This window comes from Sorangium sp. So ce327, assembly GCF_051530205.1.
Lineage (GTDB): Bacteria > Myxococcota_A > Polyangia > Polyangiales > Polyangiaceae > Sorangium > Sorangium cellulosum_B.
In genome coordinates this window covers 2,708,874-2,766,544 of sequence record NZ_CP150330.1, presented here as the reverse complement: position 1 = coordinate 2,766,544, position 57,671 = coordinate 2,708,874, and the positions used below count along the sequence as shown (strand labels likewise).

The following is a 57,671-nucleotide window of genomic DNA, read 5'->3' as shown; positions in this document are numbered from 1 at the left end:
GCTGCTTGACCGAGCCGATCGCGTTGAGCAGCGCCTCGACCTCGGTGCCGCTGAGGACCGGCGGCAGCTTCTGGGGCACCTTCGGCCAGGGGATCGCGACGGCGACCCCGGACGCCCGAGCGTGGTGGCGTAGAGGAACTTGATCGCCGCCACGTACTGGTGCTGCGTCGCCTCCGCGATCTTTCGCTGCTCGGCGAGGTAGAGCAAAAACGCGCGCACCTCGTCGAGACCCATCTGCTGCGGCGGCTTGCGGTGGTAGGCTACGAAGGCCCGTGCGCAGCGGAGGTAATTGTCGCATGTCGACGGCTTGTATCGCCGCAGCTTCAGGTCTTCGGCCATTCGATCGCGGAGCTGTCCCATCGCTGCCCTCCTGGTGGACGCGGCGCCCGGGCAGGGGCGTCGCGAACGGCAGGGTGGGCAGGGAATGCGGTGGCGGGCGGCCAGACCTGCGCTGCGCCGGGCGTTTTTTTCGCAATGAACACCGGCAAAATCCACGCTGCGGCAGCAATGAGTGCCGTCACAACCGCAGCGAAGACAAGGAGCCGAGCCGCAGCAGGAAATCGCGGCTCGGTATCCGCAATGCTTAACGGAGCAGGGCCCGCAGCATCTTCTTGAGCCTCACGCCGAGCTCCTGCACCTCGTCAGCATCGAGCTCGCTCGCGGCCCCGAGCGCCGCCGCCAGGTCCATGGCTCCCAGGGTCTCGTGGCGGCTACGCGGGGCGCGAGGGCGGCGTCTTCATCGCGGTCGCGGTCGTCGTCGCGATCGACCTCAGCAGGGACAGGAGCTGCCGCGAAGCGGCTTGGTCCAATCACCGAGCTTGGCGCCTGGCGAACTCGGGATGACCGAGATGTCGCCTCGGGCCGCCGTCGTCGCCTCGCTCGCCAGCACGCTGAGCCGCGCCGTCGCCCTCGGGGACGTCGCGGCAGCCCGGGTCGTTCACGAGGCGATCGCTCGGCTGCTCGGGCTGCCGGTGGTCGAGCTCCGCAGGGTCTGAACTGCTGGCTTGTCTTCGGGGGGACGTTCAAGCGAACCTCAGAGTATGGCGCGCACGGCTCCGGTCCCGAACATCCCGGCCATTCCCGGCATGAACCCCGGCGTCTTCGTGATGGGCGGCGGCGGTGGCGGCGGCGGATCGGGAGGACCCGGAGGCGGCGCAGGAGCGGGCCGGCAGGGCGCCGGCGTCGGGAGCGGCGGGAACCATGCGCAGGGCGGCGGCAAGGGCGCCCCGGATCCGCAGCGCTTTCCGCTCTGCGGCACGAAGTCGCACCCGGTCGACGTCGCCACGGGGCGCGCGTTCACCCATCCCATCCTCATCGTCGAGCTGCCCGGACCCTTGCCGCTCCAGCTGACGCGCAGCTACAGCGCCCATGCGCACCGCCGCGACGTCGGCCTCGGGTGGGGATGGGCCCACAGCCTCGGCTGGCGCGTCGAAGAGCGCCGCCGCTCCATCGACGTCTGGACGGACCAGGGCACGCGCGTCTCCTTCCCGAAGTCGCTGCGCACGGGCGATGACGTGGTCTCCTCGTTCGGCTTCCGCCTCCGCCGTGAGCCGTGGGGCTATGTCGTCGACCCAAACGACGGGCGACTCTACGCCTTCTCGGAGAAGCTCGGTGAGCACCTCTACCTGCTCACGGCGATCGAGGACAGGAACAAGAACCGCATCGCGCTCGTGTACGAGGACGGCCAGCTCGTCGAGGTGACGGACAGCGCCGGCCGGAAGCTCCGCGTGCGCAGGGACGGCGCTGGGCACATCGCCTCGATCGAGGTGAAGAACGCGCTGGAGCAGGGGCGGTGGATCGCCCTGGAGAGATACGATTACGACGCGCGCGGACGGCTCGTCGCGGCGACCGACGCCGACGGCTTCTCGGCGCGCTACGAGTATGACGACGAGGCCCGGCTCACCGCCGACGTCGATCGAACCGGCCTCTGCTTCCATTTCGTGTACGACGCCCAGGGGCGGTGTATCGAGTCCTGGGGTGACTACCTGTCCAGCCCCGATCCGAGCCTGGACCCGGACGTGCCCTCGGTGCTCGCCTCGGGCCGCCACCCCGCCAGGGGAGTCCACCACTGCGTCTTCGAGTACCTCGACGAGGACTACACGCACGTCATCGACTCGACGCACGTCGGGCATTTCGCGCACAACGCGTTCGGCCTGCTCACCATGGCGCACGACGCCGGGCCGTCACCCGTGCGCGCCGTGTACGACGCGCGCGGGTTCCTCGCCGTCCTCGAGTATCCGGACGGCGGCTTCGAGCGCTTCGAGCGCGACGGGCGCGGGAACCTGGTTGGCTACACGAACCAGCTCGGCGCCCGCACGTCGATCGTCCGGGATGAGGCGGGCTCCCCCGTCAAGATCACCGACCCGCATGGAGGGGTGACTCAGATCTTTCGCGACGCGTGGGGGAACCCGGAGCACATTGCGAATCCGCTGGGGCAAACCACCACCTACCGCCCCGACCAGCGGGGCCTGCTGCGCGAGCGGATTGATCCGAACGGGGCGAGGACATCGTACCAGGTTGACGCGCAGGGGAACTTGATCGCGGTCGCGTCGCCGAACGGCGCGGTATGGCGCTTCCGGTACGACGCGCTCGGCCGGGTCACAGGGCGCACCGATCCGGCGGGCGCCGAGACGCGCTTCGTCTACTCCGATCGCGGCGACCTCATCGCGGTGATCGACGCTCAGGGAGGCGTCTCGCGGTATCAGTACGACGGGGAGCGGCACCTCGTGCGGGCCCAGAACCCGAGCGGGCATGTCACCGAGTGGGGGTGGGGCGGGTATCACCGGCTCTGCTGGCGCAAGGACGCGAACGGCCACGTGTCCCGCCTGCTCTACAACCGCGAGGGCGAGCTCACCACGGTCGTGAACGAGATCGGGGAGAAGCACCAGCTCCTTTACGATATCTATGGTCGGTTGATCGAGGAGCGCACGTTCGATGGGCGCATACTGCGCTATCGCCTCGACGCGGCGGGGCGCCCGACGCGGGTCACGACGGGCGAGTCGATGGCGGTCGAGGCGGCGGGGCCGGCCGTGCATACCGATCTCGCGTACGATCTGGCGGGCCGCCTCGTCCAGCGGACGACCCCGGCGGGCGACGAGCATTTTGAGTACGACATGCTCGGCAACCTGATCGAGACGCGCTGGCCCGGCGGGCGTATCGAGCTCGAGAGGGATCCGCTCGGCCAGATCGTCAAGGAGATCCAGGTCCTGGGGAGCGAGGCGCACGCAGTCGAAGCGCGGTACGACGCGCTGGGCAACCGGATCTCGCGGCGCACGACGCTCGGGCACAGCGAGGCGATCGCGCGCGACGCGATGGGCTCGCGCGTGCGCACAGTGCTGGACGATGCGGCGTCGATCGAGCACGGGCTGGATCCCTTCGGTCGCGAGGTCTTCCGGCGTCTCCCGGGCGGCGGCGCGATCGGGACCTCGTACGACCCGCTGGGCCGCCTCTCGCAGCAGCGCCTCACGCGCCCTGGGGAGCGCCCGCCGACCGCGCCGGGCCATCCGGCGTGGGTGGGTGAGCCGCCCGACGCCGTCGTGGCGCTGATGAGCTACCGCCATGATCCGACCGGCGAGCTCGTGGCGCGGAGCGGCGGCGCGCGCGGGGCGACGGAGCTCCGCTACGATCCCGTGGGCCAGTTGCTCGCGATGACGCCCGAGGTGGGGCGGCGCGAGGTGTTCCGTTACGATCCCGCGGGCAACCTGCACGAGGGAGACGGCGCTCCGGAGCGCAGGTACGGCAGGGGCGGGAAGCTGCTCCGGAAGGGGAACACGGAGTACCGCTGGGACGCCGAGGGGCGGCTCGTCGAGCGGCGCGAGGACGCAGGAGGGGACAAGCCGCGCGTCTACCGCTACGGCTGGAGCGGCGCAGGGCTGCTCGAGCGCGTCGATGCGCCGGACGGCGCCCGCGTCGAGTTCGAGTACGATCCGCTGGCGAGGCGTGTCCGGAAGCGAGTCCTCGCGCGGGACGAGGCGGCAGGCGCGCTGCGGCTCGCGCGCGAGACCCGGTTCGTGTGGGATGGAGACGTCCTGGTGCACGAGATCACGCGCTCTCCGGGCCAGAGCGCGGCCGCGCCTGGGGGCGTTGCGGCCTCGGTGCGGACCTATTGCTTCACGGACGACTCGTTCGTCCCGGCGGCGCACCGCGAGGCCGACGGGCGATGGATTCATTACGTTAACGACCCTGTCGGTACGCCGGAGCACCTCCTCGACGACTCGGGCGCAATCGTTGGCTCGATGGATCGGCAGGCCTTCGGGCTCGAGGCACCGCGCGACGGCGGCGCCAGCACCCCGCTGCGGTTTCCTGGGCAGTACGAGGACGCCGAGACCGGCCTCTACTACAATCGCTATCGCTATTACGACCCGGCCGACGGCATGTTCGTCTCCCCGGATCCGCTCGGCGTGGCCGGGGGGTCGGGGTACTACGGCTATGCGGTCAACCCGTTTGCATGGATCGATCCCTTCGGCCTCGCGTCGCTGCGCGAGGCCGAGCGGCTGCTGGAGGACTCCGAGAATCGCAGCTTCGGGAACAACGTGGGGCACGCGCGCGCGCACGTGCCGGGCCCGGGACAGGATCCGTCCGCGCTCGCGACCTCGCGGCCGACAAAGCAGACGAACACGGTCTTCCGCTCGCGCAACCAGGCGCTGCGCTCGCTGCGGGACATCATGACCCGCGACGACGCGGCCCTCCGCTCCCTCGCGCCGGGGCAGGTGCACTCGGGCTCCTACACGCCCAGGGAGACGCTAGAAGGGCTGGAGTCCCAGTCAGGGCAGCCTGCGCAGCGCGCGTGCGTGAATCGCGTCACCTACTCGATCGGGCGCCTTCCGAACGGTCAGCTCCACCTGCTACATTTCGCCCCACGCCAGTCATGAGCTCATCCAGCCAGCGAACCCTCGTCATTCTCGACGAGCGCGGCGCCGCCGCGCGCCTCCCGTCGCAGATCGCGTCGCTCGTACAGGGGTACCGGATCATCTACCTCTCCGACACGCGGCACGCCCCCTACGGCACGCTTTCGCGGGTGTCGGCGGCCCGCCTCGTGCTCCTGTGCCTCGACCTGGTGCGGGGATACGGCATCTCCGCGGTGCTGCTGGCCAGCGCGGCGGCGTCCCGCGCGGCGCTCCCGGCCGTGCGGATCGCGTGCGCGCGGGCAGGGATCGCGCTCCACGAGGGCGCCTCGCTGGCCGCCAGGGAGGTGGTCCGCCGGCACCGCTTTGGCGACGTCGCCGTGCTCGGAGGCGAGATCGTGGATGAGCACGCCGTCGCCAAGGCGCTCGCCGAGGCGGGGCTCTCGGCCCGCGCCCGGGCGGTGCCGCTCGAGCTCGCCTCGCTGGGCGAGGCGGGCAAGGACGTGCTGGGCCGGCTCGTGGAAGCGCAGCGCGCGCAGGTGGGGACGTACGTGCTCGGCTCGTCGGGAGCCGCCAGCGTCGCGGATCTGATCCGCCGGTCCGATCCAGACGCCGTGATCGTCGAGGCGGACACGGCGCTCGCGACGGAGGTCGCCGTGGCGCTGGAGGCCGAGCCGGCGGCGGGGACGACGGCGTCCTCGGTGATTCGCTGCGCGACCGAGGCGTCCGAGCACTGGCAGGAGCGCATCGCGGAGGTCGCCGGTGTCGCGCCCGACGCCGTGGTCGGCCGGTGGGTCATGCCGGCGGGACCGAGCGAGGGGCCCTTCGCCGTCGCCATGGATGAGGAAGGGGATCCGCTCGACTGAGCCGGCTGCGCGACCCGGCCCGGGCTCAGCGACCCTCTGCTCCGCCGCACCAGCGACGAGGCCCAAGTTCGTCCCTGGTTCTGCATGCGCTGTAGGCTGCCCGGCGTCTCGGCAGGACCTCTCGCTCGCAACCAGGGACGACCCCAGCGAACCCGGTGCTGGTCTGCCGGATCGGACGAGAGCCTGTCTCTTTCCTCGAATTTGCGTCTCCAGCAACGGATCGCCCGCATGGCCCTCGACCACCGAGCGGCTGCGACCATCCCTCGTCACGCCCTCCGGAAATCCCGGGAGCACCGACGGATGGCGGCGGTCCGGCGCCACGAATTCGTCCCTGGCCGACGAGGTATTCGCGCGCTCGCCACCCGCGAACCGACCGGAGCCCCCGGTCCCGCGACGCCCGCGCTCCGCCGTGGGAACGTGCCGTCATCCTGCTGCCCAGGACGAGGCCCCGCCATGCGTCCGCGCGATGGATTAGTGATCCCGGCGGCAGGGGGCGATGGACGAAGGAGGGGCGGTCAGGTCATGAAGAGCGCGGAAGCGAGACGGTGGCTTGCCCTAGTAGTGCTCGGGCTGGCGGCGGCGGGGATCCTGGGCCTCGTGTTGTGGCTCCGCGCCGGAGAGGCGCCGGCGGACGGCCCCGCGCCTCCGGCGAGCGCCGCTTCGACGCGGGGAGCGCGGCGCCTCCGCGCAAGGGACGCGCCGCCCCCGCAGCTCGGGAGCATCGCGGGGCGGGTCGCCAGTGCGGCCGGCTCGCCCGTCGCCGGAGCGCTTGTGTGCGCCAGCGCGAGCGGCGGAGCGAGCGGACTGACGCCGTTCGATCTGGGCGAGCCGACGTGCGCGCCCGCAGGAGAGGACGGCCGCTACCAGATCGCGGATCTCTCCCCCGCGCGCTGGACGATCTTCGCCTCGGCGCAGGGCCACCGCCCGGCGAGCTACACCTCCCCTGCCCCGGACCGCGCCGGCTGGCTCGATCTCCGCCAGGGAGAGGCGCGCGCCGGCGTCGATCTGACGCTCGTCCGCGGCGGCGTCGAGGTCCGGGGCCACGTCAAGGACGTCAGCGGCGGGCCCATCGCCGGGGCGCTCGTCATGATTCATGGCTTCCTGGGGTCGCACCAGGGCGCCGCGGTGACCCGCTCCGACGCACAGGGCTCCTTCTCCGCGTGGACCGAGGAGGGCTACTGCCTGGCCCGCGCCACAGCCGACGGGTACGCCGAGGGGTCGCAGCACGGCATGGCGCCGGGGCCGCCGCTCGAGATCTTGATGACGCCCGGCTCGGCGATCGAGGGGCGGGTCGTCGAGGCGGGGTCGGGCGCGCCGATCGCCGGCGCGACGGTCCGTCCCGGGATGGCGCAGCGGTGGGGCCCCGGGGAGGTGAAACCCGTGTCGAGCGACGCGGAGGGGCGCTTCCGCATCCCGGGCCTGGCGCCCGGGCGGTACAAGCCCACGGCGCGCGCCGCGGGCGGCTATGGCCAGGCGCGCGCGAGCGTGGTGCTCGGGATCGGCCAGACCTCGAGCGAGGTGGTGATCGAGATGCACCCCGCCAGCAGCGTGGCCGGCCGCGTGGAGGTCACGCCCGGGGGCGGGCCCTGCGCGAGCGGCTCCGTCACGCTGTTTCACGAAGGGAGCGGGTGGCTCCCGACGGTCCTCGGGGCCGACGGTTCGGCGCGCTTCGAGGGGGTGCTGCCCGGCTCGTACCAGGTGATGGTGTTCTGCCAGGATCACGCGTCGGAGCCGGCCTACCCCGCCGTGGAGGTCGGCGAGGCGGACGTCGAGGGCCTCGTGTGGACCGTCCGCGCCGGGCTGTCGCTCCGCGGCCGGGTGGTGGACCGCGAGGACAAGCCCGTGCGCGCCATGGTCCACGCGAGCCCGACCAACATGGGGGCGATGCCGCCCGGCTCCATCGGGCAGAGCGATGACGACGGCCGCTTCGTGCTCCGGGGGCTCCTCCCTGGCAAGCACAGGGTCATGGCGCGCTCGAACGATCACATTCCGCCCGAACCGGTCGAGGTCGAGCTCGTCGATGAGCGCGCTCCCGAGATCACCCTCGTGATGGATAGCGGCGGCAGCGTCGAGGGCACGGTGACCGACGAGGACCGCCGCCCCGTCGCAGGCGCGGACGTCATGCTGAGCGCGCCGCGGCCCGGGTGGAGCGGCCCTCCGGCTCCGAGAACGTCCCTCGCGGACGGGACCTTCGTGTTCAAGGGGGTCGCGCCGGGCGCGTACCGGATCTGGGCCATGCAGGGGGGGATGCCCATGAGGGCGCCAGGTCAGGCCGACGGCGGCGATCTCGGGGTCGCGGTGACCGTGGAGGCAGGGGCGGCCGCGCGCGTGAGCCTGGTCGTGGAGCGCCAGAACGGCGAGATCCACGGGCGCGTCGTCGACGGGAGCAGCAGGCCGGTGGCGGACGCGTTCGTCAATGTCCAGCGGGAGCCCGAGGGCGCGGGCGAGCCGGGCGCCTCGACCCCTCCGCCCCCGCCGATGGAGAGCATGGGGCCCTACGCGCCGGTGCTCACCGATCCCGACGGGGAGTTCGTGATCGGGAACCTGGGCCGGGGCACGTACACGGTCCAGGCGCAGCGCCGCGGAGGGGGCCGCGCCGTCGTCGAGCACGTCACGATCGGCGGCACCGTGACGCTCATGATCCAGGAGACCGGCACCATCTCCGGCGCCGTCTCCAGCCCCGGCGGCGCGCCGCCCGATCAGTTCACGATCCGCGTCACGGACCGCGAAGCGCCGTTCTTCCGGAACGAGTCCTTCGCATTCACGGACGGGGCCTGGACGATGAGCGATCTGCCGGCGGGCAAGTACGAGCTCGCAGCCGACGCCCCGGAGGGGACGGCCACGGGCGAGGTGACGCTCGCGCAGGGGGAGCAGCGGAGCGGGGTGGTGCTGACGCTCGCCGGGCGCGTCGCGCTCCGGGGTCAGGTGGTGTCCCTGGAGGACGGCGCGCCCATGGCCGGGGTGACCGTGCACGCGTACCCGCGCGCCGGCGGAATGGCGCCGTCGCCGGTGCGGCAGCACGAGGTCACCGACGGAGCGGGTCATTTTCACCTCGACCGCGTGCCCGGAGGCCCCCTCGTGCTCATGCTCATGCCCGCGGATCCGATGAGCTCGGCGTTCGACGCGGCGATGATCCCGGTCGATGTGCAGCCGGGCACGGAGACCGACGTCGGGCGGCTGCTTATGGCGAAGCGCCGGGTGAAGCACGACGAGCCTCCCGGCGATCTCGGGTTCACTGTCGAGCCGCCCCGGTCGCCGATGGATGTGGCCATGCGGCCGCACAAGGTGGTCGAGGTGCGCCGCGACGGTCCGGCCGCGGCGGCGGGCCTGCAGGTCGGGGACGTGATCGTCTCGGTGGACGGCCACGATGTCACAGGCAAGCTGGGCTATCTGGTCGGGTCCCTGATCCGCGTGCCCGCGGGGACGCGGGTGACCCTCGGCCTCTCGCGCGGGGCGCGCGTGGCCGTGGTGGCCGCGGCGATGCCGCCGCCCCCGGGCGTCGGGCAGGGCGGCATCGAGGCCGCGCCCTCGCCACCGTAGGCGCCGCCCGCCACGTCGCGACGGCAGGCGCGTGGAAGAGCTCGCCGCCCGCGCTCTCGGCGGCGGGTGTCGGGGCAGCGCTACCCTCCCCCCATGAACGCACCGCCGCTGCCTCGCCTGCGCGCCGTGGACCTGAACCTGCTCACCGTGCTGGACGCCGTGCTCACCGAGCGCAACGTGACGCGGGCGGCCGAGCGCCTCGGCATGACCCAGCCGGCCGTGAGCAGCGCGCTGAACCGGCTGCGCCTGCTGTTCAACGACGATCTCATCGTGCGCCGCGGCAAGGAGATGGCCCCGACGCCGCGCGCCCTCGCGCTCGCCGGTCCGATCCGCAGGGCGCTCGACATGATCCATGCCTCGCTCGCCCACACCGGCGCCTTCGATTGCACGGCGAGCCACACCTTCAGGCTGGGGATCACCGACCTCGGAGAGGCCCTCCTCTTGCCTCGTTTTCTGCAGTGGCTCGAGCAGCTCGGCGCCCGCGTCCGGCTCGATCTCTGTCGCGAGCCCGGAGCCTCGCTGCGAAATGAAATGCGGCTCGGCAAGGTCGAGCTCGTCCTGGATCACATCGCCATCCCGGGCGAGGAGTTCCGGCGAACCCGCGTGCTCGACCTCGAGTTCGTCTCGCTGGTGCGCCAGGATCATCCGACCGTTGGCCCCTCGCTGACGCTCGACGAGTACATGGCGCTCGAGCACGTGATCATCGAGCCGCGCGAGGGCCAGACCAACCTGGCAGAGCAGATTCAGGCCGTCGTTGGGCGAGCGCGGCGCGTGCGGGTGCAGGTCCCCCGCTATCTCTCGATGCCGTTCATCGTCTCGCAGTCGAACCTCGTCTGCACGGTGCCGCTCCCCCTGGCGCGGCTGTTCGAGCAGCACTTCCCCGTGCGGGTGGTGAGCTGTCCGCTCCCCATCCAGCCGATCCCGCTGTTCATGATGTGGCATGCCTGTCAGGACGGCGACCCGGCCCACGAGTGGCTCCGGCGATCCCTCATCGAGCTCTGCAGCCGCGTCTGACGCGTCCCATGCGGGCGGGCTCGGCCTGAACAGAGGCGGGCGGCCAGGGATTCGGAGGAATATTCACGCCGGTAATCTGCCTCATACCATTTCCTGATTGGGCTTTTCGGTGGCCGCCTCCATGAAGCCACGTGCAACAGGGAGCCATGACATCGTGAAAGCCATCTCATTCGGCGGCCGGGCGAGGGGTCGAGCCGGGACCCTCCACCTCCTGGGCAGCGATCGCGCGGTCCGTATCGAGGCCGGAGAAACGCTGCTCAGCGCAGCCGTGCGCGGGAACATCCCGTTTCCACACATGTGCAGGGTGGGCGAGTGCGGCAGCTGCAAGTGCCGCCTCATCAAGGGGCATATCCGCCTCAAGAGCGATATCTCGCGCCACGTCGCGCCCGAGGAGATCTCTGCCGGCTTCGTCCTCGCCTGCCAGAGCCTCGCCGTGTCGGAGGACGTGGCGGTCGAGGTCCCGGGGATGGGCCGCGGGCGCTCGACGGATCGAGCGCCCGCGCAGATCGACGCGAGCGTCGCGCGCGTGACGCGGCTCGCGCCCAGCGTCGTCGCGCTCGAGGTCGACCTCGCCGCGGACGTCCGCTACGTGGCCGGGCAATATGCGCAGCTCACGGTCCCCGGCGCACCCGGGCTCGGCGAGCCGCGCTGTTACTCGTTCGCCGAGGCGCCGGATCGGGCCTCGCCGCGCAGGGCGCTCTTTCATATCCGCCACGTGCCGGGCGGCGCCTTCACCGAGTGGCTCTTCGGGGCCGATCGCACGGGCGCGCGCCTCTGCTTCTCGGGGCCCCACGGCAGCTTCCGTTATCACGAGGCCGATCGGCCGCTCCTCTGCGTGGCAGGAGGCACCGGGCTCTCTCCGATCAAGGCGATCCTGGAGCAGGGGCTCTCGGATGGGCTCGCCCGCGACGTGACGCTGGTCGTCGGCGCGCGCGCCCGGCAGGATCTCTATGCCCTCGACGCCATCGCCTCGATCAAGGAGCGATGGCGAGGTCGATTCGTCTTCATGCCCGTGCTCTCGCACGAGCCCGAAGGCTCGAGCTGGACAGGGCGGAAGGGGCACGTCACCGACCATCTCCGTGAGGTCGCCGCGGGCCACGCCGATTGCGCGGCCTACGTGTGCGGGCCGCCCGGGATGATCGACGCCGTGCTCGACGTGCTGCGCGGCGCGATCCCGCCGAAGCACTTGCATCACGACAGATTCCTGGACCGCGGCTCGGTGGCTCGCGCCGCCGCCGCCGCCGCGGTCGCCTGAGCCAGGCCACGACACTCGAAACGAAAGGAGAGCCCTCATGCTCCACGGGACGGTGTTCGTCCTCGTCTTCCTCGCGCTCTTTGCCGCCCTCGAGCTCGCGCTCGGCCTGTATCGGCGCACAGGCGTGCTCACCATGCGGGAGCTCGGCGCGAGCCTCGTGTCCGTCGGCGCCTACCTCGTGATCCGCGGCGCGTCCTTCGTCGCCGTGACCTGGGCGCTCGGGGCGCTCTGGCCCGGCTCCGAGGGCGCGCTCGCCAGCGTGAGCTCCTTGGTGGTGTTCCCGATCTACGTGCTCCTCGACGAGTACGGGATCTACTGGGTACACCGCAAGAGCCATGAGTGGCCCTGGCTCTGGCGGCTCCACAAGCCGCACCACGTGCCGCGCAACATGAACATCGCGGTCACGTACCGGGAAAACTGGCTATGGCATGTCCTGTTGCCGGGCACGTGGATGGCCCCGCTCGTCGTCTGGCTCGGCCACCCTGGCGCCTATGTCGTGGGATTGGCCTTCAGGACGGTGATCGTGCTGGCGGAGCACAGCGATCTCCGCTGGGACGTGCACCTCCAGCAGGGCCGCTTCACGCGCCCTGCCATGCGGGTCCTCGAGCGCATCGTCTCGCTGCCCGACACGCACCATGTGCACCACGGAGTCGGCCGCTTCGGAAACGCCACGAAGAACTATGGCGCCGCCCTCATTTGCTTCGATTGGATCCACGGCACGCTCATGATCCCGCACGCGCGCCAGGAGGGCTTCGGGCTCCCCGAGGGCGCGCCGGTCGAGCCCTGGGCCGAGCAGCTCTTCTGGCCGTTCGTGCGCTCGACGAAGCACGAGAGGGCGGATCGCCGCGGCGCGATCGAACCGACGCAACCGACGCAACCGACGCAACCGACGGCCGACCTCGCCATGGCGGAGGCGGTGATTTACACCGCCGATGGCCGCGCTGTCGTCGTAAGGTGAGCCCTGCCAGACGGCTCGCCCTCGCGCGCCGCCTCACGGCCGCGCGCCGCCCTCCGCCTCACGGCGGCATGACGAACGACGCCGGCCCCGCCACGGCGGGCGACGGGTCCTTCCGGTAGCGCTCCAGCAGCTCGCGCCGCTCCGCCGTCCAGCCGTTCTTCGGCGACGCCGCCTGCAGGAGCGCCTCCAGCGCGAGCCGGCGCAGCCGCGGATCGGCGCTCGCCCGGAGCTCCTGCTCGAGCTGCGACGGGTGGACGCAGCCGTGCACCGCGGACATCGCCGCGACCATCGCGTCGTGGTGCAGGAGGTCCCGCCGGCCGAGCTCGACGAGCGCCTGCCCGAGCGCCTTCCAGGGAAGGAGGCGCGCCGCGAGCCCCAGGTACTGGGGCACGGCCAGGGCGTCCGCCTTGAGCGCGGCGAGCAGCCCCTCCCCGACGGCGACGTGGTGCTTCGCGGCGTACGAGCCGAGCCGCGCCGAGAGCGCGGGCAGGAACGCCACGAGGTGCCGGCGCCTCGGCGAGAGCTCCGCGAGCCGCTGGACGACGATCGCGACCTCCCCCGGCTGCATCCTGGCGAGCGCCGCGGACAGCGCCTCCGCCGCCTCCTCGGGCGCGGGCGCGGCCATGTGCTCGAGCAACCGGCGGAAGAGCGCTCGCGCCTCGTCCCGGAGCGGCAGGTGCGCGGCGCGCCGCAGCAGGTCGAGCCGCGCCTCCGGCTCTGCCCGCCCGAGGATCGCGGCGAGCAGGTCCACAACGCGCCGCTCGGCCTCGGGCGACAGCCTGCCGAGCGGGATGTCCGCGAGCTTCGAGGCCACGATCCAGTCGGGATCCCGGGCGGCGCGGCCGAAGACGTCCCAGGTCTCGGGCTTGTCCAGGTGGTCCCAGAGCGCCCGGAGCAGCGCGATCCGCACGTCGCGGTGGGTCTTCGGGGCGTCCAGCCGGAGCAGGTCGCGGTAGGCGTCGTTGCCGCCCAGCTCCCCGAGCAGGCGCACGACCTCCTTGGCCACGGTCACCTTCGTGGTCGGCACCGCCCGGAGCTCGGCGAGCACCCGCTCCCGGGACATCTCCGCGAACGCCTTCCGGAGCGCGTAGATCGCCCAGCGCGCGCGATCGTCGCCCAGGCACTCGATCAGCACGGGGACGCCCTGGCCGGCGTCGAGCCACGGCAGGCCCCGGATGGCCATCTCGCGCAGGGGCGGCCTCGGATCCGAGGCGAACGGGGTGATCGCCGACGCGTCGACGTACGCGAGCCGGACCAGCGTGGAGATCGCGAACCGCAGCGTGGGGACGTCGCTGGTCTCGTCGCCGAGCAGCGCGCGGAGGCCGGCGGCGTACTTCTCCTGCTGCCTCGCCGTCCAGCGGCCGTGGCCCCCGCCGAAATCGAGCACCCAGCGCGTCTTGCCCGTCGCGAACCTGCCGGTCATGGGCTGCGTCCGGTCCAGCAGGGGGTCCAGGAGATCCTGGCGCCTCTGGCTCACGTGCCGGGCGACGGCGCCGATCAGCACGAAGCTCCTGTCCTCGCGCAGCAGCGCGGGCACGAGCCGCGCGAACCGCGGCCTGTCGTGGGCGCGCAGGAGGCCGAGCGCGCCCGCAGCGACGCCGACGAACGGGAGCTCGCGGGACAGCCGCTCGAGCGCCTCGAGCAGCGGCGTGACCACCTCGAGGCGGATGCCGAGGCTCTGCGCGAGCGAGAGCACCGCCCCTGCCCGCTCGCCGGTGCACCAGGCGCCCGCGAGCTGCGCGAGCGCCGGGCTGAGCCGCTCGGCCTCCGCGCGGGTCAGCCCGTCCCCGAGGCCCGCCGTCGAGACCGAGCCGCGCACCGCGAGGAGCTTCGTGAGCCAGCGCGCCCCCCACGCCCCGTCGATGCGGAACAGGCGGACCACGAGCCGCTCCACGGCCGAGGCCGTGGCGTGGGACAGGTCCGCGGCGTCGAGCGCGTCCTGCGCCACGGCGCCCACGGCCTCCAGGTGCTCCTGCGCGAACCGGCCGATGGGCAGCGCGGCGAGGGCGCCGATCATCGCCCGCCGCACCGGATCCTGCTCGAACTTGCGGGCGCGCACGTTCGCGAGGGCGTCCGCGAGCGCGCCCCGGTCGTGCAGGACGCTCGCGAGGAGCAGCGCCTGCGCCTTCGCCCGCTCGTCGCCCTCCGGGTGCCCGAGGAGCGGCGCGAGCACCTCCTTGGCCTCGGCGAAGGACAGGAGGCGCGCGTAGCTCATCCGCCGGTCCGGCTTCGAGACGAGCGACGGGCAGCTCGAGAGGTGCCGCCTCGCCTCGCGCTCGCGCAGGTCGCGGGGCAGCGCGTCGAGCACCTCGGGCGCGATCGTGCCGTCGGTGGCCTGCGCCGCGCACGACCAGCGCACGAAGGCCCGCTCCCGGAGCGCCTGCTCCTTGGCCGACTCGGCCTTCACGTAGCGGAACAGGAAGGCGCCGTAGCCCCCGGCCCCTCCGAGCAGGAAGGCCCGCAGCACGGCCTTCTGGTCGTCGGGGCCGAGCCGCAGGAACCACCGCGGGCCCTTCTTTCCGTCGCTCAGCGCGCCCCAGGCGTGGCGGATGAGGTACTCGAGGCGCTCGGCGCCGAGGGCGGGCGCGCCCTTGTCGAAGCGCACCACCCCGAAGGCGCCGGGCGGCCGCGCGGGTCGCCCGCTCTCGTGGCGCGCCTTGAGGAGGTCGAACGTGGCGGCCGGGCGCGATCGGGCCAGGAGGTGCAGGGAGCCGGCGAGGAACGAGGGCTCCTCGCCGCGCTCGAAGAGGGCCTGGATCAGCGGCAGCGCCGCGTCGGGCGCGCGCCGGGCGAGCGGGACGAGCAGCGGCGCGAGGCGGTAGCGCAGGCGGGCGTCGAGGGACTGAGAGCGGGCGAGGGCCTCCCCGAACCAGCGCGCCGCGGCCGCGGGGTGCCTCACGCCGAGCCGATCGAGGCAGCTCGGGCCGCCCGCCTCGTCGATGGCGCGCCGGTGCGCCGACACGAGCGCCTCGGAGCCGAACGGGAGCAGATCCACGATCAGGGGGTCGCGCCCCGCCTGCATGCGCGCGCCGAGGAAGGCGTCCACGGCGGCCTGGCGCTTCCGCCGCGCGAGCTGGGCGACGGTGCGCCGGAGGGTGCGCCGCTCGAGGAGGGCGCCGAGCGCCGCGAGCGCCTGCGCGTCGTCGCAGAAGCGGGCGACCATGCGGCCCGCGCGCCGCCGCACGGTGCGGGACGGGTCGGAGATGGCGGCGACGACGCGCGCGCCGTCGCCCGAGCCGTAGACGCTCATGAGCGCGAGGAGGCGCTCGTAGGGCTGAGTGCTGCTCCAGAGCGCGCCGAGGAGGGTGCTTGCTCCGGCGTCGCCGCGCGCGGCGGCGCGGCCCACCTCCACCACGCGGCGGACGCGGTCGTAGTGGGCCAGCGGCTCGATGTCGGCGAGGAAGGAAGCGGCGTCCATGGAGGGCGATGATAGCGTCCCGGGGCCGGAGGCTCGCAAGGCCGAGCGCGGCGACGCTCCGGAGCGTCGACACCCTCCGGCTCAGGTTTCATCTCTCCCGGGAGGCCATCGACAGGTTCGGGCCGCGATGGTTCAACCCGGGTCGGGTCGCGCGCGCCTCACTTCCAGTTGACGGTGGCCCAGCCGCGGGCAGGAACGCTGAACTGGAGCTTCTTGGAGGCCACGCTGAGGGTGGTCGTCTTCGCGGAGCTGCCGGAGTTGTAGATGACCGTGACGATGCTGCCGTCAGGGTTCTTGAACGCCAGCGCGTCGCCGCCGGTCGTGTTGACGCGCATCGCTCCAGGATCGACGTACTGCGAGACGTGGCGGAAGACGTAGTAGGCAGGCGTCAGTACCAGCTCCTTCGTGTCGGCTTTCACGTTGAGGAGCGCGTTCTGGGGCCACGGCCGCTGCGAGTCGATGTTCTTCCCCACCGGGTCCAGCACCATGTTCCAGGCGTTGTACGAGTTCACCCCCGCCTTGATCCAGTCGCGGATGAGCCCCCAGCTCTCCTGCCCGTAGGCGTGGTCGTTCGCTGCCGTGTTCGGGTTGAACGCCGGCACGCCCGGAGGGTTCCAGTTGTAGTTGCCGCACTGGTGCTCCGTTTGCACGATCGGCAGATTCCGCGATTTCAGGCCGTTCACGCTGCCCCGCATGTTCCACTGCAGCCCGAAGCCCTTGACGTACTTCATCGCGGTGGCATCGCCGGTCACGGCGCTGAGGATCCCCGGGTCTGCCGCTTCGTTGGACATCGTGCCGAGGAAGATCTGCGCCTTGATCCCGCGCTCTTCGAACAGAGGCCCCAGGTGGGTGCCGATGAACTTGGCCATGAGCTGCCCCGTCCATGCGCAGCTCGGATACCTCGTCTCGTAGGTCGGCTCGTTCTGGGGGTGGACCGCCTCGATGGTCATGCCCTCCGCGGCGTACGCCTCCACGAACTTCGCGAAGTACAGGGCATGCGCCTTCAGGGTGTTCGCGTCGTCCTTCATCTCGCCACCATCGAAGGCGCCGTTGCTCTTCATCCAGGTGGGGGGCGTCCAGGGGCTGGCCCAGAGGTGGAGCCCGGGCCTCACGGCGAGCGCCGCCTTGATGTACGGGATCAACTTCTCCTTGTCCCGCGCGATGGAGAAGCTCTCCATCGTGAAATCATCTTTCTTCTCGTTGAGGCTATAGCGGTCCATCGCATAGTCGCTGGCCCCCATGGGGATGCGCCCGTACGCGAACCCTGCGCCCTCGTTCTTGTCGAAGAGAAGCTTGATGGCTCGCTGCCGCTCAGCCTCGCTGAGCATCGAGAGCATGTTCCATCCCATCTCGTTGAACGAGCCGCCGAAGCCATCCCAGCGCTGCTGCGTTGCCGCGTCGTCGACGGTCACGTCGGCATTGCCGCTCGTCACTTCCGTCGGCGTCCCGATCTTCCAGTACTCGTTCGCGCCCGAGGTGATCAACGTGGGTTCAACCACGTCGGGCTCACCGCCGCCGGTACCGGAAGACGAGCCGCCGCCGCCGTCTCCGCTCGGATCGCCGCCCGCACCGTCCGAGCCGGTCGAGCCGCCCGTCCCCGCGCCGCTGCCTGTCGTCCCGCTGCCGCTCGCGTCTCCGCTCCCGCTCGCGTCTCCGCTGCTGCTCGCGTTTCCGCTCCCGCTCCCGCTGCTACTCGCACCCGCACCCGGGCCGCCCGAGCTCTCGGGTTCTTCCGGGCCGCTCGAAGAACCACAACCCACCAAGAGAGACGCGAGCAATATGCCGACGGTCGAAGCGCGTACCCTGTTCATCACAAAAATCCTCCATCCCAGGGGTGCAACCCCTTGGCGGTGCCTGCAGCAGGCGTCAGAAAGTGGCCGTCCTATATGCCCAGCAGGCCCCACGGTGATCGGGCGGGTGGGATAAAAGGCGGCAAGCCCCACGTCGATGACCCGGCACACGCACGCGCCATGCGCTCGCGTCACACCTCCCGTGCCGAAGGTCCGCGTCGATGTCGCGGATGGCACGGCGACACGCCTTCCAGATCGTGCACAGCAGATCCAACCCGGCCGTATGATTGCTGGGTTTTGATGCGCGTGTTAGCGTCGGCCCCCGATGCGAACCGCGGTTTTCGCCCTCGCCCTCCTGGCCGGTTGCGGGGGCGCATCCGGGGCGGCGCCCGGCGCGGCCCTCTCCCCCTCCTACGCGACGAGCCTGGGCTCCACGTCGGCGAGCATGCCCTCCGCGCCCGCGTTGCCCAGTCGGGCTTCGGTCCAGGCCGATCTGGTCGTCCGCCCCGACGTGCTCGTCCTCGGCTTCGCGCTCCAGGAGACCGACACCGATCCGCAGCGCGCCCTCGCCGCGGCGCAGGCCGCGGTGCAGAACCTGGAGCGGCAGTTCAAGGAGGCGACCGGCGGCGCATCCACGGCGAGGATGCTGGGCGCGTCGTTCACCACGGTCTTCACCGAGAAGGCGGAGAGCGAGGGCGAAGCCGTATCGACCGCTGTCGACGGCGTGATCGAGGTGCGCCTCGCCCCAGAGCTCGACTTCTGGGCGAGGAGCCGGCTGGCCGCAGCCGTGGCGCAGGTCAGGCGCGAGGTGAGCGCCGCGGTGCAGGCTGCGAAGGACGGGCGGCGCGGGGCCACCTTCGGGCAGCCTCGGGCCGAGGTGAAGGAGCCGGAGGGGCACCGCGCGCAGCTGACCGAGCAATGGCTCCGGAGGGCGCGGTCGTTCGCGGAGGCGGCGCAGGCAGCGTCAGCGCCGCTCCTGCTGGTGGACTGCGCGCCGCCGGGGGCCATCGAGCAGCGGCCCATCTCGCTGCTGGAGGTGGGGCTCTCTCTGTCGGTCGCGTGCCGCCTCGACGCGCTCTCCGCAGAGCCGAAGCGCGACTGACGGACGCCGGGCGGTTCACGCCCGGCCAACTACAGCTCGGGTTCGTGCGGCGTCGAGGGCTCGTCGTGCTCGAGAAGCGGAGCTGAGCCGCCAGCGAACCGCAAGAACGTCACCCGGCGATCAGCCGGAACACCGGGAGCTCTGGCCGACAGGTGAACCGCACAGGCAGGACGCTTGTGCCGACACCGCGGCTCACATACACCCTGCCATGGGCGGTGTCGTACATACCCGAGCGAAATCGGCCTGATCCAGGCGGAACCCACACCGGCGTCCCGAGCGCTCGGATCTGTCCTCCATGCGTATGCCCCGCGAGGCCCAGATCGAAGCGCGGCGCGCCGGGAGGGAGCCTCTCGAAGATGCCGGGCGCGTGCGAGAGAAAGAGCCGCACCGGAGCGGATGGCACGTTCGCCAACGATGCACGGAGATCGTCGTGGCCGCTGCAGAAATCGTCCGTCGCGACGATGGAGACACCACGCTTCAGCAGCACAGATTCGTTCCCCAGGAGCCTGGCTCCGGCGCGCGCGTAGACCTCGCCCAGCCGCCGCAAGGGGACGTGCCCCCAGTGTTCCCAGTTGCCGACGGTGGCGAGGACCTCACGCCCCGGCGCGGCGAGCCTGCGGCAGAACTCCTCCAGCACGTCGAGCGAGCGCTCGCTCTCGATCGAGTCGCCGGTCAGCACGACGAGATTGGGCTCCAGCCTCCGGATCGCGTCGATGGCCTTGTCATGGACACGGCCGAGCGCGCGCAGGTGTATGTCAGAGAAGTGGGCGATCCGAAGCCCCTGGAGCGCGGCCGGGAGCCGGGGAATCGGGACATCGTGCTCGGCGATCTCGAGCCACGAAGGCTCGATGGCGAGCCCATCCACCGCGGCAATTCCAGCAGCGCAGCAGCTGGCGTGGAGGAACGCTCGGCGGGTGAACCGTCGGAACATCCAGGAATCCTAGCAAACTCAGCGGGTGGACCGCGGCCAGCGCGTGAGCTGGACCGGCCGCTCCGGGAAAGGCAGAGCGAGCCCCGCTCGACGTGGTCCGCGAGCTCCCGGCGCTGGCCGCCCTCGTCCGAGCGAGGCGCGGCGCACATGCATCATGGAGCAAAGGGGTCGTGCGCCATGGCGTAGGCCCCGTGCTCCGCGAGCGCCATCCCCTGCGAGTACTCGATGCCGTCGGCGAGCAACGCCCGCTGCAGCGTGGCTGACGGCTTCACGGGCAGCGCGCTGGCATCGAGACCCGGCCACTGCCGGAAACGCACGAGCAAGGACGCGCGCGCCGCGGCGGCGGCGACGTCGGGCCAGTAGGCATGCATCTTGGCGCCGCCGATCACGTCGACGTCGCCGAGCGCGCCCGCCAGCGCGACGTTCGTCGGGTTGTCGAAGACGTAGGCGTCGCGCCAGTCAGCCGCGGGCGCGAGCTCGCCGCCTTCGCCGAGCCGGCGCGCCGGCGCCGCGTCCATCAGCGCCGCGAGCCGCGCGCCAGGCGGCGTGCCCGCCGCGCGCTGCGCGCGCACGCTGGCGACGAGCCAGTCCAGCGGCAGGTACAACGTGCGCGCGGCGCGCGCGACGCCGGCGCGCCGTTCGTGGAACGCCATCATCAGCATGCACGACAGCGCGAGGTTCGCCGCGCGCTGCGCATGACGGTACGCCTCGCGGTCGAGCTCGCCCGCGTCCACCGGCGGCTCCCCGAGCGGCGGCCGGCTCGCGACGATCACGTGCTTGAGCTTCTTGTTGCGCGTGAACAGCGTCGCGCGCGCCAGCGCGCCGGCGTCGTTCAGGTACCAGTACGCGTACGGTCGCCAGCCGAGGTCGCCGAAGTTGTTGTGCGTCAGCATCAGACGCACGTGAAACAGCTCCGCGTCGCGCACCTGCAGGTGTCGCGCGTACCAGGCGACAGCCGCGCGCGGGAAGAAGACGTTGGGGCTGGCGTGCGGCATCGTGACCAAGAGCCGCGGCGCCTCGCAAAACGCCGCGAGCGTCGGCGCGTCCCAGCCGAGCAGCGCCGCCGTCGCCGCGGGCGCGCCGGGCAGCAGCGCCCCGGCGTCGGCGACGAGGCGCTCCGCCAAGCGCGCGCGCGCGTCCTCAGGCCGCAAGCGTGCCCCCATGCGTCGCGGCCTCTTTCCACCGCGGGGGCCGGTACAGCCACGCCAGGGCAAACGGCAGGACGCTCGCGCCCAGCGCCAGCAGGCTGGGGCCGACGCCCAGGCGGTTCACGAGAAAGCCGGCCGCCAGCGAGTAGCCCGCCTTGACGACCGACACCACCGCTGTGCGCGTCACGACGAAGCTGCCGACCTCGGACTCCGGCGGCACCTGGTTCGCCTTGACCTGCATGGACACGACGTGCGCCGTCGCCGCGGCGATCAGCGTCACGGCGAACACCAGCGCCAGCGCGGGGCGGAAGGCGAGCGACATCAGCCCCGCGGCCGCCGCCATCACCGGCAGGCCGAAGGTCAGGACGCCGCGCATCGACAGGTAGCCGGCCGACAGCAGCATGCTGACACCGGCGCTCGCGACCAGGCAGGCCATGTTGACGAGCGAGAAGAAGCCGGCGTCGCCGCGGGCCACGCCGTCCGCGAAGGGCGCGAGGATGGCGTTGGCGAACTGCAGGCCGCCGCTGCTCGGCACCGAGAACAGCAGCACCGACAGCAGGCCCGGACCCAGCTGCAGCGCCGGTCGCGCCGGCGCCTGGCGCGGCCTCTCGATGACCGCGGCAGGCGCCTCGGGCCGCGCCATGCGGAGCGCCGTCAGCCCCGCGGCGCCATACGCGAGCGCCGCGAGCAGGAGCCCCCACGCCGTCAGCTCGGTGCTCAGGAAGACGCCGGCGAGCCCCGCGCCCGCCGTCTGAGCGATCAGCGTGATCGACGACTGCGCCGCCAGGAGGCGCGCGCCCGTCGCCTGGTCGAAGGCGCCGCGGACCACCCGGTGCACCGCCGACTTGTTCACCATCTTCGCGAGCGACAGCGCGACCTGCGCGACGCCCATGCCGACGAGCACCAGCGCCACGTCGGACGCTCGCCGCAGCACCAGCAGAGCCGGCAGCAGCGCGAACAGCGCCAGCGTCAGGTTGCTGAGGTGCAGGCGGTCGGCCGACGCCCCGCCGTCGGCGAAGCGAGCGAAGGCCAGCCCGAGCACCGCCGACGGCGCATAGCCGAGCACCAGCATCACGCTCACCAGGAAGGCGTCGTGCGAGAGCTGGAAGGTCGCCCATATCAAGATCACCGACTGCAGGCCCTCGGCGAACGCCGACAGCGCGGTGAACGCCTGCAACGTCAGGGCGCCGGATTGGCGCAGCCACGACGGCCCGCGCTGCGGCGTCATCGCGCGCCCGCCGCCCCGGTGAAGCGCTCGAGCAGCGCCCCCAGCGCGTGAGCGTCCGCCGCCTGGAAGTAAACGTGATGCGAGAAGTCGCACGAGCCGATCGCCGTCACCCCGCGCCGCACACGCTCGCGCAGCGGCTCGATCAGGTCGATGCCCGGCGACGCCGCCGGCGGGCCGGTTGCGTCGCCGACGACGCCGATGACGCCGCTGAAGCCGACGGCGCGCGGCGCCGCGGCGACGTCCACAGGCGCGCCGAGCTGCAGCTTGACGAAGGCGTCCCACAGGTCGACGCCGAAGCGGAGCGCGAGGGATCGCGCGACGCCGCCGCCCGCGGGCCGCAGCGCGACCTCGCCGATGAACAGCGCGCCGCCGCTCGCGAGTAGCTCGATGTGGAAGACGGCGTCGCGCACGCCGAGCGCCGCCAGCGCCGCGGCCGCCTTCGCGAGCGCCGGCGCGCGGCGCGGGTCGTCGTGCGGCAGGTGGATGCTGGCGCGCGTCGTCCCCACGGCAGCCAGCACCGGCCGGTCGTAGGTCGACGCGAACGCCGCGCGCAGCTCGCCGCCGAGGATCACGCCGTCGCAGTGCAGCTCGGCGTCGAGGCGCACCGCCTCCTCGACGAGGAGCAGCTCCCGCGCCTCGTTCTCGAGGTACCGGAGCGCCGCGACCGCCGGCATCCTCCGGACCCCGCGGCTCGACGAGCCGTCGAGAGGCTTCACGACCACCTCGGCCGGCAGCGCGTCGCCGCGCCGCGCTGCGGCCACGAACTCGCCGGAGAGCCAGCTGCTGACGGCCGGCGCGACGCTCGCGAGCCGTTGCCGCATGCGCCGCTTGTTGGTGCACTCGAGCGCCTGGTCGTAGCGCATGCCAGCCAGGCCGTAGCGGCTGCGCAGGAAGCCGGCGAAGGCGAGGTTGCTCTCGGAGGTGGCGAGCACGTGCGTGAACGGCGCGCGCGCCATGATCAGGTCGATCGCCGCGAGGCTCGCGGGCTCCGGCGCGAACGCGATCGCACCGTCGCCGCTCTCTCGGACGCGCACGACGGCGACGTCACCAAGGCGCGCGAGCGCCTCGTCGAACAGCGGCTTGCGCGTGTCGAGCACCAGGGCCGTCTCACCCATCGCGGCCGGCCTCGCTGAAGGCGATCAGGCGCTCGACCTCGCGCGCGAGCTGTCCGCCGCCGCGACCGCGCACCACAGCGTGCCCGACGCGGCCGTACAGGCCCGGACGAGCTGCCGTCGAGTCCGGATAGTCGAGCTCGACGAGGTCGAAGCGCCCTTCGAAATCGCGCCGCGTCAGCGGCCGCGCCGCGCACGCTCTCAGGTAGACGCCAGCGTAGCAGGTGTCCGGGATCCTTGCAGACACCGGTTGGCTCAGCGGTTGGCCCAGCGCGACGTCGAGCTGCGCCTCATACAGGTCGAAGCCGTACGTGTGCTTGACGATCTCCGGCACCAGCGTGCCGCCCAGGCGCGCCGCGCACTCGCTGAACACCAGGTCCTCGCCGTCGTCGAAGCACTCCAGGTGGAACACGGCGTCCGGCGCGCCGAGCCGCCGCAGGCTGCGCGTGACGAGCTCGTGGGCGCGCTCGAACAGCCGCGGCGCCTCGGCGCGCGAGAGCACCTCGACCGCCATCGTCTTGCCCGTGCTCCACTGGATCATCGGCGTGCGATAGCGCCCGACCGAATGGAACACGACGCGCCCGTCCTGCCACACGCCGTCGACGAACAGCTCCTCCCCCTTCAGCGCCGACTCGGCGACGAAGGCGACGTCCGAGCGCTTCGCCCCGCCGCTGTAGTGCGTGTCGAGCTCGGCCTGGCTCGCGACGAAGCGCGTCTCCTTCGAGCCCGCGCCGTTCGACGGCTTGACCACGAACGGCGCGCCCAGCTGCGCCGCCAGCGCCGCGAAGTCCGGCTGGCGCGTCAGGTACACGCAGCGCGCGTGCGGCACGGCGTCGCCGAGCGCATGCTTCTGCAGGTACTTGTCACGAAAGCACAAAAGGCGCGCGTAGCCGCGATCGCCCGGCAGCCCCAGCGCGTCGCGTAGCACCGCCGCGCCGAACACGCCCTCGTCGTGGCCCGTGACCACGCCGGCGACATCGCCGCCGAACGACAGCGCGGCGCGGATGATCTCCTGCGCGTCTTCGAGCTCCGCGACCTTGCGCGTCGGCCAGTCGCCGGTCTCGCCCTTGTCCTTGTGGACGATGCACAGCGGCGTGTAGCCGCGCTTCACCACCGCCGCCGCCAGCCCCGCGCGATACCCGAGAACGATCACGCCCTTCTGCATCCTCAGTCCTCCAGGTCCAGCCGATAGATGTCGTGCGCGCCGCCGGCGGTGAGCTCCCCCTCGAAGCGGAAGCCGCGCCGCCTGAAGAAGCGCACGTTCTCCGCGAGCTCCCGCCGCACGGCGATGCGCACCGCGCGGCGGCCCGCCGCGCGCGCCTGCGCGGCCGCGGCCTCGACCAGCGCCCCGCCGTACCCGCGCCGCTGCCGGTCCGGCCGCACCGCGAGGTAGCTAAACGTCCAGAAGTCGTCCTCGCGCTCGCTCAGGACGCAGCCGACCACGTCATCGCCCGCCTCCAGCACGAGCCAGTCCGCCGCGCGCGCGGCGATCTCCGCCGGCTCCAGCCTCGACGCCGACGGCACGAAGCGCGCGCGAAAGGGCATGTATGCCGCGGCCAACAGCGCGTGCAGCGCCGCAGCGTCGGCCGCGACCGCCGCCCGGATCGTCACGCCGCGCGCCGCCTGCACGATCAGCCTCCGGCCCCCGCGCTCGCGACGCCGAGGAAGAGCTGGCTCTCGTACGGCACGTCGACCGCGCCGCCGGGCGCGTGCCGGGCCAGCAGCGCCGCCAGCCGCTCGGTGAACCCGTCACCGTGCGCCGCGATCGCGCGCTGCACCTGCGTCGACGAACGGCTCATCCCGACGAACGCCTCCGCCGGCATGTGCATCACCCACCGCGTCTCGGCGGCGACGACGACGTCGTACGAGCCGTCGAACACCGCGCGCAGCTCCGCCGCGTAGTCGATCGCGCGGTAGCGGCGGCTGTAGCCGGGGCTGAGCTCCTCGAGCAGCGACTCGTACGCGTCCAGGAACGCGCTGCGCGCGTAGTCGCGGTTGTTCTGCAGAATCGCCATGACGCCGCCGGGGCTCAGGCGCTCGCGCACCGCCGCCAGCACGGCCTCGCGGTCCATCCACTGCATCGCCTGCGCCGCGAGCACCACGTCCATGCGCGGCATCGTGCGCAGCACGTCCTCGGCGCGGCCCAGCAGCCAGGTGACCTGCGGCAGCTTCTCGCGGCCGGTCGCGATCATGTCGGCCGACACGTCGACGGCGTGGTAGCGGTGCGCGGGGCCGAGCTCGGCGATCAGCCCCTCCAGCGCGATCCCGGTGCCGGCGCCGATGTCGACGACGTCCAGCTGCGGCGCCGGCGCCGCCCACGGGCGGATCCCGCGCAGCAGCGCCGCCGGGTAACGCGGCCGGTGCTGGTCGTAGCCCTTCGCCAGCCCGTCGAACGAGCCCGACTTGACCAGGGGAACGGCGCTCATGGCGTGACTCCTCTCGGCGAAACCGGCGGCTCGGCGCCCTCGCTGCGCGCCAGCACGAACGGCAGGAGCCCGCCGGCGCGCAGCATCGCCAGCATCAGCTCCGACGGCGGCGCGAAGCGCGGCAGCTCGACGCCCTCGGCGACGAAGCAGCCGTCTTCGAGCCTGACGCCGAACATCAGGCCTTCGCTGAACCTCGCGGTGTCGACGACGATCGCCGGCAGCCCGAGGTTCCACGCGTTGCGGAAGAAGATGCGGCCGAACGCCGGCGCCAGCACCAGGGCGACGCCCTGCGCCTTCAGCGAGGTCACCGCCTGCTCGCGCGAGCTGCCGATGCCGAAGGTCGCGTCGCACACCAGCGCGTCGTTCTTCGCCAGCGTCGCGGCGAAGCCGGGGAAGCGGTTCGCGAAGACGTGCGGCGCCATCTGCGCAGGGTCGGTGTAGATGTGCTTGATGCGCCCCGGGATGATGTCGTCGGTCGAGATCTCGCCGCTGACGCGGCGCACGCGGTAGACGGTGTCGCTCATGGCAGCACCAGCTCCTCGACGGCCGGGAAGCGGCCGTGCACGGCGACGTTGGCGGCGACGAGCGGCGACGCGAGGAAGATCTCCGCCTCGCGGTTGCCCATGCGCCCCTGGAAGTTGCGGTTCATGGTCGTCACGACGCGCTCGCCGTCGGCCGGGATGCTGCCCTGCGTGCCGACGCAGGCGCCGCAACCGGCGGGGGTGACCAGGGCGCCGGCCCTGGTCAGCGTCTCGACGTACCCGAGGCGCAGCGCGTCGAGGTAGACCTTGCGCGAGCCCGGCGTCACGATGCAGTGCACGCGCGGGTGCACAGGGCGGTTGACGAACACCGCGGCGGCCTCGGCGATGTCGTCGAGGCGACTGTTGGTGCAGCTGCCGACGAACACGTAGTCGACCGGCTCGCCGGCGAGCTCGTCGAGGCCGACGGTGTTCGCCGGGTTGTGCGGCCTGGCGATGCGCGGCGTCAGGCCGCCGATGTCGAACCGCAAGCGGCTCTCGCCCGGCTCGATCGCCCGCATCTGCGCCGGCCGCCCGGGGCCGCCGGGCAGGAAGACGCACTTGGCGCCGAGCTCGACGCCCATGCTCGCCACCGTCGCCGCCGCGTCGGCCGACAGGGCGTGCGACCAGCTGCCGGTCCACTCGATCGATTTGTTGAGGAACGGCGCCTGCCCCATCGTGCCGAGCAGGTGCAGCATCACGTCCTTGGCGCGCGTCGCCTCGTGCGCCGTGCCCTCCACCTCGAGCCACACCGTCTCCGGCACGCGCAGCCAGGTCTTGCCCGTCACCATCGCGGCGACGATGTCGGAGGCGCCCATGCCAAGCGCCAGCGACTGCACCGCGCCGCCCGTGCAGGTGTGCGAGTCCGCGCCGAGCACGACGTTTCCCGGCTCGTACCAGCCCTCCTCCATGGCGATGACGTGACTGATGCCGGCGCCGCGGTGGAAGATGCGCGCGCCGAGCCGCTCGGCGAAGGCCAGCGCCTCGCGCGTCCGGTCGGCGATCTGCTTCTCCGGGATGATCACCGAGTGATCGAAGAAGAAGCCGATGCGCTCGGGATCCCACACACGGCGGATACCGTGCTCGCGGAACAGCCGGGCGATCGTCGGCGAATTCCCGTCCTGGATGTAGACGCGGTCGACGTCGACTGTAACGAAGTCGCCAGCGGCGACGCTCGAGCCGCCGCCGTGAGCCGCGATGATTTGGTTGACCAAAGGCAGCGGGGCGGGCACGTCAGGCGCTCTCCGCCGTCTGGTGGTACAGCGCCGTCAGCGCCGCGGCGTCGACCTCACCGCCGGCCTCGACGGCGCGCGCGCGCGCCAGGTCGAGCACCTGGCCCAGGCGCTGCTCGTCAACGGCGACGCCGGCCTGCTCCAGCACGTGCTTGATCACGGCGCGACCGCTGTGCTTGCCGACGACCAGGCGGCGCGTGCCGCCGACCGTCTCGGGCGAGATCGGCTCGAAGGTCCCGGCGTTGTTCAGCGTGCCGTTGGCGTGGATACCCGATTCGTGCGCGAAGACGTTATCGCCAACGATCGGCTGCCACGGCGTCAACGGGCGCTTGCACGCGTCGGCGACCAACTGCGCGATCTTCTTCAGCTTGGTGGTGTCGATGCCGAGATCGACGCCATAGAACTGCTTCAGGCCCATCACCGTCTGCGCCAGGTCCGGCATGCCGGCGCGCTCGCCGATGCCGTTGACGCAGACGTGGAAGTAACGCGCGCCCGCCTCCAGGCCGGCCAGCGTGTTCGCCACCGCCAGGCCGAAGTCATTGTGGCAGTGCGTCTGCAGGTCGATCGCGGCGGCCTCCTTCACTGCCTTGACCCGGGCGGCGTACTGCGCGCTGTTGAGGATTCCGATGGTGTCCGACAGGCGCAGGCGGTCGGCCCCGGCGGCGGCGACGGCGGCGGCGTACTCCTGCAGGAACGGGATCTCCGTGCGGCCGACGTCCTCGGCGCTGATCGACACGAACATGCCCTTGTCCTTGGCGTACCGCACCATGTCGTGCGCGGTCTGCAGGAGCCACCTGCGGTCCTTCTTGACGCTGTGGTCCAGGTGCACCTTGGAGGTCGGCAGGCCGATGTGCACGGCCTTGAAGCCAAGCCCGATCGACTCCTGGATGTCGCTCAGCACGCCGCGGTTCCATGCGACGAGCGTCACCTCGCCCTTGCGCTCGAGCATCTCCTTGAGCGCGAGCACCTCGTCCCCGCCCATGGCGGGGATGCCCGGCTCGATCCACCTCACGCCGGCGTCCACCAGCGCGTGGAAGATGGCCACTTTGGTCTTGCGCGAGAAGGCCACTCCGGGCGCTTGCTCGCCATCACGCAGGGTCGTGTCTTCGAGGATCAGGTTGTTCAGCAAAGTCATCTCCAATGGCCGAGGCGGTCAGCGCCGGGGCACGGGCCGGCGTAGGCCGAGCTTGTCGCGCAGGGTACCAGGGCGATATTCACGTTGCACGAGGCCAAGCCGCTGCAGCTCCGGCACGACCCCATCGACGAACTCGTCGAGGCAGCCGGGCAGGCTGGGAGGCATGATGTTGAAGCCGTCGCAGGCGCCCGCCTCGAACCAGGCGGCGATCTGCTCGGCGACGCTGCGGTACGAGCCGACGAACACGCAGTGGCCGCGCGCGATGATCATCTTGTCGCACACCTCTCGCAGCGACCGGCGGCCGCCGTCGGAGATGCGCTCGATCAGCTCGCGGCGGCTGCGGTTACCGTTGGACGGCGGCAGCGGCGGCATGGGCTTGTCGAGGTCGCAGCCGGACAGGTCGAAGCCGCCGACCAGGTCCGACAGCATCTGCACGGCGAAACGCGGATGCACGAGCGAGTTGAGCGTGCGCAGCTTCGCCTGGGCCTCCTCGTCGGTCTTGCCGATGAACGGGCAGAGGCCCGGCATCACGTAGATGTGCGGGTTGAGGCGCTGGTACCGCGCGGCGCGCTCGAGCAGGTCGCGGCGAAACTCGACGGCGGGCGCGCTCTCGGGCTGCGCGGTGAACACGACCTCGGCGGTGCGCGCGGCGAGGTCGCGGCCGGCGTCGGACGAGCCGGCCTGCACGAGCAGCGGATAACCTTGCGGCGAACGCGAGATGTTGAGTGGCCCGCGCACGCGGTAGAACTCGCCCTCGTGGTGGATCGGGTGGCAGCGATCTGGGCGGTAGAAGACGCCGCTCGCCTTGTCGCGCGGCAATGCGTCGTCGTCCCAGCTGTCCCACAGGCCGGTGACGACCTGGAAGGCCTCCTCGGCGCGGCGGTACCGCTCGGCGTGGTCGGGGTGCGCGGCGAAGCCGAAGTTGTGCGCGGCGATCGCCTTCGACGAGGTCACCACGTTCCACCCGGCGCGCCCGCCGCTGAGGTGGTCGAGCGAGGCGAACTCGCGCGCGAGCTTGTACGGGTGCTCGTAGGTCGTCGACGCGGTCGCGACCAGGCCCAGGTGCTGCGTGTGCATCGCCAGGGCCGACAGCAGCGTCAGCGGCTCGAACACCGCCACGCGCGCGCCATAGCCCTCGCGGTCGTCCTGGAACACCGACGGCGTGTCGGACAGGAACATGAAGTCGAAGCGGCCGCGCTCGGCGGTCTGCGCGAGGCGCACGTAGTGCGCGGGGCTCTGGGCGCCGTCGGCCGGCGTGCCGGGCAGGCGCCAGGCGGCCGGGTGGTGGCCGGTGCCGTAGGACAGGTAGGCGCCCAGCAGCAGGCGCCGCTCGCGCTGCGCGCTCACGAAGGGCGGCTCCAGCTGTGCACGTCCAGCGCCGCGATCTCGGGCAGCCCGCGCGAGGTCGAGCCGGTCAGCGAACTCGACCAGCCGCCGTCGAACTCGCGCTCGACGCCGTCGTCGCCAGGGCCCCTGGTACGATCGGCGATGATCGCGGAGCGCGGGTTGTGCGCCTCGATGCGGAGCGGGAAGGGCTTGCGGGCAACGAGAGATCGGAGCGACATCAGGGGCTTCCTGGGGTTGGGATCATGGTACCATGGACACAGTGCCGTGACGCTTCCGTTGGCATCGTGGAACGGAGCAGTCGCGGCGCTGGACGTTTCACCGGTCTTCAATTCTTCACGTGCGGCGTGTCGGCCGGGTTTGGCGTCGAGGGAATGGCGCTGCAGGCTCAACTCACCTTCAACCGTTTTCACGCAGGAGCGCCTCGGTTCGTCCCGGAACCTTGGCAAACTCAGCTGGAGGGCAGCGGCTTGCGCGTGAGCTGGACCAGCCGCTCCGGGGAATCGCGCCCGGGATCGGGGCTGTCGAGATCCTCCAGCACGAGCTCGAACAGCCCGTTGTCGAACGGCCTCCCCGCGGCCGGCGCGGCGGGCACGAGGCGCTCGCGCTTGCCCTGCGCGGCCAGCGTGCGCGCGCGGAAGTGGCAGTACGGGTTGTTCCCCGGCCGCCCGAAGAGCGCGTGCGCCGTGAAGGTGCACCCGCCCATGCACACCTCCGCGAAAGGGCAGCTCCGGCAGAAGCCCCAGAGATCGTCGGCCGTGCGCGCCCGCGCGAACGCGAGGCGCGGCGCCTCGTCCCAGATCTCCTGGAGCGCGCGCCCGCGCAGGTCGCCGCCCACGTAGGCGTCGCTCTGGAGCGACGGGCAGCCCTTCACCGCGCCGTCGGACTCGATCCCCAGCACCAGCTTCCCGGCCTGACAGCCGCGAAAGTGGTCGCGGCCGCCCTCGCGCAGCGAGCGCAGGAGCGCCTCCTCCGGGCCGAAGTAGCCCAGGTTGTTGCCGGGCATCACCGTGATCCCGTCCCGGAAGGCCCGCCGCTTCAGCTCGGCGATGCGCGGGAGCACGTCGAGCAGGTCGTAGGGCTGGAGCAGCATCGCCGGCCGGTCGGCCGCGCGGCCCAGCGCCGCGGTGATCTGCACCTGCCACGCCTTGATCCCCTGCTCCCGGAGCAGGTCGTAGAGCGCCTCCAGATCGCCCTGGTTCACCCGGTTGAGGTTGGTGTTGGCCGCGGTGAGCAGCCCCGCGCCCCGGAGGTGCCCGAGCGCCGAGAGCGCGCTCCGGTGGCTGCCCGGGGCCTTGCGGATGAGGTCGTGGGCGCGCTCCAGCCCGTCGACGCTGACCGAGACGCTGTGCAGGCCGGCCTCCTTCATCTGCGCCGCGATCTCCGCCGTGATCCCCCGCCCTCCGGTGGTCATGGTCGGCCGCACGCCCGCGGCCTTGAGCGCCGCGATGATCTCCAGAAAGCCGTCGTGCAGGTAGGCCTCGCCGCCGATGAGCACCACCTCGCGCGCGCCCATCGCCGCGAGCTGCCGCACCACGCCCAGCGCCTCCTCGGTGCCGAGCTCCGAGGGCCGCGCGGCCCCTGCCCTGGAGCCGCAGTGCCGACAGGGCTGATCGCAGCGGAGCGTCAGCTCCCAGACGACGTACGCCGGGAAGTACTCGCCGGGGACCACATCGAGACGGCGCAGCGCCATGCCGGAGCCTACCGCGAACTCCGCCACCGGCTCCTGCTCTCCGGCGCCCTTTCGATCGCGCGGGGGATGGAGGGGGACCTGCGCACGCGCACGCCGGGCCGCTGCACCATTCCCCTTCATTTTCCTTGCGCGTCGCCGAGGCGCCTTGCCATAGGATGGGACGGTTTGACCTCCCTGGCTCGGCCTTCCGAGGCGCGCCAGGGCTCGGCCCCATGGCCCAAAGGCGGAGATCCTCATGCTCACCCTCGGCGCTTGTCCTTGCTGCGATGGTTTCCTGCCTCCCGGCGCTTCCGCCTGCCCGCATTGCGGCGCGACGCCCACGGCCGAGCGCGCCAGCTGCGCGCAGGCGCGCCACGGGATCGCGGGCCGGCTGCTCGCGGCGGCGTCGGGCGGCATGATGGCTGTCACGCTGATGGCCTGCTACGGCATGCCCCCGTGCGACGAGCCCGCGACCGACAGCGACGGCGACGGCTACCAGGCGACGTGCGAGGGCTACGGGCCCGAGGAGGACTGCGACGACGGCAATCCGGACATCCACCCCGGCGCGACGGACGTGGCAGGTGACAGCATCGATCAGGACTGCAGCGGCGACGATACCCCGCTCGGCACCGGCGGCGCGGGAGGCGGCGGAGGCGGCGCTGGCGGCGCCTCCTGACAAATCCCCTCACTTTGTTGGCATTTTAACGAGAAATTAAACAGGGAGACGGGGAGACGGGGAGATTGATGGGATTTCACTCCCCGCCTCCCCGCCTCCCTGTGAACTTTCCCGAAAACGGAGCCGCCGCCCATTCGGACAACACACGGCGGACGCGCTCGAGATATCCCTCCTCGCGCACGATCTCCTGGTATCCCGGCACCGCGCCGACCCACTCCCGCATACGCACGTTCGACGCCTCGGTGAGGTACATCGTGGGAAGCCCCATGAGCGCGGGCCCATCCATGCCTGCGGTCGTGACGCCGAGCTGGCCGACGAGGCCGTGCGTTCGCTTCAAGTGCTCGAAGAACTGCAGCTGCGCCCGGCGCATGTCGAGCTGCCGAAAAGTGGGGTCCTTCCAGAAGAGCGTCATGTCGATCGCGCCCTCGGGGACCCGCGCGTCTCGAAGGGCGTCGCCGGTCAGCACAGGCACGAGCCCCGCACGTTGAACGAGGCCCGTCAGCTCCAGGAGCTCGGCGAGCGTCGTGTTGCGGTGCGGGTGGTGGACCCCCTCGCGGATCCAGAGCAGCACCTTCTTCCGGCGTGACGCTCCCGCCCGCGCTTCCGCGAGCCTGCGATCGACCCAGGCGATCACCGATCCCGGAATCGGCGCGTCCGCCAGAAACGCTGCGCGGAGTCTCCCCTGGGCGGAGGACGGATCGGCATTGAAGGCGCGCGCGACGATCTCCGTTGTCTGCTTCATCGCGCGCGGGCGCGAGCGGTACGCCTGAAGGTGATCGCTGAGGCCTGCATCGCGGAGAAACGCCTCGGCTTGCGCCGTTCCCGCTTTGCCTGGCTCGACCTGGATCGCCGCGCCCGCGAGGACGGCGGCCGCGGCGACGTACCACCCCTCGCCGAACGAGAAGCCGCCGTCGGTGTGGAATGTATACGCGTGGTTTCGCTCCTCGATGATCCTGCGCGCCGCGCGGGCGGCGACCTCGGCCTCGTGAGCCGCCGCGCGCGCCGCGCGGGCGACCTTTGACCGCGGAGAGCCGCCCTCGAGCTCCGAGGCGCTGATGGCGGCCGCGCGAGCCGAGGCCTCTGCGCCGGCCACGATCGCCTCCACGCGCCGCCAGCCGTCGTCGCAGGCGTCGCGCGTCGGCGCGCGCTGCGCGCTCAACGAGAGCTGGCCCGCGCCGTGGAGAGCGTCTGCCGCCCGCGCCGCATGGGCCCTCGCAAGCGTCGAATGGGCGCGCATCGCCGTCGCGAGGATTCGCTCTCTTCCCGCGGCGACCTCATGTTCCTGGAGGGCAGCGCGCTCCTGCTCGGCAGCGGCCAGCGCGCGATCCGCCTGCTCGATCGCGCAATCGAGCAGACGCCGGTAGCGCTCGCGCTGCCCCGGCGCGTGCAGCGTGGTCGCCAGGGCGAGCGCGGCGCCGAGGCTGCTTTCGGCGTCGCGCTCGATGTGCTGCGCGGCGAGCGTCTCGGCGACAACCACTCCCATGCACACCGGCTCGAGTCCCTCGATCATCGTGACCTACGCCGGCCCGCCAGACCGGTCAAGCGCTGTCGCCCGCGGGGTGTTCCGCGTCGGTCAATCCATCGCGGATTTCCTGGACTTCATGCTCGCACGCGAGGACAAGCCGCCGGACGCTCGCGGCCAAAGCGCCGGCGCGGCCGAGCACCGGCGGTCTGCGTCCAGCGAGAGCGAGGTTCAGTAGGGGTATCCGGGGATGTTCATCTCCATCGCATAGAGCGACGCGCCCGCCGTGATGTAAAGGGTCTTTCGATCGGCCCCGCCGAACGCGACGTTCGACACCTCGCCCAACCCCGTGATCTTGCCGACCCTCGCGCCGCTCGGCGCGACGATCTCGATGCCCTCACGCCACGCGATGTAGACATTGCCCGCGCAGTCGACGCCCATTCCGTCGGCCTTCGGCAGGTTCGCGGCGAAATCGGACGAGGCGCCGGGCGCTCCGTCGGCGCTCAGCGTATAGCGACGGATCCGGCCGGGGGTGAACTCGGTCACGTACAGCACGCTCTCGTCCGGCGAGAGCGCGACGCCGTTGGGGGTCTCCAGCGTGCCGATGAGGCTCACCGCGCCGGACGGGGACACGCGGTAAGCTGCTGTCGGCAGCTCCGGCCTGCCGCTGCTGAGCTGAAAATCGGGATCGCTGAAGTAGACGTTGCCGTCGCTCCGCACGACGACATCGTTCGGGGAGCTGAACCGCTTGCCCATGTACGACCCGGCGACCTCGCGCCGCGCCTTCGTGCCGAGATCGAACACGGAGATGCTGCGCGTGTCGTGGGTACATGCGATGAGGTTCCCGTCGCTGTGGAGGCTCAGCCCGTTCGTCCCGCTGTCCTCGAGGAACACCTCGAACGCGCCCGGCGGCGTGAGCCTCTGGATCTTCGCCTTTGGACCGTTGAGGGGCGGAGAGTTCTGCGCCTGCAGGTTGATCTCCGAGAAGAACAGCGCCCCGAGCTCGGCGACCCAGACCGGGCCCTCGACGTACGTGAACCCCCCTCTCACCAGCTGCGCCCTGCCGTTCGCCGGCACCGGATCGGCCGCGTACGGGCCGCCCGGGCAGACGACCGACACGTCATCACCGCCGCCCGCCCCGGCCCCGCCCGCCCCGGCCCCGCCGCTGCCGCTGCCGCTGCCGCTGCCGCTGCCGCTGCCGCTCCCCGTCTCGTCGCCCCCGCTGCCGCTCGTCGCCGCAGCGCTGCTCGCCCCCACGCTGCCCGCGCTGGTGCCGCTGGAGCTCGTGGCGCCCACGCTGCCCGTGGAGCCGCTCGACCCGCCAGCCCCAGCGCCGCTGGAGGATCCGCCCGCGCCCTCCGACTCGAGCGGGTCGTCGCCGCCGCCACAGCCATTCGCCGCAGCGAACACGATCCAAGAAACGAAGAGCGAGTACCTGACCTTCATAAGCAAGTGCCTCCAAGCGCGCCCGGATGGTGTGCCGATCGGGCACGCTCATCTTCGTCAGCTCGCCTCGCGCCGCAAGAGCCAGGTGGCCGAGCGGCACAGCGCCTCGAACGCGCGCTCCGCGCAGGCCAAGGACCGGCACGACGCGGTGCGCCGTGAACGGCGGCGGCGGGCGAGGAGGCAACCGGCGGTCTGCGACGATAGGATGCGGAGACACCATGAAAATTGCGGTTTACGGCTTCGGATCCATCGGCGGTTTGCTCGGCGCCCGGCTGGCCAGGGCCGGCTGCGACGTCAGCGCCGTCGCGCGCGGAGAGAACCTCGCCGCCTTGCAGAAGCGCGGCCTGCTGCTGCAAGGCAAGGGAGAGATCACCCGCGTGCCGATCCGCGCCGCAGAGGATCCGGCCGCGCTCGGCGCGCAGGACGTCGTGATCATCGCGGTCAAGGCCACCGCGCTGGCCGACGTCGCGGCGCGCATCGCTCCGCTGCTCCGCGAGGACACGATCGTCGTCCCCGCGATGAACGGCGTACCGTGGTGGTTCTTCGCCCCCGAGAACGTGCCGTATGCCGGCGCCCGGCTCCAGTCGCTCGACCCGGGCGACGTCGTGCCGCGCGCCATCCGGCTCCGCCAGGTGGTCGGCTGCGTCGTGCATCTGTCGGGTTCCAGCCCGGAACCGGGGATGGTGCGCGTCGGCCTCGGCAACCGCCTGCTCCTCGGCGAGCCGGCCGGCGGACCTTCTGACCGGGTGGGCGCGCTTGTCGAGCTGCTGCAGCGCGCCGGCTTCGAGGCCGAGGCCAGCGCCGAACTCCGGACCGACATCTGGTACAAGCTGTGGGGCAACATGACGATGAACCCGGTGTCGGTGCTCACCGGGGCGACGTGCGATCGGATACTGGATGATCCGCTGGTGCGCGGCTTCTGTCTTCAGGCGATGCAGGAAGCGGCGGCGATCGGCGAGAGGATCGGTTGCCCGATCGCGCAGAGCGGAGAAGACCGGATGGAGGTCACGCGCCGGCTCGGCGCGTTCAAGACATCGATGCTCCAGGACGCGGAAGCCGGCAAGTCGCTGGAGATCGACGCGCTGGTGACCGTGGTCCACGAGATCGGCAAGCTGACCGGCGTACCGACGCCGACCATCGACGGCTTGCTCGGCCTCGTGCGCCTGTGCGGCCGCACGCGCGGCCTGTATGCCGGATGATCCAAGCGTCGCTCAGGGCCGGGCTCCACCGCAGTCGCCCGGACAATTGCAGTCGTTCTCACCCGCGCCGCAGGCGCCGTCGCCGCATCTCGCGCAGAGGTGCGCGTCGGGCGCCGTGGTCACGCACGCGCCGTCGACCCGCGCCATGCTCGCGATGGGCGTGAGACCCGGGCAACAGGTCGTGAACGACTTGCTCGACGCCATCCCTCCCTCGCCCGAGCAGCGCGACGCGAGCGCTGCGCACGAGCCGTCGGCTTGCTGGACATACCCGGGCAAGCAGTCGCACTGCGGCCGCCGGGGGCGCAGCACCGGCACCGTGCCGGCCGGGCCTCTCGGCCCGAGCTGAACTGTAGCCGCGGCCGGAGACGGCGCCGGCGCAGCGCCGCCCGGGCTCGCCGGCGGCGGGGGGCTGGCTCCCTCCGGCCCCGCGGGAGGCGTGGCGATCTTGCCGTCCGGCGTCTGGGACTCGATCGGTATCCAGTCGACGATCTGGCCGTCGGGCGTGACCGTGGTGGCCACGACGTGCTCGCGGGGAGGCCGCGGCGTTCCCCCCGGCGCGCAGGGGTTGTCAGCGCCCGGGTGAGGGGGATCCGCCGGGTCGGGCCCCCTGGCGGCGCAGGCCGCGGCGAGGAGCAGCAGGGGGCACAGGAACGGAGCAAGCGCGTGCATGGGCATGGAAACACGAGAGCCCGCGGGATCTTACGGCGCCACGCCGCCTGCGGTGGCGGAACGGCCCGAAAGGAGGCAGAGCGGCCGGCGTCGCGCGGAGGCCTCGGAGATGACGCAGCGTCGGGGGTGTTGTAGCTGCAATCTTCGCTGTGCAGCGCTGTGTACCTGGCCTCGGCTTGCTGATCGCGGGCGCCCTCGCGGGCGCGTGCGCTGCCGCGCCGGACGCGCCCGCGCGGCCGACAGGTGACGTCGAGGCGCCCGCCGGCGGCGCCCTGCCTGGAGCCCCGGAGGTGGCGCGGGTGCCCATGCCGAGGCCGGCGCGGGCGCGGCTCGAGGCGGCGGTGAGCGCGAACCAGGCCTGCGAGGGGTGCCACGAGGAGGTGGCGCGGGAGTGGCGCGCGTCGCTCCACCACCGGGCGAACACCGAGCCGGCCTACCGGCGGGCGTTCGCGATCGAGCCGATGCCGTTCTGCCGGGCCTGCCACGCGCCCGAGGCGAGGCCGGAGGAGCCAGAGCCGGAGGCGCTCGGGGCGCTCGGGGTGGGGTGCGTGACGTGCCACGTGACGACCGACGCCGAGGGTGAGCTCGCAAGGCAGGCGGTGGCGCCGGTGCTCGCGGCGCCGTGGGCGGGGCGCGGGGCGCCGCCGGCGGCGCCGCACGCGGTGATCCGGGACGCGCGGTTCGGGGGCGCGGACGCGTGCGCGGCCTGCCACGAGTTCGCGTTCCCCACGGCGCGAGGGCGGTCGGCCGCGGAGCTGATGCAGTCGACCGTCATCGAGCACCGCGCGTCGCCGGCCGCCGACCAGCCCTGCGCGGCGTGCCACATGCCGCGCGGGCCGGGGGGGCGGCGCGGCCACCGGTTCGCGGGATCGCGGGACGAGGCGCTCGTGCGGAGCGCCGTCGCGGTGACGGCGCGGCGGCTCTCGGCGACGCGCGTGGCGGTGACGCTCGCGCCCGCGAACGCGGGGCACGCGTTCCCGACGGGGGATCTGTTCCGGAGGCTCGAGGTGTCGGCCGAGGCGCTCGGGCCCGACGAGCTGGTGCTGGGGCAAGCGGAGCGCTACCTGACACGGCATTTCGCGCTGCGGCCCGGGGCGATCGGGCGGAAGCTCGTGGCCGATGACCGGGTGCACGCGGAGCCCCTGACGGTGGAGCTCGACGTCGGGGCCGCCGGCGAGGGGCGCGCGATCGCGTGGCAGGTGGCCTACCAGCGGGTGGCGCACCCGAACGGGGTGGACCTGCGCGACGCGGAGATCGAGGGCGAGATCCGGGTCGCGTCGGGGAGGCTCGCGCCATGAGCGAACGAGGGATCGGCGCGAGGGGAAGCAGCCCGGCGTGGCGAGCGGTCCGGGGTGGTAAGCGGCCGGGCAGCCGGCGGGTCGAGGATGAGAGCACGGGAGCGCGGCGCGGCGGTCCGGCGCGGCCGTGCCTGGAGGAGGACGAGCGATGATCGGGCGAAGGACGTGGTGGGGGCTGGGCGGGCTCGTGATGGCGATGGCAGGGTGCGGACCTGCGCCTGCGCCGCAGGCCGCGGACGGGCCGCGCGCGGAGGCCGCGGCGCGGGGGCCGGGCACGGCGGGCACGGCGGGCACATCGAGCACCGCGGGCTCGCCGGGCGCGTCGGGCGGGGTGAAGGTGGACGAGGCGGCGAAGCCGGCGCCGCCGCCGAAGTCGGCGTTCGCGCCGGTGGCGCAGATCCCGGAGGAGGTCGAGCTGCGGCTTCACCCGGTGGAGGGGGCGCTGCTCGTGTCGACCTCCAACCTGACGGTGCTCGAGGGGGAGCAGGAGGCCGTGGCCGCCGCCGTCGGCGTGCTGAAGGACGGGAAGATCGAGTTCCCGAAGCGGCTGCACCTGCCGGGGTGGTGGGTGTCGGTGATAGGCGTCCACGGGCGCTATCCCGACCAGCTCGACCTGATCGCGACGGGCACCACGGGCCGCACCGGCGTCGCCGAGCACTACGCGCTGGGGGCGAAGGGCTGGGTGCAGCGGGTGAGCGACGCGGGGCAGTGGTTCACCGGGGTGGCGAGCATGGGCAGCTCGCTCGTGGGGCTGGTGGGGCCGACGATGATCGGCCCCTCGAGGTTCGTCACGCTGCGCGGGCCCAGGGTGGGACTGACGATCACGCCGGCGCCCAGGAAGGGGGAGTGCCGCGGGTTCGACTTCGAAGGGGCATCGCGTTACTCGGAGACCGAGGTCCGCCCGGAGGCATTCGGGGCGACGCGCGATGGGACCGCGCTGAGCTACGGGCTCAATTGCAAAGCGGAGAGCGCCCTGGAGGTCTGGAAGCCGGGCGAGAAACGCTCGACCATCCTGCCCATCCCGGCGCCGTTCGATGAACAGAAGGCCGACGATGTGCGCACGCTGATCCTGCCGGGCCCCGGCGACGGCGAGGCGTGGATCGTGGACGGGGGCGTGCTCCGCTACCAGGGCGGGGAGGCGAAGAAGATCGACCCGCCGGCGAAGGGAGCGCGCGTGCTCACGGCGTCGGCGGCGCCGGACGGGACGCTGTGGGCGCTCACGGAAGGCGCGCTGTTCGCGCGCAAGGGCGACGCCTGGGAGCAGGCGCCGCTGCCCGACGGGGTGAAGGCCCGCGACGTGGCCGTGGGGAGCGACGGGGCCGTGTGGGTCGCGGCCGGCGGGGCGATCCTGAAGCACGGCGGCGCCGGCGAGGCCGCGGGCGCGGCGCCGGGGAGCATCCAGCTCCAGAAGGGGCCGCCGCCGAAGCCCAGGGAGAACCGGACCTTGCCCAGGCCCGGAGGGCCGAAGTGCCCGCAGAACCTGGTGGTGCTCTACACGTTCAGCAAGACGGCGCCGGACGACTACGACTTCCCGCTGACGCGCAAGGCGCTCAAGGGACGCACGGAGTTCTCGCCGGCGCGCTTCGTTGTGACGCGCGACATGGGGCAGCGCTTCTTCGCCGCGTTCGTACCGACCTGGGATCTCGCCAAGAAATTGGAGGAGCGGATCAAGACCGATGTGCAGGGCTCGACGCCGCAGATCGTGTGCGCCACGCCGGAGGTGGTGCGGGAGCTCAAGCTGGATCTGAAGACGGGAGAGGTCGCGAAGTAAGACGGGCGAAGCCGGGGCGCCGGCGTGCGGCGGCGGCTCCGTCGAGGGGCCGCCATCCACCGCAGCCAGCGGCGGCGCCGTTCACAGGTGCCGGGTCTCTCCCGGCGGCGTGCCCCAGTCGTTGTTGCGTCCGTCGGCGTACCGGATCGGCGCGGAGACGAGCTCCGCGAGATCCACGTCGTCCAGGGAAGCGAGCTGGACCGCCACATAGTCGCCGCCGATCGCCTCGACATATCCGCGCCCGAACGACCGCACGCCGCAGTGTCGACAGAACAGGTGGTGCCCGGCCTTCATGCCGAACTGGTAGTCGCTCAGCGCGTCCTCACCCGCGAGCAACCGGAACGCGTCCGGCTTGAGGATCACGTTCCAGTTTCTCGTCTTGGTGCAGATAGAGCAGTTGCACTTGTTGGTTCCAGCGCTCAGGTCGATGTCGGCCTCGAAGCGGACCGCGCCGCAGTGGCAGCTCCCTGAATAGGTCTTCTTCATGTGCAAACCTCCTGGCAGGACGGGCGTTCGCGTTCGAACGCGCGACCACCTGAAGGCCTGACGGTACCCGAATCCGCGCCGGCGGGAGCCCCCTTCGAAGCGCCGCCGCGCGGTCTGGAGGCGCGCCGCGCCGGCGGCGCCGGGGCGTCCGTCAGCCGAGCCGCGGGTTCGTTGCCCTGACACACCTGTCATGCGCCGCTCGGCGGGTGCCTGGCACAAGGCGTCAGGAGCGCCGGCTTCTTGCGCCCGCGCAGGTGGTCTACGCGTTGCTTCGCCAGCGCCTCCATCCACGGCGGTCCCGCCGGAGAGAGGATGGATCCATGACCTTGTCTCTTTTTTCCCTCGTCCCGCTCGGCTCCTGCGTGCGCACGACCGCCGCGCTCGCCGCCGGATTCGCCATGGTCTCCGCCATGCCCGGCTGCATCCTGAACCAGAAGCAATGCACCGAGATGGCCTGTAGCGACACCTTCACCATCACCGCCGCGACGGCGAACAAGAGCTGGGCGGCGGGAGAGTACACGCTGGAGCTCACGGTGGACGGCAGCGCCGTGTCGTGCGCCTACAGCTGGACGAACACGCCGAACGTCGGCGGCAGCGGCGTGTTCGTCCAGTGCAGCCCGACCGTCAGTGTCTCGGTCAATGCGGTGGAAATCTGCACGGAGACGAGGCGCGGCGGCGGCGTCTCCCAGAGCTGCGTCCCGGCCCCCGGGCAGTTCACGCAACAGCTCGCGATTCGTGGCACGCCGGCGCGCGTCGACGTGGTGGTACGGCGGGACGGCGCGCTCCTCGGAGAGCGGAGCTTCACCCCCGCGTACCGGACGTGGTACCCGAACGGTGAAGACTGCGGGCCTGGGTGCCGACAGGACGCGCAGGACTGGGCGCTCCCGTAACCGTCGGCGCCGGAGGGGCGCCGAGGCGCTTACCTAATCCCAGCGAGCGGAGAGCACGGCCCTCATCCGGTCGATCCGCAGCGCCCTCTCCAGGGCGCGCCCCTCGTAGGCGCTCAGGAGCGCGGGGAGCGCCTGCCGGGCCAGCGCCAGCAGCGCACGGCGGCGGACCTCCGGATCGAGCCTGCCCTCGACGACGATCTGGCTGAAGGCCAGGGCGAGGATCGCCTCGTCGCGGGTGAGCAGGCCGTACTCGTCCTCCTCGCCGAGCGCCTCGACCTCGGCCGCGTCCACGGCGTCCCAGCCGGCATTGCCGACCTCCCAGCGCTCGAGGAGCTCGTCGAGGAGCTCGATCGGGCTCTTCTTCGGGTGCTCGTCGCGGAAGTCGCGGAAGGCGGTGAGGGTCTCGTGCGCGGTCTCGTTGCCGAACGGAGCGGTCTCGTCGGTGAGCGACCAGAAGAACGGGTCGGCGAGGGCAGCGGCTGCCCTGGGGTGGCAGTCGTCGGGGGAGAGGTCGGGGATCTCGGGCGCTTCGGTCATGGGAGAGGGCTTTCCGTCGGCTGAGGCGCGGGCGCGCCGCGCCGCCACCTTACCGCGTCGGCGCGCCCCGTCCGAGCGCGGCGCCCTCCTCCCCGGTCATTTCCAGTGCCCCTTGCCCTTGTGCTTGTGCTTGTGCTTGTGCTTGTGGATGACGAGGACCCGGCCGTCGTCGTCATCGTCGTCGTGCACCACCACGGTCGGCCTGACGTCGACCTTCACGGCCCACGTGGTCGCCACCAGGATGCCGATCACGGGCGCGCTCGGGCCGACCACGATCACCGCGCCTGGACGGTAACCGCAGAGGACCACGTGCGTGTGCCCGCCTTCCTTGAGCACCACCGTGACCTTGGTCGGATTGACCTTCACGTTGAGCTTGCCGGTGAAGTAGAGCCGATCGGGCCCGGGCGCGAGCACGATGACGTCCGGCCCCGACGCCGTCTGGACCGCGAGCTTGATCTCGCGCTCGCCGATCGGCACCGGCTTGAGGTTGAGATCCAGCACGTACACGCGCAGATCGCCGCTCTCCTTGTCGGCGACGATCTCCACGATGTCGTCTCCGACCGGCTGGAGCACGCCCCCGTTCGGCCCCTTGGTCCCGTCGAGCTGGGTTGTCTGGTGCTCCCTGGCGCTCTCCTGGAGCTCCCGGGTCCCGCCGCGGGGCACGTGCAGCACCCCCTTGAACGGCTCGCCCTTCACCTTGAGCTCGTAGCTGACCTCGGTCAGGTCGTCCTCGAGCGGCGGGAGCTTGGCGAGCAGCACGCCCCCCGACTTGGGCTCTGGCACGAGCGCCGCGCTCATGGGGGCTCCGCCCTTGCCAGGCACCTTGACCGAGACGCTGCCCGACACATCCGCCGCGATGGGCTTGCCGTCGCGATCCTTCACCAGCGCCGTCACCTGCCCGTCCTGGGCCACCGTCATGACGACGGACCCGGGCTCGTGCTGCTCCGTCAGCGCCCAGTTGTCCTCGATGCTCTCCGCCGTGATCTGCGGCGATTTGCTGCAAGCGGACGAGACGAGCGCCGCGGAGGCGACCCCGAGCGCGACGACCATGGACCGGAGACAACGTTGGATTCGCATACACCCCTCTCTGGTGACCTCTCGAAGGCGCGATCGCCTCATACCTGCTTGCGCGTCACGGACCAGATGAAGCCGTCGTACCAGAAGTGCATCAGCGCGACGGTCTGCGTGATCGACCACAGCGCGCGGTCCTCCGCCGGCGCGAGCTCGGCCCAGACCCCGTACACAAGGACACCCCCGAGGAAGACCGCCACCGCGATCGGCGTGCCGGCCCGGAGCGCGTCGAGGCGCAGCCGGCGGCGGAGGCGGCCGCCCTCCGACCACCAGACGAGCGCCAGGTACTGCACGGCGTGGAACAGGTTCATGATGAAGAAGGCCTGTCCCCAGGGGTTGAAACCCCACGTGTAGATCGAGCAGAGCCCCGTGCTGACGAGCAGCCACACCTTGGGGAACGACACCCGATAACCCCGCCGGACCATCGCTCGGTAAGCGAGCGCGTAATAGAGCAGGTACGACGTGCCCGCGGCGATGACGGCCCAGCTGAGGACGCGGTGGCTCGACGTCATCAGCGCAGGGACGGCGGTGAAGAAGGCGGGGCCCACGCCCTCGAAGGCGTCGAAGCTCTGGAAGTGGAGGAGCATCGTCGCGCCGCCCAGGATGGGGCCGGCATAGAGGACGAGGTTGAGCCACAGATCCAGCCGGCGGCCGAGCGCCGGCGCGTTCCCCGCGCGCGCGTCGTAGATGCGCCCGAGGCCGAATGTCTGGAGCGCCGAGTGGTAGACGTCCCAGAACACCACGAGGACCGACACGCAGGCGACGGCCCACATGGACAGCATCATCGCGGCGAACAGGGCGACCGGCGCCACGAGGAAGCGGAGCCGGTGCCGCCGGAAGATGTCCGCGTTGCCGTGGCTCCGGAGCAGCACCGCGGCGAGGTGGCCATGGATGAGCGTGCCGATGAAGAGCCCCGCCCAGGTGACCTTCTCCCCGTGAAGCCTGAACCTCGCGTCGGCGAACGGCGTCCCCGCGATCAGGGCGCCCGCGGCGAGCGCGACGAGCGGCGGGAGCAGGAAGAAGGCCCAGTCATACAAGGGGCCGACGATGTACGCGGCCCGGCCTACACCGAGCAGCGCAGCGGACGCGGGCTCGGCCCGTGCGCTCATGCGGGACGAGGTGCCGCCGCGGGCCGCGGCTCCGGTGCTGCTGGCGAGAAGCCGATCGTCCATCCCTGCACGGCGAGGTGATCGACGAGCGAGAGCAGGAAGAGATTCACGCCGAGCATCTCCATCGACTCCTCCACGAAGTCGATGAGCGCGTAGATCAGGTTGTCGCTCCCGGCCCGCTCGGTCCAGTACCCGAGCGGCAGCTCCAGGACGAGGGCCCCGGTGACATAGATCCCGCCCGAGAGGAGGAATCGATTCCGCGTATCTCGCGGGAGGTGCGAGAGGAACCGGAGGTATGCGACCACGAACGCCGCCACCGCGGCGGCCGCCGGGATCACCCAGCTGAAGTACAGGACCCCGCCCAGATCGAGCCAGGAGCTCGCCGCTTCATGGATCTCGACCACCTCGTCGAGCGAGATGTAGAGGAACGCCGCGGAGAGCCCCCACCAGTGCTTCACGAACTTGCCCGTGCGCCGGGCGCCGACGGCGATGACAGCGAGCGTGAGTGAGCACACGAACAGCAGTGACGAGGTGTACCACGTGGGCACGTTCTGCTCGTAGCTCAGCGAGAACAACGGGACGACGCCGCTCTGGCTCCTCAGGTGGAGGAGCGGCTTGAGCACCTCGACGGCGAGCCCGGCGCCCGCGATCACCGCCATCACGGCGAGCAGCGCGACCTGGAGCCGGGCTCGCGACAGGGTGATCTGCATCGAATGAGAAGAACTACGCCAGGACGCCGGACACGGTCAACGCGTAAAGCAGCCGACACCGGCGGGGCGGCGCGGCGCGCTCAAGGAGCGCTGTAGGACACGATCTCGCCTTCGAAGCGGTAGTCACCGCCGTTGGTCCAGAACACGTCCTGACCTTCCGGGGCGATGATGCGCCAGGCGAAGTGCTGGCCGAGCGCGAGCACGGTGGTCTTGTTCTCCACGAGATCATGGGCCTGGACGCTGCGGTTCCGGCTCATGTCCGTCGAGAAGAGCGTCGAACCCCTGAGGGCCAGCCCGCCCATCGAGCCCCCCTGGTAGATCAGCGTCTTCGCCCCTCCGGCGATCGGCGCCTTGAACACGCCGCCGTCGCCGGCGTTGGCCCAGTAGACGAACTCCGCGTCCACCGCGATCCCGGCCGGCTCCCCCTCGTTCTCGGCGATGACGGTCACGTCCCCGCCCGACTTCGCCACCTTGTAGACCTTGTTCGTCGTGGCGCCGCCGGTCCAGTAGATATTCGCGGCGTCCTGCGCCAGGTGCTCCGGCGCGCCGGCGTCGGCTGCGAGCACGACGGGCTCGCCGCCGTCGAGCGGCATCTTGTAAATGTTATGTCCGTCGCCATCGCCGAAATAGACGGACGACTCGTCTCCGGTGACGCTCAGCACGTAGCCGATCTCGATCAGCGTCTCCATCGCCAGGGTCGATTTGTCGACGCGCTTGAGCGCCGAAGGGATGATCGGATCGTTGTCTCCGCCGCTCGCCCAGTACACGTGGGAGGCATTGACCCACAGCGCCTTGGGGTCCGGATCCGCGGGGGTCATCGCCTCCACCTCGGTCGTGCCCGGCTTGACGCGATAGATGTAGCCGTCGTTCGAGTCCGCGGGCGCGGTGGACTCGGTGCCGCCGCTCGCAAAGTAGAGGTAGGTGTCGTCGGCCGCGAGCGCCATCGGGTAGGCGTGCTGGCTCGCCATCGCCGCCGGCGGGACCATCCCGGCCTGGAAGCGGGAGAAATGCGGGGTCTCCGTGACGACGCCGGCAGCGAAAGCGTCATGACGCTCGAGCCGCGTGAAGTCGTCGGAGTCGGCCGGCGCGGTGAAGGCATAAACGTCGAGGAAGGTGTTTTCATCGAGCTCCGCCTCGAGCTCGACGGTGATCGGCAACGTGAGCGAGACCGGCTTGTCGAACGTCTGCCCCTCCGGGCCGAGGAGGTACATGGGCCCCACCCCGCCCTCGCGCGCGTCCTCGACGCGCTCGATGGTGATGTCCGTCGCTGCGCTGACCGCGCCTGGCGGCACCTCGATCGTGAACCCGTCCCTCGCGGTGAACACGCCGCCCTGCGCGTCGACGGAGAACTGCGGCTTGGTCCCCTGCGTGGCGTCGTCCGCCTCCGCCCCCCCGCACGACACGCCGCCCAGCCCGCCCGCCGCGCACGCCAACACCATGAATGAGATTCTTTTCATCGACTTGCTTCTCCGCGGGCGGTCGCCGCCGCCCATGATGGACAGGGTTGCAAGCAGGGGCACGGCCGGAGTCTCCACGGTCGCGAGCCGATGAGATGCGAACATGCCGCAGCGGCGCCTCTCACGAGAGGGTCGTTGGAGCTGGGATCGGGTGCTTTCGGATCAACAGCTTCCCGGGTCGATGGTCCGTCCCGGCGGCCAACGCGCGTGGTTCCGCCCCGGCCAGCATGCGCTCGCCATGAAGACAAAGACACCGTGAGCGCTCTCCGCGCTGGGAGTGAAGACGATTGATGACGATTGACTCTGCCGAGCTCGCCGCCCGCGGCCCCGGCGCCGCCGTCGCTTTCACGCGACAGCAGAGCCCCAGGGTCGCTGGAAGCGAAGCCAGGCATGAGCGTGTGGGACCCCCTGCCCGTCACGCTGGTCCCGGGTGAGCAGTCGCGCCGCGGCTCATGGGCGGCTCACAAATCGGCGGCCCACGAATCGCGCGACCTGGCGTTCGCCCCTGCTGTCCTGCTGCCCGGCATCGCCGCCGGAGGCGCGCGCTCAAGGAGCGCGGTAGGACACGATCTGTCCTTCGAAGCGATAATCGCCGCCGTTGGTCCAGAACACGTCCTGACCTTCCGGGGCGATGATGCGCCAGGCGAAGTGCTGGCCGAGCGCGAGCACGACGGTCGTATTGCTCCCGAGATCGTGGGCCTGGACGCTGCGGTTCCGGCTCATGTCCGTCGAGAAGAGCGTCGAGCCCCTGAGGGCCAGCCCCCCCATCGAGCCCCCCTGGTAGATCAGCGTCTTCGCCCCTCCGGCGATCGGCGCCTTGAACACGCCGCCGTCGCCGGCGTTGGCCCAGTAGACGAACTCCGCGTCCACCGCGATCCCGGCCGGCTCCCCCTCGTTCTCGGCGATGACGGTCACGTCCCCGCCCGACTTCGCCACCTTGTAGACCTTGTTCGTCCTGGAGCCACCGGTCCAGTAGATGTTCTCTGCGTCCTGCGCCAGGTACTCCGGCGCGCCGGCGTCGGCCGCGAGCACGACGGGCTCGCCGCCGTCGAGCGGCATCTTGTAGATGTTGTGTCCGTCACCATCGCCGAAATAGACGGACGACTCGTCTCCGGTGACGCTCAGCACGTAGCCGATCTCGATCAGCGTCTCCATCGCCAGGGTCGATTTGTCGACGCGCTTGAGCGCCGAAGGGATGACCGGATCGTTGTCTCCGCCGCTCGCCCAGTACACGTGAGAGGCATTGACCCACAGCGCCTTGGGGTCCGGATCCGCGGGGGTCATCGCCTCCACCTCGGTCGTGCCCGGCTCGACGCGATAGATGTAGCCGTCGTTCGAGTCCGCGGGCGCGGTGGACTCGGTGCCGCCGCTCGCGAAGTAGAGGTAGGTGTCGTCGGCCGCGAGCGCCATCGGGTAGGCGTGCTGGCTCGCCATCACCCCCGCCGGGATCATCCCGGCGTAGAAGGTGCCCACGGAGGTGGTCTCCGTGATCAGCTCCGCGGCAGAGACCTCGTGCTGCTCGAGCGGCGTGAAGACGTCGGAGCCCGTCGGCGCGGAGAAGCCGTAGGCATCGAGGACGGTATTCTCCCCGAGCTCCGCCTCGAGCTCCACGGTGATCGGCAGCGTGAGCTTGATCGGCTTGGCGAACGTCTGCCCCTCCGGACCGAGGCGGTACGTGGGGCCTACCGCGCCCTCCCGGGCGTCCACGATGTTCTCGATGGTGAGCTCCGTCGCCGCGCTGACGGCCCCCGGAGGCACTTCGATCTTGAATCCATCATCCCCGGTGAAGACCCCGCCCTCCGCGTCGACAGAGAACTGGGGCTCAGTCTCGTGCGTGGCGTCGTCGCCCGCGTCCGCCCCCCCGCACGACACGCTGCCCAGCCCGCCCGCCACGCACGCCAACACCATGAATGAGGTTCTTTTCATCGACTTGCTCCTCCTCGGGCGGTCACGCCGCCCGAGATGGACAGGGTTGCAAGCAGGGGCACGGCCGGAGTCTCCACGGTCGTGACCTGTTGAGAATCGAACATGCCACAACGGCGCCTCTGTGCGAGATATTCGTCGAAGTCCAGGGCGTGTGTTCAGATCAAATGCATCCTATATCGATGTTTCGTCCTGATAGCCAGTGCGCGTGATTCCGCCCCGGCCAGCGTGCGTTGCCCCTGTGGACGAAGACACCGTGAGATGTCTCCGCACGAGCGCTCGAGACCATTGAATCCGCCGAGATCGCCGCGCGCGGCCGCGGCGTCGCCGTCGCGCCCGGACGCCCGCCACGCCGCAGGCGACACCGAACCTGAGCACGCGAGAACACACCTCCCTACTCTCCAGGGCCGTCCCGAACATGCAGTTGCGCCGCGGCTCACCGGCGGCTCATGAATCGACGCGAACGGGACGAGTCCGTCGACCGTCGACGCGATGGCGCGGCGCGCGCCGCGCCACCCTGGGCAGCCGTGGAGAGCGTCGTGCGCCGGCGGAGGCCCGCCGGCGGCGCGTCAGCGCCCGGGGGGGAGCGGCAGCCCGGCCTGCGCCGAGAGCCGGGCCATCGCGAGCTTCGCGGCGACGAGCGCCTCCTCCGGCGTGCGGCCCGTGGCGGAGAGGTGGCCCATCTTGCGGCCGGGGCGGGCGACCCGCTTGCCATAGAGGTGGAGCCGGACGCCCGGGATCTCCAGCGCGGCCTCGAACGGCGGCGGCGCGCCGCCGAGCCACACGTCGCCGAGCAGGTTGAGGATCGCCGCGGGGCGGACGATCTCGACCGAGCCGAGCGGCAGGTCGCACACGGCGCGGACCGCCTGCTCGAACTGGCTCGTCGCGCAGGCGACCTCGGAGGCGTGGTAGCTGTTGTGGGGCCGCGGGGCGAGCTCGTTGATGAGCAGGCGGCCGTCCTTGAGCAGGAAGAGCTCGACGACGAGCAGCCCCTCGACGCGCAGGCCGACCGCGAGGTCGAGCGCGATCTGGACCGCTTGCCCCGTCACCGCGGCCGAGAGCGGGCCCGGCAGCAGCGACCAGTCGAGGATCTGGTCGACGTGGTGGTTCAGCGCCGGCGGGTAGACCGCGAGCTTGCCGCTCGGGCTCCGCGCGACGAGCACCGACAGCTCGGCCTCGAGGTCGAGCGCCTGCTCGACGACGCAGCGCTGCCCGCCGAGCGACGCGAAGAGCGCTGCGGCCTCGCCCTCGATACCGCCGGCGCCGCCGCCGCCATCGTCCAAGCCCGCGTCCCCCGAGAGCCGCAGCTGGCCGCGGCCGTCGTACCCGCCGACGCACGACTTCACGAAGCACGCCCCGCCCATGGCGCGCGTCGCCTCGAGGAGCTGCTCGCTCGTCGCGACCTCGCGGAAGGGCCCCACCGGGAAGCCGTTGCGCGAGAGCCATCCCTTCTGGACGCCGCGATCCTGCACCATGGCCAGCACGTCGGCCGACGGGCGCACCGGCGCGAACCGGGCGGCGGCGACGAGGCCGTCCGTTGCGACCTTCTCGATCTCGAGCGTCACCACGTCGCACTGCGACGCGAGCTCGGCCGCCTGCGCCACGTCGTCGAACGAGGCGACGATGCAGTGATCGAGCACCGAACGGGCCGGACAGTCCGGGTCAGGGTCGAGGGCGTGGACCTTGTACCCGAGCGTGCGGGCGGCCAGCGCCGTCATGCGGCCGAGCTGGCCGCCACCGAGGATACCGAGCGTGGAGCCGGGAGCGATGGGCATTTCCGGAGGACCTGTAGAGGGGGACCGAAACGAGGCCTGACGAGGCCTGACGAGCTAGACGATGACCGAGTCGCGTAGCACCGCCGCCTCCTGGGCGCCGCGGAAGGCGGCGAGGCGCTCGCGGAGCTCCGGGTGCTTGCCCGACAGGACCGCCGCCGCGAACAGGGCCGCGTTGGCCGCCCCGGGCTTGCCGATCGCCATCGTGGCGACGGGGACGCCCTTCGGCATCTGGACGATCGAGAGCAGCGCGTCCATCCCGTTCAGCGCCGTGGCGGGGATGGGCACGCCGATGACGGGCAGCACCGTCTTCGCGGCGACCATCCCGGGCAGGTGGGCGGCGCCGCCGGCGGCGGCGATGATCACCTCGATCCCGCGCTCCGCGGCCGTGCTCGCGTACTCGAACATCCGGTCCGGCGTGCGGTGCGCCGAGACGACGCGCACCTCGTGCGGGATGCCGAGCTGCGTGAGCAGCTCGCTCGTGACCGCGAGGTGCTCGTAGTCGCTCTTGCCGCCCATGATCACGCCGACCCAGGGCTTCTCGGCCGAGCTCGCTCCCATTTCCGCGGGGGTCCGGCCCTCGCCGGCCCCTCCCTGCGCCATCGTGCTCATCGTTCCACCGCTCACCGGCTCATCCGCCGTCCGTCGTCCGTCATCCGTCGCCCCCCCGCCCGCGTCAGCGCGTGAGCTGATCCAGGAGGCTCAGGCTCTCGCGCTCTTCCTCGCCGATCTCGCCGTCGGACGAGATCATCTCGCGCGCGGCGTTCAGGAAGAGCTGCCGGTGCGCGCGCGGGATCTTCATCGGATCCACGTCGTCGGCCGCGGGCGGGACCTCGAGCCAGCCGCGCACCTGCTTGGCTTCCTCCGCGTCCAGGTGGAGCCGCAGGATCATCTTGCGCACGAACTCGCGCTCCTGGTCGCGCACCTGGAGGTCAGCCCAGGCGAACGAACAGATGAACCGCATCAGCTGGAGGCGTTCTTCGCGAGAAAGCTTGTCGAGCATGGGCGGGGACTCTAGCCCGGATCCGCCAGCGTTTTGTGTGGAAATCAGCGAGCCGCGCGCCCTAGGGGGATTCCCGGTTCCAGAGTGCTGCCCCCCGCCCGGGCGCCCGCTCCTCGCCGCTCAGCGGTACGGGCGGGCGGCGCGCGGGCCGCGCAGGAGCGCCGCCACGTGCAGCTGCTCGCCGAGCAGATCGCGCAGGGTGGCGGGGTCCTCGAGCGGGGCCGGCAGCGTGATCACGATGGCGTGCGGGGCGATCCGGAGCGCGCGCGTGCGGGCCTGCAGGCCCTTGACCGCCTCGCGCGCCCTCGGCGAGGCGGCGCGCAGCTGCTCGGGATCGTCGGGATCGAGCCCCGCGTCGAGGGGCGGATCCACCACCAGCGTGATCTCGGAGCGCTCGGGGTGCGGGCCTCGCTCGAAGCAGGTGTCGACGTGGAACGTCGCGCCGTCGACCTGCCCGTCCCGGATGCGCATGCGGCCCACCTCGAAGCGGCCGTGGACCTCGGCCGCGAACCGCTCCCAGGCCGCGCGCATCCCCGCCATCGGCGTGGGCGGCGGGATGCGCTTCTTCGCGGCGCCGATCTCGGCCGCCAGCGCGGCGAGGTGCTCCAGGAACGCGCCGAGCCAGGGCTGATCGTGGCCCGGCGTCCGCGACCGGACCGACACGTGCTCGTCGTCCAGCCGGACGTCGTCGAAGGCGAGCAGCGCCCGGCGCAGCGGCCCCGCGATCACGGCGCGCACCTGGCCGGGATCGCGCCCGCGCACGCGGTAACGGCGGCCGAAGCCCTCGTCGTCCTCGGACGACAGCGCGAGCAGGAAGCGCTTCACGCCGACCTCCAGGTCGAGCCCCCACGAGGGCCAGCGCAGCTCGCCCACGAGCGCGCCGCTCGACGACGAGCCCGCGTCGATCCAGACCGACGCCGCGGCGCCGGAGAGCGTGCCCGAGAGGCGGAGCTCCAGCGCGTCGAGGGACAGGCCGTGGCGCGCGCCGACCGCTTCCCAGACGGCGCGCCACCTCCCGGAGCCGATCTGCCGCCGCATCGCGCCGAGGCCGGGCGGGCTGTCGAAGACGCCGAGCACGAGCGGCGTCGTGTGGACGACGCCGTCCGCGCGCGCGAGATCGACGCGCACCTCGAGCCCCCAGACGAGGGCGACCCAGCCGGCGTCGAACGACGGCGCGACCGAGCGGGGGATCCGGAACCGGAAGGGCAGCTCCCGCCCCTCGTCGCGGCTGTCCGCGCGGCGGAAGGCGGTGAAGCGGTGCGCCTCGGTCGCGCGGTTCGGCGCGGAGCGGTCGGCGCTGAGGAGACGCTCGACGCCGACCAGCGAGATCTCGATCCCGCGCACGCCGCGGCCCTGCACGTTGCCGAGGGCCACCGCCCCCGAGATCTCGTCGCCCGGCGCGAAGACGCGATCGTCGAGCGAGACCTCGACGAAGGGGCTGTCGCCGCGCGCCGTGGTCCCCGCGGCCGGCGACCGGCCCGGGCGCGTGACGGGGCGGGGCGTGACGAGCACCTCGTAGGACTCCTGGACGTCGAGCCACCACGGGATCGCGATGGAGAGCGTGATGCCGTAGCGGATCTCGGCGCGCGTGCCGAGGTAGGAGCAGGGCGCGTCGTCCGGGAGCGGGAAGCTCGCGCGGTAGCGCTGCTCGCCCTCCGGGAGCGTCGTCGCCCCCGAGACGCGGGCGACGAGCGAGAGGAAGTGGGGCGGCACGAGGACGCGCTCCTCGACGCGGGCGACCTGCATGCCCTCCAGGTGGAGCTCGATCGCGTCGACCGGCGTCCTCCCGCGGCAGCGGAGCACCAGCTCGACCAGGACGACGTCGCCCGGGTGGACGGTCCTGGACATCCGGAGCTCGACGTCGGGTCGGGTTCGCATGGTGTCCGGCTCAGCGCGGCGGGCGCGGGCTCACTTCACGAGCGGGGCCGGGACGGTCAGGCGGATCGGCCCTCGGGGAGCGCCGCGCTCGAAGATCTCTCCGCGCCGGTCCGCGACGCCGAGGCGCATGAGCCCGTCCGCGCGCACGAGCGCGAAGGGCGCGCGCGGGGCCGGCGCGTCGCGGACCGAGCCGCCCCGGCCCGCGTCGAACGGGACGATGAAGACCGCGACGTCCTCGGCGCCGGCGGCCGGCGCGCGGGGCGCCGCGGCGCGGGCGCAGCGCCCGGCGACCGTGGCGTTCCTGTCCTCGGCGGCGCAGCGGGCGAGCGCGCGGCGATCGTCGTCGGCGCCGCTCCGCGCGAGGTGGTCGGCGGCCGCGAGGCGGACCGCCTCCGCGGGATCGCGCGCGAGCAGGTCCCGGGCCGCGTCGCCGTCGCAGCGGGCGCCGGCCACGGTGAGGGCCGCGAGCGCGTTGGCCCGCACGTAGGGGCGCGCGTCGGGGAGCGCCGCGCAGAGCGCCGCGGCCGCGCGGGCCGGCTGCCCGGCGCGGCCGGCGGCGCGCCCGATCGCGCCCGCCGCGTTGCCCGCCACGGCGGCGTCGGGGTCCTTGAGGAGCGGCAGGAGCAGCGGCAGCGCGTCCTTGTCCCCCGCCGCGCCCAGCGACCAGACCGCGTTGGCGCGGACGCCGGGATCCGGATCACCCGCGAGCTTGCGCAGCGCGGCGGCGGCCTCCGGGTGCCCCGCGAGCGCCTCGGCGATCTTGCGGCGATCGTCGATGGGCGCCGCCGAGGCCATCCGCGCGAGCGCGGCGCCCGCGGCCTGCCCCGGCATGCGGCCGAGCCCCTCGATCAGCGCGTCGCGCGCGGCGTCCGGCGCGCTCGCGATCGCGGCCGCGACCTCGTGGACGAGGCCCTTGCCGCTCGCGTCGCGCGCGTCCTTCGCGCCGTCCGCGCGCGACAGGGCGCCCGAGAGGGCGATGCCGAGCGCGCCGCGGTCCTGCTCCGCCGCGACCGTGAGGCGCTGGAGCAGCGGCCGGGCGCTCCCTGGGCCGGCGACGCGGGAGAGCGCGATCGCCGCCCGGAGCCGCACGTCGGCCGACTCGTCGTCGAGCGCCGCGAGCAGGGCGGCGTCCACGGCCGCGCCGAGCTGCCCTGCAGCGCGCGCGGCCCCGAGCGCCTCGATCACGGCGAGGCGGAGCGGCGTGGAGCGCGCCTTGGCGAGCGGCAGCAGCGCCGCCTGCGCGCGCGGCGACCCGGTGCGCCCGAGCAGCTGGACGAGGGCGAGCTTCTCGTCGGGCGCGGTCGCCGGGTCGACCAGCAGGGCGCGCGCCGGGTCCACCGCGCGCCCGTCGGGCCGCGCTGGATCGAGCAGCGCGGCCGCGGCGCGGATGGCCTCCGCGCGGACCGCGGGGTCGGCGTCGCCGAGCAGCTCCAGCACGCCGGGCAGCGCCGCGGGATCGCCGAGCGCGCCGAGGGCGCGCAGCCCGTGCCGGAGCGGGACGACGCCCCGCTGCATCCCCCGCTCGATCGCGGGCAGCGCTTCCCTGGCCTTGAGCTCGCCGAGCACGAGGGCGGCGCCCGCGGCGGTGTTGGCCGACGGCGCGGCCGCGAGCGCCGCGACGAGCGCGGGGACGGCCGCGGCGCCGGCGCTGACGAGGGCGTCGCGCACCGCGGAGCGCGGCGCCGCGGGGTTGTCCTTCGCGAGCGCCGCGAGCAGCGCCTTCACGGCCGCGTCGGAGCCGATGCGGCCGAGCGCCCGGAGCGCCGCCTCCCGCACGTCGTTGCTCGAGGTGGCGCTGTCGGACGGCCGCGCCCCCGGGAACGCGCCCGCGGCCCCCGGCGACGCCGTGACGAGATCCGCGATCGCCGACGTCGCGTCGTCCGAGCGCAGCCGGCCGAGGGCGGTCACCGCCTCGACGCGCACGTCCTGGGATGCGTCCTGGAGCGCGAGCAGCAGCGCGCTGACCGCGCGCGGGTCGCCGAGCTCTCCGAGCGCGCGCGCCGTGGCCTTGCGGACCTCCGGCACCGAGTCCTGCACCTTGCCGATCAGCGGCACGACGGCGCGCGCGTCGCCGATCCGGCCGAGCGCGCGCGCGACCTCCGCGCGCACCTCCGGCGCGGTGTCGTCGAGGTGGCCGAGCAGCGGCGAGACAGCGTCCGGGAGCCCCGCCGCGCCCATCGCGGTCGCGGCGGCGAGGCGGACGTGCGGGTCGGGATCGCCGAGCACCCGCCCGAGCGCGACGACGGAGCGGTCCGTGGGCGCCGCGCGGATCACGTCGCAGGCCGCGAGCCGCAGGCGCGCGTCCCCCTCGCCGAGCCACTCGATCACGAGGTCCCCCGCGCGCGGCATCCGGAGGCGCACGGCCGCCCCGGCGAGGTGCAGCCGCACCTCGACGTCCGGATCGCTCATGCCCCGCTGGATCAGCTTGATCGCCGTCTCCGGGGCGAGCTCGCCGACGCGGGTCGCGGCCAGGCGCCGCTCCAGGGCGTCGCCCGACGTGAGCGCGCGCGCGATCTGCTCGGGCACGTTGGGCCAGAGGGTCGCAGCCGCTCCCCCGGGCGACGCGACAGCGGCGGCCGAGGCGGCGACGACGAGCAGGACCTGCGGTAGGCGGCGCAGCGGCGAGGACGAACGGCGCACGAGCCGAGCGTAATACAGCGGGCGCGGCCGCGTCATGGCGTTCCAGACGGCTGGAGCGCCGCGGGGCGACGCGCCGCGGGGCGCGCCGGCGGGGGCGCGCCGGCGGGGGCGCGCGCTGGCGGGGGCACCTCCTCGCCGCGATCGCGCGCGGAGACCGCCACGAGCCGCGCCGGTCCCCGGGCGCTGCCGCAACCGTCCGTGGCGTGCAACAGTCTGGCGAGGTGTCCAACATGATTCCGTTCTCCGTTCTCGACCTTGCCCCGATCGTCCAGGGCGGAGACGCCGCGCAGGCGCTCCGCAACTCGCTCGATTTCGCGCGCCACGCCGAGCGGCTCGGCTATCACCGCTACTGGCTGGCCGAGCACCACAACATGGGCGGCGTCGCCAGCGCCGCGACGTCGATCGTGATCGCGCACGTGGCCGCCGGCACCTCGACGATCCGCGTCGGCGCGGGCGGGATCATGCTGCCGAACCACGCCCCGCTCGTGATCGCCGAGCAGTTCGGCACGCTGGCGTCGCTCTTTCCGGGGCGCATCGATCTGGGCCTCGGGCGCGCTCCGGGCTCCGACCCGCTCACCGCCCGCGCGCTCAGGCGCAACCTGGCCGGCGACGCGGACGGCTTCCCCCAGGACGTCCTGGAGCTGATGGGCTACTTCCGCCCGGCGGAGCCTGGCCAGCCGGTTCAGGCCGTGCCCGGCGCCGGGCTCCGCGTGCCGATCTGGATCCTCGGCTCCAGCCTCTTCGGCGCGCAGCTCGCCGCGGCGCTCGGCCTCCCCTACGCCTTCGCCTCGCACTTCGCGCCGGGCCAGATGACGCAGGCGATCGCGCTGTACCGCAGGGAGTTCCGCCCCTCGGACGAGCTCGCAGCGCCCCGCGTCATGCTGGGGATCAACGTGGTCGCGGCCGGCACCGACGAGGAGGCGCGCCGGCTGTGGACCTCGCTCCAGCAGGCCTTCGTCAACCTGCGCCGTGGCCGGCCGGGGCCCTTTCCTCCGCCGTCCGACGACTTCGAGCGCGACCTGAGCCCCCTGGACCGCGCCGGCCTCGAGCAGTCGCTGGCCTGCTCGGTCGTCGGCTCGCCCGAGGCCGTGCGGCGCGGGCTGGACGCCTTCATCACCCGCACCCGCGCCGACGAGCTCATCGTGAGCTCGCCGATCTTCGATCACGCCGCGCGCGTACGCTCGCTCGAGCTCACGGCAGCGGTGCGCGACGAGCTCGCCCGCGCCGGGTGAAGCGCCTTGCCGAAGGCGCCTCGGCGCGCAGCCCGGCTCGTTCACGGGGCGGTGCTCGACCACCTCCGGCCAAGCCCACCGGGCTCCCGCGACGGTGCTCGAGCACGCTCACGCTCGGACCGGACCGAGGCGGGCGTACGCGTCGTCGGTGCGGCAGTTGCGCAGGTGGTCCCAAGTGTGAAACCGGCAAATTGCGCCGCGGACCGGCGCGATCGTGGAGGGCACGTGAGGCCGACCGACGCCTGAGCGCCGAGGCCGATCACGTGGACCACGCGCGCACCCACGCTGCTCACCGTAAGACCTCCTTTGCATGCAGGACCTGACCCGCCCCCGCGCTATACCCTGCGTCCGACATGCACCGAGCCGCTTGCTTCCTCCTCGCGTTCACCACCCGCCTGTTCGCCGCGTCGAGCCTAATCGCGTGCGACCTATCGTCGCCGGTGCCGCCGAACGTATCCACCACCGGCCCACCGCCGTCTGGGACGTCTCCGCTTTCCTCGTCCAGCGTCACTCCAACCGCATCCGGTGGCGCCGCGACATCTGCCGGCGTTCTCGCTCCGCCGTCCGCGGTCGCGCCGATCCCCGCGATGACGGATGGGCGTCCAAAGGTCGATGCAGCCACGCCGTTCGACGTTGATGACTGGCTCACGGCCCGCGGCGTACGGTGGCGGCCCGACGCTGCCTGCTGGTCGACGCTCGCCGTCAGCCCACCTCAGCCGGTCAACGACTGCAGTTGCAGCGGGACGCTCGTTCTGCCCGATGCCGAGCTGCTTGTCTGCTGGCGCGGGCGCGAGCAGAAGGCCGCGCTCGTCCCCTTTGTCGCACACACGGTGCTCTACGTCGCGGAGGGCAGCGCCCTCCGGCCAGTACTCGACGTGCCCTCCTCGGCGGCACTTGAGGATTGCGCTC

General features: G+C 72.3%; 47 protein-coding genes (3 of these 47 running past the window's edge). 15 read left to right on the top strand and 32 right to left on the bottom strand.

Features of this window, described 5'->3' with window-relative positions; genetic code table 11:
- A protein-coding gene (locus WME95_RS10475) for a tyrosine-type recombinase/integrase (RefSeq protein WP_437908257.1) crosses the window boundary here: on the bottom strand, positions 1-79 show its beginning. 503 nt of this gene lie to the left of the window's left edge; 79 of the gene's 582 nt are visible here — the first part of the coding sequence; the start codon lies at positions 77-79; its stop codon lies beyond the left edge, outside the window.
- A protein-coding gene (locus WME95_RS10470) for a site-specific integrase (RefSeq protein WP_437910971.1) crosses the window boundary here: on the bottom strand, positions 1-339 show its 5' portion. Its footprint begins 15 nt before the window's first position; the window shows 339 of its 354 coding nt (coding positions 1-339); its start codon is at positions 337-339; its stop codon lies beyond the left edge, outside the window. The genes WME95_RS10475 and WME95_RS10470 overlap by 94 nt, the downstream gene beginning before the upstream one ends.
- A gap of 509 nt (positions 340-848) precedes the next feature.
- Here WME95_RS10470 and WME95_RS10465 point away from each other — a divergent pair.
- The 7 genes from WME95_RS10465 to WME95_RS10435 all read left to right on the top strand — a co-directional run bounded on the left by WME95_RS10465 (position 849) and on the right by WME95_RS10435 (position 12,477).
- Positions 849-995, top strand: coding sequence for a hypothetical protein (locus tag WME95_RS10465; RefSeq protein WP_437301705.1), 147 nt, complete (start codon positions 849-851; stop codon positions 993-995).
- Positions 996-1,040: 45 nt separating this feature from the next.
- Positions 1,041-4,871, top strand: coding sequence for an RHS repeat-associated core domain-containing protein (locus WME95_RS10460; protein ID WP_437908256.1), 3,831 nt, complete (start codon positions 1,041-1,043; stop codon positions 4,869-4,871).
- Positions 4,868-5,710, top strand: a complete 843-nt coding sequence (locus WME95_RS10455; RefSeq protein ID WP_437908255.1) for a hypothetical protein — start codon at positions 4,868-4,870, stop codon at positions 5,708-5,710. Before WME95_RS10460 ends, WME95_RS10455 begins: the two co-directional genes overlap by 4 nt.
- 561 nt (positions 5,711-6,271) lie before the next feature.
- A complete protein-coding gene (locus WME95_RS10450) occupies positions 6,272-9,250 on the top strand; it encodes a carboxypeptidase regulatory-like domain-containing protein (protein ID WP_437908254.1) in 2,979 nt (992 codons plus the stop codon).
- A 93-nt stretch (positions 9,251-9,343) separates the two neighbouring features.
- Positions 9,344-10,264: a LysR family transcriptional regulator gene (locus WME95_RS10445; RefSeq protein ID WP_437908253.1), complete on the top strand. Its 921-nt coding sequence runs from the start codon at positions 9,344-9,346 to the stop codon at positions 10,262-10,264.
- Positions 10,265-10,418: 154 nt separating this feature from the next.
- Positions 10,419-11,519 carry a 2Fe-2S iron-sulfur cluster-binding protein gene (locus WME95_RS10440; RefSeq protein ID WP_437908252.1) on the top strand — a complete coding sequence of 367 codons (1,101 nt, stop codon included), beginning with the start codon at positions 10,419-10,421 and terminating at the stop codon, positions 11,517-11,519.
- 37 nt (positions 11,520-11,556) lie between these two features.
- Positions 11,557-12,477, top strand: a complete 921-nt coding sequence (locus tag WME95_RS10435; protein ID WP_437908251.1) for a sterol desaturase family protein — start codon at positions 11,557-11,559, stop codon at positions 12,475-12,477.
- 58 nt (positions 12,478-12,535) lie between these two features.
- Here the strand turns inward: WME95_RS10435 and WME95_RS10430 are convergent, their stop codons facing one another.
- On the bottom strand, positions 12,536-15,895 hold the full coding sequence (locus WME95_RS10430; RefSeq protein WP_437908250.1) for a HEAT repeat domain-containing protein: 3,360 nt from the start codon (positions 15,893-15,895) through the stop codon (positions 12,536-12,538).
- Positions 15,896-16,053: 158 nt separating this feature from the next.
- Positions 16,054-17,706 (bottom strand): glycoside hydrolase family 30 protein, encoded by a 1,653-nt coding sequence (locus WME95_RS10425; RefSeq protein WP_437908249.1) that lies wholly within the window; start codon positions 17,704-17,706, stop codon positions 16,054-16,056.
- Between the two features lie 304 nt (positions 17,707-18,010).
- Between WME95_RS10425 and WME95_RS10420 the strand changes: the two genes are divergently transcribed.
- The gene (locus WME95_RS10420; protein WP_437908248.1) at positions 18,011-18,787 is read left to right on the top strand and encodes a hypothetical protein; all 777 of its coding nucleotides are present in this window, start codon (positions 18,011-18,013) and stop codon (positions 18,785-18,787) included.
- Between the two features lie 109 nt (positions 18,788-18,896).
- Here the strand turns inward: WME95_RS10420 and WME95_RS10415 are convergent, their stop codons facing one another.
- The 13 genes from WME95_RS10415 to WME95_RS10355 form a co-directional block, all read right to left on the bottom strand.
- Entirely contained in the window at positions 18,897-19,718 is an 822-nt protein-coding gene (locus WME95_RS10415; RefSeq protein ID WP_437908247.1) for a metallophosphoesterase, read from the bottom strand.
- A gap of 152 nt (positions 19,719-19,870) precedes the next feature.
- The gene (locus WME95_RS10410; protein ID WP_437908246.1) at positions 19,871-20,842 is read right to left on the bottom strand and encodes a hypothetical protein; all 972 of its coding nucleotides are present in this window, start codon (positions 20,840-20,842) and stop codon (positions 19,871-19,873) included.
- A gap of 16 nt (positions 20,843-20,858) precedes the next feature.
- Entirely contained in the window at positions 20,859-22,187 is a 1,329-nt protein-coding gene (locus WME95_RS10405; protein ID WP_437908245.1) for a hypothetical protein, read from the bottom strand.
- Entirely contained in the window at positions 22,091-23,209 is a 1,119-nt protein-coding gene (locus WME95_RS10400) for an ATP-grasp domain-containing protein (RefSeq protein WP_437908244.1), read from the bottom strand. The genes WME95_RS10405 and WME95_RS10400 overlap by 97 nt, the downstream gene beginning before the upstream one ends.
- Positions 23,202-24,359 carry an ATP-grasp domain-containing protein gene (locus WME95_RS10395; protein WP_437908243.1) on the bottom strand — a complete coding sequence of 386 codons (1,158 nt, stop codon included), beginning with the start codon at positions 24,357-24,359 and terminating at the stop codon, positions 23,202-23,204. The genes WME95_RS10400 and WME95_RS10395 overlap by 8 nt, the downstream gene beginning before the upstream one ends.
- A gap of 14 nt (positions 24,360-24,373) precedes the next feature.
- Positions 24,374-24,835 (bottom strand): GNAT family N-acetyltransferase, encoded by a 462-nt coding sequence (locus WME95_RS10390; RefSeq protein WP_437908242.1) that lies wholly within the window; start codon positions 24,833-24,835, stop codon positions 24,374-24,376.
- A gap of 2 nt (positions 24,836-24,837) precedes the next feature.
- On the bottom strand, positions 24,838-25,632 hold the full coding sequence (locus WME95_RS10385; protein ID WP_437908241.1) for a class I SAM-dependent methyltransferase: 795 nt from the start codon (positions 25,630-25,632) through the stop codon (positions 24,838-24,840).
- On the bottom strand, positions 25,629-26,156 hold the full coding sequence (locus WME95_RS10380) for a hypothetical protein (protein ID WP_437908240.1): 528 nt from the start codon (positions 26,154-26,156) through the stop codon (positions 25,629-25,631). Before WME95_RS10380 ends, WME95_RS10385 begins: the two co-directional genes overlap by 4 nt.
- The gene (locus WME95_RS10375; protein WP_437908239.1) at positions 26,153-27,382 is read right to left on the bottom strand and encodes a 3-isopropylmalate dehydratase large subunit; all 1,230 of its coding nucleotides are present in this window, start codon (positions 27,380-27,382) and stop codon (positions 26,153-26,155) included. Before WME95_RS10375 ends, WME95_RS10380 begins: the two co-directional genes overlap by 4 nt.
- Before the next feature lies 1 nt (position 27,383).
- Positions 27,384-28,517, bottom strand: coding sequence for a homocitrate synthase/isopropylmalate synthase family protein (locus tag WME95_RS10370; RefSeq protein WP_437908238.1), 1,134 nt, complete (start codon positions 28,515-28,517; stop codon positions 27,384-27,386).
- A gap of 18 nt (positions 28,518-28,535) precedes the next feature.
- Positions 28,536-29,864 (bottom strand): LLM class flavin-dependent oxidoreductase, encoded by a 1,329-nt coding sequence (locus WME95_RS10365; protein WP_437908237.1) that lies wholly within the window; start codon positions 29,862-29,864, stop codon positions 28,536-28,538.
- On the bottom strand, positions 29,861-30,274 hold the full coding sequence (locus WME95_RS10360) for a hypothetical protein (protein WP_437908236.1): 414 nt from the start codon (positions 30,272-30,274) through the stop codon (positions 29,861-29,863). The genes WME95_RS10365 and WME95_RS10360 overlap by 4 nt, the downstream gene beginning before the upstream one ends.
- A 38-nt stretch (positions 30,275-30,312) precedes the next feature.
- On the bottom strand, positions 30,313-31,554 hold the full coding sequence (locus WME95_RS10355; RefSeq protein ID WP_437908235.1) for a radical SAM protein: 1,242 nt from the start codon (positions 31,552-31,554) through the stop codon (positions 30,313-30,315).
- A gap of 235 nt (positions 31,555-31,789) precedes the next feature.
- Between WME95_RS10355 and WME95_RS10350 the strand changes: the two genes are divergently transcribed.
- Positions 31,790-32,209 (top strand): putative metal-binding motif-containing protein, encoded by a 420-nt coding sequence (locus tag WME95_RS10350; protein WP_437908234.1) that lies wholly within the window; start codon positions 31,790-31,792, stop codon positions 32,207-32,209.
- Between the two features lie 76 nt (positions 32,210-32,285).
- Here the strand turns inward: WME95_RS10350 and WME95_RS10345 are convergent, their stop codons facing one another.
- Together WME95_RS10345 and WME95_RS10340 are read right to left on the bottom strand one after the other, a co-directional pair.
- The gene (locus WME95_RS10345; RefSeq protein ID WP_437908233.1) at positions 32,286-33,719 is read right to left on the bottom strand and encodes a hypothetical protein; all 1,434 of its coding nucleotides are present in this window, start codon (positions 33,717-33,719) and stop codon (positions 32,286-32,288) included.
- 183 nt (positions 33,720-33,902) lie between these two features.
- Complete coding sequence (locus WME95_RS10340; protein ID WP_437908232.1) at positions 33,903-35,117, bottom strand: SMP-30/gluconolactonase/LRE family protein; 1,215 nt, start codon at positions 35,115-35,117, stop codon at positions 33,903-33,905.
- A gap of 218 nt (positions 35,118-35,335) precedes the next feature.
- Here WME95_RS10340 and WME95_RS10335 point away from each other — a divergent pair, with 218 nt between their 5' ends.
- A complete protein-coding gene (locus WME95_RS10335) occupies positions 35,336-36,316 on the top strand; it encodes a 2-dehydropantoate 2-reductase (protein WP_437910970.1) in 981 nt (326 codons plus the stop codon).
- Between the two features lie 12 nt (positions 36,317-36,328).
- On the opposite strand, the gene WME95_RS10330 is transcribed toward WME95_RS10335, so the two are convergent.
- A complete protein-coding gene (locus WME95_RS10330; protein ID WP_437908231.1) occupies positions 36,329-36,985 on the bottom strand; it encodes a hypothetical protein in 657 nt (218 codons plus the stop codon).
- A gap of 176 nt (positions 36,986-37,161) precedes the next feature.
- On the opposite strand from WME95_RS10330, the gene WME95_RS10325 reads away from it, so the two are divergent.
- Together WME95_RS10325 and WME95_RS10320 are read left to right on the top strand one after the other, a co-directional pair.
- A complete protein-coding gene (locus WME95_RS10325; protein WP_437908230.1) occupies positions 37,162-38,283 on the top strand; it encodes a multiheme c-type cytochrome in 1,122 nt (373 codons plus the stop codon).
- Positions 38,284-38,431: 148 nt separating this feature from the next.
- A complete protein-coding gene (locus WME95_RS10320) occupies positions 38,432-40,054 on the top strand; it encodes a hypothetical protein (protein WP_437908229.1) in 1,623 nt (540 codons plus the stop codon).
- An 81-nt stretch (positions 40,055-40,135) separates the two neighbouring features.
- Here the strand turns inward: WME95_RS10320 and WME95_RS10315 are convergent, their stop codons facing one another.
- The gene (locus WME95_RS10315; RefSeq protein ID WP_437908228.1) at positions 40,136-40,540 is read right to left on the bottom strand and encodes a GFA family protein; all 405 of its coding nucleotides are present in this window, start codon (positions 40,538-40,540) and stop codon (positions 40,136-40,138) included.
- A 320-nt stretch (positions 40,541-40,860) separates the two neighbouring features.
- On the opposite strand from WME95_RS10315, the gene WME95_RS10310 reads away from it, so the two are divergent.
- A complete protein-coding gene (locus WME95_RS10310; protein WP_437908227.1) occupies positions 40,861-41,430 on the top strand; it encodes a hypothetical protein in 570 nt (189 codons plus the stop codon).
- A gap of 33 nt (positions 41,431-41,463) precedes the next feature.
- Here WME95_RS10310 and WME95_RS10305 read toward each other — a convergent pair whose 3' ends face one another.
- From WME95_RS10305 to WME95_RS10255, 11 genes are all read right to left on the bottom strand, one after another.
- The gene (locus WME95_RS10305) at positions 41,464-41,967 is read right to left on the bottom strand and encodes a hypothetical protein (RefSeq protein WP_437908226.1); all 504 of its coding nucleotides are present in this window, start codon (positions 41,965-41,967) and stop codon (positions 41,464-41,466) included.
- A gap of 96 nt (positions 41,968-42,063) precedes the next feature.
- Positions 42,064-43,044: a hypothetical protein gene (locus WME95_RS10300; protein ID WP_437908225.1), complete on the bottom strand. Its 981-nt coding sequence runs from the start codon at positions 43,042-43,044 to the stop codon at positions 42,064-42,066.
- A gap of 38 nt (positions 43,045-43,082) precedes the next feature.
- Positions 43,083-44,210 carry a hypothetical protein gene (locus WME95_RS10295; RefSeq protein ID WP_437908224.1) on the bottom strand — a complete coding sequence of 376 codons (1,128 nt, stop codon included), beginning with the start codon at positions 44,208-44,210 and terminating at the stop codon, positions 43,083-43,085.
- Complete coding sequence (locus WME95_RS10290; protein ID WP_437908223.1) at positions 44,144-44,857, bottom strand: hypothetical protein; 714 nt, start codon at positions 44,855-44,857, stop codon at positions 44,144-44,146. The genes WME95_RS10295 and WME95_RS10290 overlap by 67 nt, the downstream gene beginning before the upstream one ends.
- 80 nt (positions 44,858-44,937) lie before the next feature.
- A complete protein-coding gene (locus WME95_RS10285) occupies positions 44,938-46,314 on the bottom strand; it encodes a DUF5050 domain-containing protein (RefSeq protein ID WP_437908222.1) in 1,377 nt (458 codons plus the stop codon).
- 546 nt (positions 46,315-46,860) lie between these two features.
- Complete coding sequence (locus WME95_RS10280) at positions 46,861-48,240, bottom strand: DUF5050 domain-containing protein (protein WP_437908221.1); 1,380 nt, start codon at positions 48,238-48,240, stop codon at positions 46,861-46,863.
- Positions 48,241-48,806: 566 nt separating this feature from the next.
- Positions 48,807-50,012 (bottom strand): 5-(carboxyamino)imidazole ribonucleotide synthase, encoded by a 1,206-nt coding sequence (gene purK / locus WME95_RS10275; protein ID WP_437908220.1) that lies wholly within the window; start codon positions 50,010-50,012, stop codon positions 48,807-48,809.
- A 54-nt stretch (positions 50,013-50,066) separates the two neighbouring features.
- Positions 50,067-50,570, bottom strand: a complete 504-nt coding sequence (gene purE / locus WME95_RS10270) for a 5-(carboxyamino)imidazole ribonucleotide mutase (protein WP_173427451.1) — start codon at positions 50,568-50,570, stop codon at positions 50,067-50,069.
- A gap of 115 nt (positions 50,571-50,685) precedes the next feature.
- A complete protein-coding gene (locus WME95_RS10265) occupies positions 50,686-51,012 on the bottom strand; it encodes a TerB family tellurite resistance protein (RefSeq protein WP_437551368.1) in 327 nt (108 codons plus the stop codon).
- Between the two features lie 120 nt (positions 51,013-51,132).
- On the bottom strand, positions 51,133-52,890 hold the full coding sequence (locus WME95_RS10260) for a hypothetical protein (RefSeq protein ID WP_437908219.1): 1,758 nt from the start codon (positions 52,888-52,890) through the stop codon (positions 51,133-51,135).
- Positions 52,891-52,920: 30 nt separating this feature from the next.
- Entirely contained in the window at positions 52,921-55,530 is a 2,610-nt protein-coding gene (locus tag WME95_RS10255) for a HEAT repeat domain-containing protein (RefSeq protein ID WP_437908218.1), read from the bottom strand.
- Between the two features lie 230 nt (positions 55,531-55,760).
- Here WME95_RS10255 and WME95_RS10250 point away from each other — a divergent pair, with 230 nt between their 5' ends.
- Positions 55,761-56,762, top strand: coding sequence for an LLM class flavin-dependent oxidoreductase (locus WME95_RS10250; RefSeq protein WP_437908217.1), 1,002 nt, complete (start codon positions 55,761-55,763; stop codon positions 56,760-56,762).
- A 587-nt stretch (positions 56,763-57,349) separates the two neighbouring features.
- Positions 57,350-57,671 carry the 5' portion of a hypothetical protein gene (locus tag WME95_RS10245; RefSeq protein ID WP_437908216.1) on the top strand. The gene runs 254 nt beyond the window's last position, so only the first 322 of its 576 coding nucleotides appear in the window; it begins with the start codon at positions 57,350-57,352; the stop codon falls past the right edge of the window.

Bases quoted from the DNA above. Each gene is read 5' to 3' on its own strand.
- WME95_RS10300 (WP_437908225.1), bottom strand. From the start codon at position 43,044: ATGCGAATCCAACGTTGTCTCCGGTCCATGGTCGTCGCGCTCGGGGTC.
- WME95_RS10250 (WP_437908217.1), top strand. From the start codon at position 55,761: ATGATTCCGTTCTCCGTTCTCGACCTTGCCCCGATCGTCCAGGGCGGA.
- WME95_RS10355 (WP_437908235.1), bottom strand. From the start codon at position 31,554: ATGGCGCTGCGCCGTCTCGATGTGGTCCCCGGCGAGTACTTCCCGGCG.
- WME95_RS10460 (WP_437908256.1), top strand. From the start codon at position 1,041: ATGGCGCGCACGGCTCCGGTCCCGAACATCCCGGCCATTCCCGGCATG.
- WME95_RS10330 (WP_437908231.1), bottom strand. From the start codon at position 36,985: ATGCACGCGCTTGCTCCGTTCCTGTGCCCCCTGCTGCTCCTCGCCGCG.
- WME95_RS10455 (WP_437908255.1), top strand. From the start codon at position 4,868: ATGAGCTCATCCAGCCAGCGAACCCTCGTCATTCTCGACGAGCGCGGC.
- WME95_RS10385 (WP_437908241.1), bottom strand. From the start codon at position 25,632: ATGAGCGCCGTTCCCCTGGTCAAGTCGGGCTCGTTCGACGGGCTGGCG.
- WME95_RS10400 (WP_437908244.1), bottom strand. From the start codon at position 23,209: ATGGGTGAGACGGCCCTGGTGCTCGACACGCGCAAGCCGCTGTTCGAC.
- WME95_RS10415 (WP_437908247.1), bottom strand. From the start codon at position 19,718: ATGTTCCGACGGTTCACCCGCCGAGCGTTCCTCCACGCCAGCTGCTGC.
- WME95_RS10370 (WP_437908238.1), bottom strand. From the start codon at position 28,517: ATGACTTTGCTGAACAACCTGATCCTCGAAGACACGACCCTGCGTGAT.
- WME95_RS10295 (WP_437908224.1), bottom strand. From the start codon at position 44,210: ATGGACGATCGGCTTCTCGCCAGCAGCACCGGAGCCGCGGCCCGCGGC.
- WME95_RS10315 (WP_437908228.1), bottom strand. From the start codon at position 40,540: ATGAAGAAGACCTATTCAGGGAGCTGCCACTGCGGCGCGGTCCGCTTC.
- WME95_RS10285 (WP_437908222.1), bottom strand. From the start codon at position 46,314: ATGAAAAGAATCTCATTCATGGTGTTGGCGTGCGCGGCGGGCGGGCTG.
- WME95_RS10345 (WP_437908233.1), bottom strand. From the start codon at position 33,719: ATGATCGAGGGACTCGAGCCGGTGTGCATGGGAGTGGTTGTCGCCGAG.
- WME95_RS10425 (WP_437908249.1), bottom strand. From the start codon at position 17,706: ATGAACAGGGTACGCGCTTCGACCGTCGGCATATTGCTCGCGTCTCTC.
- WME95_RS10310 (WP_437908227.1), top strand. From the start codon at position 40,861: ATGACCTTGTCTCTTTTTTCCCTCGTCCCGCTCGGCTCCTGCGTGCGC.
- WME95_RS10265 (WP_437551368.1), bottom strand. From the start codon at position 51,012: ATGCTCGACAAGCTTTCTCGCGAAGAACGCCTCCAGCTGATGCGGTTC.
- WME95_RS10350 (WP_437908234.1), top strand. From the start codon at position 31,790: ATGCTCACCCTCGGCGCTTGTCCTTGCTGCGATGGTTTCCTGCCTCCC.
- WME95_RS10290 (WP_437908223.1), bottom strand. From the start codon at position 44,857: ATGCAGATCACCCTGTCGCGAGCCCGGCTCCAGGTCGCGCTGCTCGCC.
- WME95_RS10380 (WP_437908240.1), bottom strand. From the start codon at position 26,156: ATGAGCGACACCGTCTACCGCGTGCGCCGCGTCAGCGGCGAGATCTCG.
- purE (WP_173427451.1), bottom strand. From the start codon at position 50,570: ATGGGAGCGAGCTCGGCCGAGAAGCCCTGGGTCGGCGTGATCATGGGC.
- WME95_RS10335 (WP_437910970.1), top strand. From the start codon at position 35,336: ATGAAAATTGCGGTTTACGGCTTCGGATCCATCGGCGGTTTGCTCGGC.
- WME95_RS10445 (WP_437908253.1), top strand. From the start codon at position 9,344: ATGAACGCACCGCCGCTGCCTCGCCTGCGCGCCGTGGACCTGAACCTG.
- WME95_RS10320 (WP_437908229.1), top strand. From the start codon at position 38,432: ATGATCGGGCGAAGGACGTGGTGGGGGCTGGGCGGGCTCGTGATGGCG.
- WME95_RS10340 (WP_437908232.1), bottom strand. From the start codon at position 35,117: ATGAAGGTCAGGTACTCGCTCTTCGTTTCTTGGATCGTGTTCGCTGCG.
- purK (WP_437908220.1), bottom strand. From the start codon at position 50,012: ATGCCCATCGCTCCCGGCTCCACGCTCGGTATCCTCGGTGGCGGCCAG.
- WME95_RS10435 (WP_437908251.1), top strand. From the start codon at position 11,557: ATGCTCCACGGGACGGTGTTCGTCCTCGTCTTCCTCGCGCTCTTTGCC.
- WME95_RS10280 (WP_437908221.1), bottom strand. From the start codon at position 48,240: ATGAAAAGAACCTCATTCATGGTGTTGGCGTGCGTGGCGGGCGGGCTG.
- WME95_RS10465 (WP_437301705.1), top strand. From the start codon at position 849: ATGTCGCCTCGGGCCGCCGTCGTCGCCTCGCTCGCCAGCACGCTGAGC.
- WME95_RS10305 (WP_437908226.1), bottom strand. From the start codon at position 41,967: ATGACCGAAGCGCCCGAGATCCCCGACCTCTCCCCCGACGACTGCCAC.
- WME95_RS10420 (WP_437908248.1), top strand. From the start codon at position 18,011: ATGCGAACCGCGGTTTTCGCCCTCGCCCTCCTGGCCGGTTGCGGGGGC.
- WME95_RS10260 (WP_437908219.1), bottom strand. From the start codon at position 52,890: ATGCGAACCCGACCCGACGTCGAGCTCCGGATGTCCAGGACCGTCCAC.
- WME95_RS10430 (WP_437908250.1), bottom strand. From the start codon at position 15,895: ATGGACGCCGCTTCCTTCCTCGCCGACATCGAGCCGCTGGCCCACTAC.